Here is a 57,671-nt window from a genome sequence, read left to right as displayed (position 1 = left end):
CCTCTTTTGGATTTGTTGCACCCATTAGTTCGCGGTTTTTAGCTACTGCGTTCTCGCCCTCTAAAACCATAACCACAACCGGGCCACTAACCATAAAATCAACTAATTCGCCAAAAAATGGGCGATCTTTATGAACCGCGTAAAACGCTTTTGCGTCATCTACGCTTAATTGCAATTTTTTTGCTGCTGCTATACGCAAACCGTTGCTTTCAAATCTATCTATGATTTTGCCTATAACGCCCTTTTTTACGGCATCTGGCTTAATTATTGATAGTGTTTGTTGCATACGAACTCCTTTATTGTAAAAGGGTGATTATATCTAAAATAGGTTAAAATTTATTTAAGAATTAAATTTTCATGGCATTTAAGCCATGAAAATTTTGAATTTGTATTTATGCGACTACCGGAGTATCGCCACCGCGCAATTCTGCGCCGATTTCAGCTTTGCTTGGTTGTCCAGCGACAACTTCGCTCCAAACGATACAGCCGTCAGTTGGACAGGCGTTTGCACAGGCTGGTTCGTCATTGTGGCCTACACACTCTACGCATTTATCAGCATATACATAGTATGTGTCTGCCCCTGTTGGGTTATCGCTATCATCAACAATCGCGCTAACTGGGCACTCATCGATACAAGAACCGCATGCTATACAAATATCAGTAATTTTTACTGCCATTTTTTCTCCTTTATCAAAAAATACCCTAAATAATAACACACATTTTTTAAAAAGTCATTAAAAATTTAGATTAGATTTGAATTTTATATTGCGTGTAAATTTGGTTTAAATTTTTTATAAGATAAAATGTGTATAATTCGCAAATGATAAATTTTATTATTAAGGAGAAAATATCATGTTAGTAACTACAAAAGCAGTAGATTTCACAGCACAAGCCGTTCTTGGTGACAACAGCATTGTAGAGGACTTCAACCTTTACAAAAACATCGGCCCAAAAGGTGCAGTTGTGTTCTTTTATCCAAAAGATTTCACATTTGTTTGCCCTAGCGAGATTATCGCATTTGACAAACGCTATAAAGAATTTAAAGATAGAGGCGTAGAGGTCATCGGCGTATCTTGCGATAGCGAGTTCGTTCATCTTGCATGGAAAAACACACCAGTAAATGAAGGTGGTATCGGCAAAGTCCAATTCCCACTAGTTTCAGATATCACAAAAGATATCGCTAGAAGCTTCGATGTGCTTTTTGGCAACGCAGTTGCGCTAAGAGGCTCATTTTTGCTAGATAGCGACGGCACAATCCGCCACGCTGTCATCAACGACCTTCCACTTGGCAGAAATATCGACGAGATGATTCGTATGGTAGATACTATGCTATTTACTAACGAGCACGGCGAGGTCTGCCCAGCTGGCTGGCATAAAGGCGACGCTGGTATGAAGGCTAACCCACAAGGCGTAGCCGAGTATTTAGGCAAAAACTCAGACAAACTATAAAACTCCAAATTTGGCGCAGCCCCCTGCGCCAAATTTATCACGCAAACGCGTGCGTATGGGGCCTTCCCCCTAAGGCTCCACCTTTATGTATCCCCATAAAATTGAAATTTTAAGAGAGCCTTTAAAAGCTCTCTTTTTTCATTTAAAATTTACTATTTTCAGTTAAAATCTCGCTTTTTTAAAAAGGATAATTTATGAAAAAAATATTTTTCGCACTTTGCGCGGCATTTAGCCTAAATTTCGCCGTATCACTTGATCCAAATTTAGCACTGAAATTCGACGCCAATGTAACCACAGGCACCCTAGAAAACGGCCTAAAATACTTCATACAGCAAAACCCCGTCCCCAAAAACAGCGCATATTTTTACCTAAATGTAAATGCTGGCAGTATCGACGAAAACGACGATGAGCAGGGATTTGCGCACTTTGTCGAGCACATGGCGTTTAACGGCAGCGAAAATTTCGACAAAAACGAACTAGTCAAAAAATTAGAAAGCCTAGGCGTGAAATTTGGCGCAGATTTAAACGCCCAAACTAGCTTTCAAAACACGACCTACAATATCCAAGCAAGCGTGAGCGATGAAAATTTAAACGACATTTTCACGGTATTTAGGGATTACGCTAGGGGCGTGAAATTTGATCCAGCCGAGGTCGAAAAAGAAAAAGGCGTGATTTTAGAAGAGGCAAAAAAGGATTATAAAACCAGATTTTACGAGCAAAGAGCCAAGTCTTTGTATCCAAACTCGATCTTTCAAAGACGCTTCCCAATAGGCAAAAACGAAGCCATAGCGGGCGCGACAAGTGCGAGTTTGCGGGCGTTTTATGATAGAAATTATGCGCCAAATTTAATGAGCGTCATCGTCGTGGGTGATGTAAATTCGACGCAAATCGAAAATTTAATCAAAGCCAAATTTAGCGATTTAAAACCTCGCTCTAAAAAAATCGCGCGCGATACAAGCCTGCAAAAATTCGGCGCAGGTTATGCAAACATCGTAGAGCCACAGATTGGCACAAATGCCGTAAATATCGTGTTTGCCGGCGAGCACAGCCCCTTAAATAGCATAGGCGAAATGAAAAAAGCCTGGCTTGATACCTACATCGCAAAACTTCTTAGCCTTAGCTACGATGCCCTAAATATAGGCGCGAAAATCCCCCTAAAAGCGGGATTTGACAGCGATGATTTATTCGGCGAGCGCAGACTTTACTCTTTTGGCGCAAACATTTTTGATTTCGACGCAAATGCCACGCTGACTAGCCTATTTAGCGCGATTAAGGGCGCTAGGGAGCATGGATTTTCGGCTGGGGATTTTGAGAGTGCAAAGGCGGAATTTATCAACTCCGTCCAAACCAATCTCATCAAAAACGACACGCAAAACAAGCAAATTTATGAAATTTTGGATTTTGTAATAAACGGCAACACTAAGCTTGGCAAGCAGGATAAACATGATTTAAGCCTTGCGATTTTGGGCGAAATTTCGCTAGGCGATGTCAATAAATATTTTAAGCAAATCACGAGCGGGGCGCACTTTACGGAGATAATTTCGACGAAAGATCTAAATTTAAGCGCGGAGGAAATAGATAAAATTTATCAAAACGCAACCCCATTTAATTTTAGCAAAAACGGCCTGGGCGATAAAAAACTTTTAGAAAACGAGCCTTCACCAGCCAAATTTAGCCAAAATTTCGACAGCGATAAAAACATAACCACACTAAATTTCGATAACGGCGTCAAGGCGGTTTTAAAGCGAAATTTGGGCAAAAAAAATAGCATACAAATCAGCGTGAAAAAACTAGGTGGAATTTCGAATTTTGCGAGCAAGGCTGAGGCTGAAATTTTAAGCGCATTGCTGAATTCAGGCACTATTGGCGAGTTTAACGAATACGAGGCCAAGAGGCTTACTAGCGGATTTAACTACTCTTTACGCTTTGGCATAAACGAGCTTTCTAGCGGGTTTAGCGGGGAGTGCGCTAGTAAGGATTTCGAGGCGATGATGAGGGAGCTGTTTGTGAAAATGAGCTCGCCAAAAATCCACGCAAATTCGCTAGAAAAATACCAAAGTAGCGCCATCTCTAACCTTTCGCTCAGAGATGAGACAATAGATTTTCGCTTCAACAAACAAATCGTAAATTCGCTATTTGGCGGGGATTTGCGTTTTAAAGCTCCGCTTGAAATAAGCGATGTAAAAAGTGCGAATTTAGCGCATTTTGGGGGCTTGGCAGATAAAATTTTCGCTAATGGGGGCGAGTATTTGTTTGTGATAAGTGGCGATTTTGACGAGGATAAAATCACCGAAATTTTGGCCAAATACGCAGGAAATTTAAAAGGCAAAGCTGGCATTGGCAAAATCACCCAAACAAAGCTTAGCGCAAATGCCGTAAAAATCGAGGAAAACTACGGCGATAGCGATAAAAGCGAGGTTAGAATGATTTATCTAAACTACGATTTGAGCGAATTTGACATTTTAAACTCATACAAGCTCAAAGCCTTCGAAAGTGCCGTAAAAACGCAAATCACCGAAAAAATCAGAGAGGCCAAAGGGCTAATCTACTCAGCCAGCGTGAGTGCCTCATACGCGCAGTTTCCGCAGATAAAATCTGGGTTAAATATCTCGTTTTCGTGCAACGAAAAGGACAAAGAAGCGGTAATCGAGGGAATCAAAGAAATCGTCGCTGATATCGCGCACAACGGCACTAGCGCAGATCAGCTAGAAAATTTCAAAAAAGCGCAAATTTTATCTATGAAAAGAGCCAGCGAAAACAACGATTTTTGGCTAAGCAACATCGCTTCGCACGAGCTTTTTGGCTATCCGTTTTACGATGATGAAATTTATGCTGCTCGCATAAACGCCCTTAGCAACGATGATGTGAAATTTGGGGCAAATTTAATCGCAAAAGAGCCGTTTATCGCGATTTTAAATCCGAAAAAGTAAGTAAATTTAGCCTTTTAACGATACTGCGCGCGCCATAAATTTGGCGATGTATGCAGTGTCAAATTTATTATCATAAAAAAGATTAAACGCTAATGCGCCTTGGTTGATTAGCATTTCGCGTCCGTCTTTTGTGCGAACGCCCTGAGTGCTAGCCAAATCCAAAAACGGCGTAATCTTGCCATAAATTGCGTCAAATGCGAATTTTGCTTCCTTGAAAACAGCGTCCAAAATTTCGGCTGGGGCTGGTAAAAAATCATCTTTTAGCCCTGCGCTTGTGGAATTTACGACCAAATCATAGCTTTGAAATTTGAAATTTTCATAAGTATAAAAATTCTCACATTTAAAATTTTCTGGCTCTTTTTCGCTGCGGTTTAAAATGTCAAATTTAACACCATTTTTCGCCAAAATATAGCCAATCGCCCGCGTCGTGCCACCAGCACCCAAAACAAGCACGCGCTTTAAACTTCCAAATTCCCTAATCGCCTCGTAAAATCCAGGCGCGTCAGTATTGTATCCGTAAAATTTGGAGTTTTTTCGCACGAGAGTATTCACTGAGCCGATCTCGCGCGCCGCCTCGCTTAGCTCATCGCTTATCCTGCAAGCTTCCAGCTTAAAAGGCACGGTGATGTTCGCGCCATTTAAGCCTAAATTCAGAAATTTTTGTTTCAAATCCGTAGCTGTTTCTAACAAAACCCGCCCATAAAAGGCGTCAAGGCCTAGCTCTTTAATCGCCAAATTGTGCATTAAAGGCGATATGGAGTGGGATATCGGATTGCCAAAAACGGCAAATTTGTGCATTATTTCACTCTGTAAATGTATGCGCCACTATTAACCGCACGCATATCGCTAATAGCCTTGTTTAGCTCTTCTCCACTAAATGGACCGACCAAAATTTTAACCACATCTTTGCCATTTACTTGGGTTTTTAAACCCACTGGATTATAACCTTTGGCTGTGATTTTGCGCACATCTGAGCTGTTTGGATCATAAGAGTTCGAAGCGAAAACTTGGATATAATTTCCAGCCCCCACGCTCGAATTTGCAGTTTTTGCCGCAGTGCCTACTTTGGCAGGTTCTTTTTTAGGCTCAGTTTTTGGAGCCTCTTTTTTAACTTCGGCTTTTTTGACTTCCTCTTTTTTAGGTTCAGGTTTTTTCGCCTCTACCTTTTTAGGCTCATCTTTTTTAACCTCAACCTTTTTCACCTCTGCTTTTTTAGGCTCAGTTTTTGGAGCCTCTTTTTTGACTTCGACTTTTGGAGCTTCTTTTTTGATTTCAACCTTTGGAGCTTGCAACTGCTCTTTTACGGTTTTTACCTCTTCTGGTTTTGGTTCTTCTTTTTTAACCTCGATTCTTTGGACTACGACAGGCTTAGGCTCTTCTTTGACCTCAGGTTTTTTAATCTCTACCTTTGTTTGAGGGGCAGTGTTTTGCACCACTGGCTTTGGCTCATCTTTTACTTCGCTTTTGATTTCAACTTTTGAAATTTGAAGCTCGCTTGGTTTTGGCGCAGGGGTTGGCTCTGCCTTTGGAGCCGGGGTTTGAGGCTGCGCGTTAGAAGTATCACTGCTAACCACATTGATCTCTGGCTCTTTTTTTACCTCTTCTTTTTTAGTAAGTTCTTCTTCGCTAGGCATTGTTAGGGCTGCGTTTGTGTCAATGTCGTTTTTGTTGATAGCTTTCATTATTATAAGAACTATCAAAAACAAAACTATAATTCCAGCCGCAATAGTCAAAAGCTTTTTTAGGCTAGCTGTGCCGTCCCCTGGCGCTCCGTTCATAGTGATATCGCTCATATCAAATTTATCTGTCATAATATCTCCTAAAAATTTATTTACCCTTTTTAAAAAATTTAACAAATCTTTTAAAAAGGGTAATAAGGCGCACGAAGCGCCTTAAAATCAATACATCGCTTTATCGTAAATGATAAATTTATGCGCCAAATCCACAATCTCTTTTTTAACTTTTGCTTGAAGTTCAGTGTTTGTTATATCGCTAAGCACATCTGCGATTTTATTTGCGATAAACTCAAACTCAGCCTCTTTCATACCGCGAGATGTCAGAGCAGGGCTTCCTACGCGAATTCCGCTTGTGATAAACGGACTGCGAATCTCGCCCGGGACTGTATTTTTATTTACAGTAATTCCTGCGTTTCCTAGGGCTATATCAGCGTCTTTTCCACTAAATTCTCTATTTAAAAAGCTTACTAAGATTAGGTGATTATCTGTGCCGCCACTTACTAGATCAAAGCCTCTTTTTACCAAAGTTTCGCCTAAAATTTTCGCATTTGCTTTGACCTGTTTTGCATAAACTTTCCACTCAGGGCTTAGATTGTGTTTGAAGCCGACAGCCTTTCCTGCGATGACATGCATTAAAGGACCACCTTGAATGCCCGGGAAAATCGAGCTATTGATCTTTTTAGCAAATTCTTCATCATTTGTCATAATGATACCGCCGCGTGGTCCGCGAAGTGTCTTGTGAGTGGTAGAGCTAACGACATGGCAGTGCGGGAACGGATGAGCGTGTTCGCCTGCTACAACTAGTCCTGCGATATGCGCAACATCGGCAAAAAGATACGCACCCACGCTATCGGCGATTTCTCTAAATTTAGCGAAATCTATCTCTCTTGTATAGGCACTTGCACCGCAAACTATCATTTTTGGTTTTACGATGTTTGCTATGTCGGCTACGCGGTCGTAATTTATGCGACCATCAAGCTCTACGCCGTATTCAAAGCTTTCGTAATATTTTCCGCTACTTGAAACTTTGGCGCCGTGCGTTAGGTGTCCGCCGTGGCTTAGCGACATACCCAAAATTTTATCACCCGGTTTCAAAAATGCACCATAAACGCCTTGGTTAGCTTGTGAGCCTGAATTTGGCTGAACATTTGCAAATTCGCAACCAAAAAGTTTTTTACATCGCTCAATAGCGATTGTTTCGATTTCATCGACAAATTCGCAGCCGCCATAATATCTTTTGCCAGGATAGCCCTCTGCGTATTTGTTTGATAGCACCGAGCCCATTACCTGCATAACTTCTGGGTAAGTGAAGTTTTCACTTGCAATCATCTCTAAATGGTCGCACTGACGAGCTAGCTCTTTGCTCATCAAATCAAAAATTTCTTTATCAAAATCTGCCAACATTTTTACTCCTTATCTGAATTTAACGGTTTCATAGCTGGAAACAAAATAACATCTCGAATCGATTTTTTATTTAACAAAATCATCACCAATCTATCAATCCCAAGCCCCCAACCAGCGGTAGGTGGCATAGCATAGCTTAGTGCTTTGACATAATCAGCGTCCATTTCGTGCGCTTCGTCATCGCCTGCATTTTTCGCGTCGATTTGCGCCTTAAATCTCTCAAATTGATCAAGCGGATCGTTTAGCTCATTAAATGCGTTTGCAATCTCCTTGCCAGCGATATATAGCTCAAATCTCTCGGCGATTTTTGGATTTTCGTCGCTCCTTCTAGCAAGCGGGCTAATCTCGATAGGAAAATCCACGATAAAGGTCGGATCTATGAGCTTAGCTTCGACATAATTATCGAAAAGTTCGCTTTGCAAGTGACCCAAATCTAGCTTTTCATTGACTTCGAATTTATCGGCTTTAAGCTTTGCTAAAATTTTGTCTTTATCATTTATAATCTCAGGATCCAATCCGCCTATTTCAACCAGCGCGTCAAGGTATTTTATGCGCGCAAAAGGCTTAGTAAAGTCGATTTCAAGCTCGTCGTATTGAAGCTTTTTATCAAGCCCTAGCTTATCCATCACAGCCCAGATTAAATTTTGTGTCAGATCCATAACATCATTATAATCATGCCACGCCCAGTAAAACTCAATGCTGGTAAATTCGGGATTGTGCGTTAAATCCATGCCCTCGTTGCGGAAATTTCTATTGATTTCAAAAACAGCTTCCATACCGCCTACGATTAGGCGTTTTAGATAAAGTTCAGGTGCGATTCGCAGGTATCTATCCACATCAAGAGCGTTGTGGTGCGTGATAAAAGGCTTGGCGTTTGCGCCACCTGCGATTGGGTGCATCATTGGGGTTTCGACCTCCAAAAATCCATGCGCCTCGAAAAAGTTGCGAATTTCACGGATTATGACAGAGCGTTTGATAAAATCGCTTCTAACCTCTGGGTTCATTATCATATCGAGGTAGCGTTGGCGGTATCGCATTTCGATATCTACCAGGCCGTGGAATTTCTCAGGTAGTGGAGAAATCGCTTTTGAAGCTAGTTTGATATTTGAAGCATGTATCGAAAACTCACCAGTTTGCGTGATAAAGGCGTATCCTGTAACGGTGATGATATCGCCTACTTCGAGATTTTTCTTAAATTTAGCGTAATCTTCCTCGCCGATACTGTCGCGCGAATAATAAATTTGAATATTTCCGCTTTCGTCTTCAATATTTGCAAATGTCGATTTTCCCGCAACTCTTTTTAGTTTCAAACGCCCTGCTAAAATTACAATCTCATCTGATTTTTTTTCTTCTGTATTTGCAATACTAGCGAATTTCTCGCGAAATTCTACGATTTTCATATCTCGTTTTAAAAAATGAGGGTATGGATTTACCCCTAAATTTCGCAATTCGTTTGATTTATCTATTCTTTGGATTTCTAATTGTGAGTCAAACAAATTATTTCCTTTTTGCCGCGCAATCAGCACAGATTCCGTAAAGCTGCATAATATGACCAGTTAAGACAAAGCCATTTTCTTTGGCGATTTGGATTTGTTTTTTCTCGATACTAGCGTCGCGGAATTCGACGATTTTATTGCAACTTTTGCAAATTAAATGGTCATGGTGAGGCTTATTTGCAAGTTCAAATTTTTTGCCTTGCGCGCCGAAAGTAATCGATGTCGCCATGCCTGATTCTTCGAGCAAATTCAGCGTGCGATACACTGTGGCGATACCTACATTTAGCTCAGGATTTTTCGCCTTGATCTCGCTATGCAAAGCCTCTGGCGTAAAATGCATATTGCTATTATAAAGTGTTCTTAGCAAAACCTCGCGCTGTTTTGTGTATTTTAAGCCATTATCGCTAAGTGCTTTTTTAAATTCAAGCAAAAGCGCGTCAAATTCTAAATTTTCGATTTTAGCGTCCATTACAATCTCCCTTCACTTACATTTAAATCCAAGCTTTGATTGATATCAAAAACCTCGTTTGAAATATTGTTTTGAATTTCTGTCGTATTATCTTCGCTTGGGGTTAAAATTTTGCTAGCTTTTTGCTCTAAGCTTTGCAAATTTTCTTTGACTACTGGGTCGTCTTTTAAATCCATAATCCACTTGCCCACGCTTAGTAGCACCGGAGCGACTGCGCTAGTTTCGAAAAATTTCTTTGTCTGCTCGTTTAGCATCATAGGACCTCTTGCAAAGGTTACGATAACGGCAAAAATTAAGAAAATTTTAGCCACGCTAAATGCAAATCCACCGATTCTATCGACAAATCCTAGCCCACTCCATTTAAAGAGTTTTGAGATAATCTCGCCTAAAATCAGACAGATGATCCACACGCCAAAAAGCACAGCCAAAAATCCGATTAAAGTCTGAGTAGTATCGCCGGAGAAAATCCCATTTGCATTTTGCAATGCAGGGACTTTGCTAGCTATCCAGGCCCCTGCCATCTCTTTGTAGCGCACAGCGATCCACAAACCACCAATCAAACCTAAAATTCCAAAAATTTCCTTCATAATGCCATTTGTAAGACCTCTTAATCCAAAAAGGATTATCAGACCCACTACAATGGCGTCAAACCAATTTATACCTTCCATAATCACGCACCCACAACGCCGATAAGCTCTTGTAAATTTGTAGAGTAGCGCAATGCCGTTTCTTTGGCGATTTGATTTGCTCTGATTGCCTTAACCATAGCCTGTGTTTGCGTAATCATACCAGTGCTTTGTTGGTTAAGTTGCATTTGTGAGTAAATTTGATGAACTTTGTTTTCGCGGATTAGGTTGGCAACCGCGTTGTTGTTAATCAAAATTTCATGCACTGCGATACGACCGCCACCAAGCTTTGGAAGCAAAGATTGCGAAATAACCGCAGTTAGTGAAACTGAAAGCATGTTTCGCACTTGAAGTTGCTCGCCGCCGTCGAAGCTATCGATGATACGGTTGATTGTTTGGATTGCTGAGTTTGTGTGAAGTGTGCCAAAAACCAAGTGTCCTGTCTCAGCCGCAGTAATAGCAATAGAAATCGTCTCCCTATCACGCATCTCACCGACTAGGATAATATCGGGGTCCTCGCGAAGTGAGAATTTCAAAGCTTGCGCATAAGAGTGGGTATCCGTGCCGATATTTCTGTGAGAAAATAGAGATTTTTTGTTTTGATGCACAAACTCAACTGGGTCTTCAACCGTGATAATGTGCTTGCGCTCTTTTTCGTTAATTTCATTTAGCATAGCTGCCAAAGTCGTTGATTTACCAGATCCTGTCGGACCAGTGACTAAAATCATACCCTTTTCGCGTTTTACAACCTCTTTAAAAATGCTTGGAGCCTTCAAATCATCAAGGCTAGGGATATCGATAGGAATAATACGAAACGCAGCAGCCAAATCGCCGTTCATAGTGTAATAGTAGTTTCCACGAAAGCGTCCGATATTTGGCAACTCAATCGCGAAGTCAAGCTCTTTGTTTTCCTCTAAATCGCTTTTTTGTTGATCTGTAATCATCGCATAGCAAATATACTCGATATCACTTCCGCTAAGGCTATCCATAGCCAAAGGACGAAGTGTTCCATCTATTCGAATTTGCGGTGCTGAGCGAGAAACTAGGTGCAAGTCAGAAGCTTTATTAAAAACAACTGTCTTTAATAAGGTTTCGATATCTACTAAATTTTTTCTTGGATCTTCCATACTTTTCCTTTCTAATCAATAATTTTAGGCACTACAAAATAATCACCCTCGCTTGAAGGTGCATGCCCTAGGATAATAGAGCGAACATCGCTAGCGCGTGGCTCATCCTCGCGAAACGGAGTTCCGCCCTTTAAAGTAGTTATGGCTACTTCCTCACCATCTAATTTTAATTCGTTTAAAATTTCGACAAAATCTACTACCTTATTTAACTGACCGATAAACTCATTTCGTTTTTCATCAGGGATTTTTAAAGCAGCTAATTTTTCGAGCCTTGATAATAAAATTTCATCTATTATCATAAATTTTCCTTTTCTGATAAATGCGACATTATATCATAAAAATTCTTGTCTTTGGGCATATTTAAATTTTTTTATGCTACAATTACCGCCAAATTTAATCACAAAAGGATACTACTTTGGCTTTAAAAGACGACATCGAAGGCGTTAAAAAAGAAATAGGCACAGAAGAGCAGTTTTTAGAAGGCGTTATCAAAAGCGAAATTTTCATTAAAAAATACAAAAAACCTTTAATCTTTTTCGCTACCCTTATAATGGTGATTTTCGTAGGATACTGGGCGAACGAATTTATCCAAAATTCTCGCATAAATAGCGCGAACGAGCTATACTCAGAGCTTTTAGAGGCGCGAGATGATGCAAAACTAGCCAAGCTAAAAGACAAAGATTTCAATCTATACGCGTTATATATGCTAAATCACGGCACAGCCGATGATTTATCGGCTCTTGGAAGCGATAGCAAGGTCGATTATTTGCTAAAAGAGATTATCAGCGTGCAAAACGGCAAACAAAGCCCGCTTTTGCTTAACGATTACGACGCTATCGTCAAGGGATACGAGCTTTTGAAAACAGGTCAAATCGAGGCCGCAAACGCCGAATTTGACAAAATCGCCATAGATTCGCCAGTGCGAAATTTAGCGTTAAATTTAAAACATTACAAAGGAAATAAATAATGAAAAAATCAATCATATTCACACTTTTGCTTTCGTTTTTATTTTTCGGTTGTTCGACCAAACGCCAGTATTTCGACCCGGGCGATGACAATATCACAGGCGAAATGGCCTTTAACGGCTCGCTTCCAGCGCAGATTGTCTATGCTGCCAAAGAGGGCGCCACGCTATCAAACGGCGCAGTTATCACCAAATCAGGCGTAAATGAAAATATCAAACTTAACAAAAACGAGCGATTTTTAGGCGAGTATAATGGAAATTTCATCGCCACAGACACAAACGGCACGACTAGGGTTTTGGGTAGCGATGGCAGTGTGAAATTTGAGCGAGATCTCAAACGCTATGCCCTAAGTGGCGCGATTGACGGCGATGATTTGGCACTTGTGATGAGCGATAATAGCGTAATGCTCTTTCGCCTAAGCTCGGGCGCTATGGTGCTAGATGATAAAATCGGCGACGCATTTGCCATAGATTCACGCACAGCCGCTCCGCTTTTTATCAACCAATTAGTAGCCTACCCAGCACTTGATGGCTTAGTAAATATCGTAGAGCGCACAGGTGGCCGCTCTGTGAGGGATTTTGTCGTATCAAATCAACCATTTTTTAACAACATAACCACGCTTCAAGCCCGTGGCGACGACCTTTATGCAGGCACAGGCACAAGGCTAGTTCTCATCAGCCCAAATGGCAACAAAACCTACAACCGCGACATTAGAAATGTCCTATTTGACGGCGATAAAATCTATCTTTTGCTAAAAGACGGCACGGTCGAGCTTTTGGATAAAAACCTAAATTTAATAAAATCTCGCAAATTTACCTTCGCTCAGCTATTAGAGGGTGTATTTAGCGGGGAATACCTTTATATCGTAGAGCGCACAGGTTTTGTTATCCGCACGGATAAAAATCTGCAAAGTGAGGCGATTTTTGAGCTAAGCGATGAGATTGACTCTCGCGCATTTAGCGCAAATTCGTCATTTTACTACGATGATAAAGTGCTAAATTTTGCTAAGTAAAATTTCCAATCTCATGGTTAGCCGTGAAATTTTGCTTAAAAATTTCAAAACCATAGATTTGAAAATTTTCACTCGCTCCCGCGCATACAGCGCCTATTTTGGCGTGGATTTATCTGGGTTTAATACCCTGATTTTCATGCGCGAGGCATCATCTCGCTTCATTATGCGAGATAGCGAATTTTTATTAAATTTAACCGAACAAATTTGCGCAAATTTAGGCAAAACTATCAAAAAACGAGTTTTGTTTCACAACAGCCAAATTTGCTCAAAAAGTAAAAAATTTTTAGAAGAAAACGGATTTAAAACCTATGCTTTTATGTGATATCGGCAACACACATGCCAAATTTTATGATAATGGCGCAACCTTTGCTATGGGTATCGACGAGTTTTTGAACTACGAACCAATCGAAAGAGTGTATTGTATAAATGTAAATGCCAGAGTGCAGCGCAAGCTAAACAACCCCCTATTTATCGACATTACGCACCATTTCCACATAAACACCACCTACCAAGGGCTAGGAATCGATAGAATCGTCGCGTGCAGTATGGTCGAAACTGGCGTCATCGTCGATGCAGGCAGTGCTATCACGGTTGATGTCATGGAAGAAGGCACGCACCTTGGCGGATTTATCCTGCCTGGAATCCACGCTATGCTTCGCACTTATGGCGAAATTTCATCTGTCTTAGATGTCAATCTCTCGACGAAAATTTCCCTAGACTCGCTTCCGCAAAAAACAAGCGACGCTGTGAATTACGGCATTTTCAAACCAACAATCCTAGCCATAGCCGACATTGCCGGCGATAAGCGCATACACTTTACTGGCGGGGACGGCGCGTTTTTAATGCGACATTTCAAAAACGGCGTTTATGATAGGGATTTGATTTTCCGCGCTATGAAAAATTTAATCTCACAAAAAGGACTTTTATGATTACGATTGCGCTACCAAAGGGTCGCATTGCCGATGATACACTCAAAATTTTTAAAAGCATTTTTGGGCTAGAATTTGCCTTTAAAGACCGCAAATTAATCATGCAAGAGGGTGATTTTAAATTTCTTTATGTCCGCAACCAAGATATTCCTACCTATGTCGTCGGAGGCGCAGCAGATATCGGCGTAGTGGGGCTAGATGTGCTCGAAGAGCACAAACCAGATGTTTTGCGCCTGCTAGATCTCAAAATCGGCAAATGCAGAGTCTGTGTGGGCGTGCCAAACGAAACCGAGCTTGATTACAACACCCCAGGTATCAAAATCGCAACCAAAATGCCAAATATCACGCGCGAATACTTCGCCACCAAAGCCGTCGCCACTCAGGTCATCAAACTATACGGCTCGATCGAGCTAGCTCCGATTATAGGGCTATCAGACGCTATCGTCGATGTGGTCGAAACAGGCGCTACGATGAAGCAAAACGGCCTTAAAGTCGCCGAGGTCATCATGCACAGCTCAGCGCACCTCATCGCCAACAAAAACAGCTTTGTCATCAAACGAGATGAAATTTTAGATTTGCGCGACAAACTCCAAAGTGCTATCGCCTGAAATTTTAATTTGCCATTGCGAGCAAGCACGCCAAATCTGTCATTATAAGACGGCAACGCCAGGGGAGCAATCCAGAGAAATTCCCTAATCCTCAATCTGTCATTGCAAAGAAATGCGAAGCATTTCCATAAAATAAAACCAGCTAAATTTAGAAAAACTTCGTTTTTCTAAATTTAGCCACCTTAAAAGCGTCGTCGGAGGTTGGGGGTTTGTAAGGGGGAAGGGGCGCGACCTCGCAATTCAAGCCCCCTTCCCCCTTACAGAGAATTTCACGGCGCAGGTTAAATTCAAAAAATCGTTCAATGCTAAATTTAAGTAGAATTTTGCTCTAAATTTCCCTGGATTGCCACGCTCGTTACACTCGCTCGCAATGACAGCAAATTTGTAAAATTTAAATTTTTTACTCGTAGATTTCTTCGCTTTCTACGAAAGCCCACAATGACAAAATAGCCAAAATTTGCAATTTTTCCGAAAAAATTTTAAAATTAAAAACCAAAATTTAAAAAAGGAAAAAAATGAAAAACCTAATCCTACCCTGCCTAATCGCGCTAAGCTTCACAGGTTGCGCCTTTTTCGCGCCACACACCACACCACTTTGCCCAGACACCACCGCCAGCAAAATGCAGATTTCTAGCTACACAAGACAGAGCAAAGTCGCATATACATATAAATTTATAAATGGTAGCGAGCAATGCACCGCCAAATCAAATAAATACTTCGCCAACCCAGGCGATGTCGCACTTATCAGCGTTACAAACGGCGCCGTTTCTAGCGCGCAAATACTCTCTCGCAAAATCACCCCGGGCAAGAAAGAGAGCTACACGCCGACCAAAATCATCAAAAAACAGCTCCACAAAAATGAAAATATCAAAGCCCCAACCGAGGAAAAAATCAGTTTTTGATAACTTACGCCCGAATTTCGCCCTTTAAATTTAACGCAAAATTAACAAAAAGGGCAAATTTCGTGCCAAAAATTATAAATTTTGCATAAATTTTATGAATTTTATCAGCCAAATTTAGCTTAACTGCAAATTTTTCACTATTAAAAATAATTCTCATTTGTTGCCATATATTTACTCAAATTTAGCTACAATCACCCTATCGAAATCAAACTCCTTTCAATATTTGCGAAGTGTTAGCGCACTTCGCTTTTTTTATGCAAAATTCAGCGATTTTGGTTAATACTCGGTAACAAAATGGTTATATTTCAGTAAAATTAAGATTGTTTTAAGCAAATAATTCAGTATTTTGTGCTACTATTACGACCATAACTTTTACAAGGAGTTCAAATGAAATTATTCAAACTTAGTTTAGCAGCTGCATTAGCAGCAGGTGCATTTGCTACATCAGCAAGTGCTGTTGCATTAGAAGATGCAATCAAAGATGTAGATGTAAGCGGTTTCGCTTGGATGCGTATTGATTCTACAAAAACAGATGATGGTCTAAAAACAGAAAACGATCACAGATGGAGATTCAAAAGCGTTGTTAATACAAATGTAAAAATCGATGACAACTTCTTCTTCGTAGCTGGTATTCGCTATGCTCACGACAATGACTGGGCAGAAGGCAGAACAGCTGATGCGGTTACAACAAAATTTGATTTATACCAAGGATACCTAGGATATAAAATCGGTGGCACTACATTCCAACTAGGTCGCCAAAAACTAGGCACATTCTTCACAGATGATATGTTTGGTGATGGTTTGAAAGTCGTTAATCAAGATATCGAGGGCTTAACTCTTGCAGCTCTATATATGGATACATTAGAGAGCGATGGCGATATCGATTTAAATACGGCAGCAGCAACTCTTGCAGCAGATGGCAAAAGACTAGATCAACACGACCTATGGGGCGTAGCTGCTATCGGTTCTTATGACCCAGTATCTTTCCAACTATGGTATGCTGGCCTAGAAGATGTTGTTGATTTATTCGCAGTTGAGGCTGGTCTAAGCTTCGATGTTACAGAGGATATCAACCTAGGCTTAACAGCTCAATATGCTTACTCAAATTTTAGCGATGAGTATGTTGCAATCGGTGCAGACGATGCTGATTTCTTCGGTGTAGAAGCTAGCACAAGCCTATTTGGATTTGATTTAACAGCTGGTTATGTTCAATACGATACAGATTCACAAGTTCATTCAAGAGTATCTTTTGAAGACCAAGGCTCTTTCATCAGCCCAGGTGAAGACCTACTTAATTACAGAGATTTCACAGGTGACAACCACGCTTGGTTCATCACAGCTGCTTATGCTATCGCAGACACTGGTCTAACAATCGGCGATGACTTCGTTAGTGGTGAATTCAACGATGAAGACGCTTGGGAAAATGTTGTTAGAGTTAATTACAAATACAACAAAAAACTTAGCTTCACAACTTTCTGGTCACATGTTAAATGGGATGGCAAAAACGGCGTAAAAGACGCAGAAGAAGATCACATCAGATTCCAAGCTAGATACGCTTTCTAATCATTTACTCTGATTAGTTATAATCCTAGGGCGAGGGCAAAACCTCGCCCTTTTTAAATTCTATCGACAAGGTATCAAATGAAGACTTTAAAACTTTCGTTTTTAGCATGTTTTTGCGCGGGTGCGCTTTTGGTGGCTAATGAGCCAGAAGAAAGCTATGTGTTTGAGGCAAAAGGCGAGTTCGCAAAAGAGCTAAAATCCCTCATCGAAAAACATTCCAAAGACGAAAATATCACAGTCAATGTCTATAAAAACGACGGCTCAAAAGGTGGCGTGTTAAATAGTATTAAGCATAACCCTGCCGCTGCCAAAGAAGAGGGATCTAAAATTTTCGCACAAAAATGCGCCTCATGCCACGGCGCAAACGGCGAAAAACGCGCTCACGGTGTCTCTAAAAAAATCAAAAATCTATCCGCAGGTGAGATTGCTATGGCTGTGAGCAACTATGGCACAGACCATGAATTCGGTGGTAAAAAAGCATATTTAATGAACTCTGTCGCACTATCTACAACCTCGACAGAGATAGGCTATATCATCGCATTTTTGAAGGGCGACACTTCGTTCTTGCCTGGTGGTTCAGGCTCTGCGCGTGGTGGCAATACCGATATTTCGACCACTCCAAGCGAGCAAGGCTCATATCTAAAATAAAGGACAAAAATGAAAGTAGCCGTTATTTTAGCTAATGGCTTCGAGGAAATCGAAGCAATAAGCGTGGTTGATTTGCTAAGACGAGCTGGGATCGACGCGAAATTTCTCGGTTTAGAGAAAAAATGCGTCACAGGCTCTCACGGCGTGGAAATCATCGCCGATGATTTACTCGTAAATTTAGACATTAACGAATACGAAATGATAGTCTTGCCGGGCGGTTTGCCGGGTGCCGAGCATTTGGCAAAAAGCGAAAAACTAGGCGAAATTTTACGCAAATTCGACAAAGCCGACAAAAAAATCGGCGCAATCTGCGCTGCACCTTGGGCTCTTGGCACAGCCGGCGTTTTAAAGGATAGCTACACATGCTACCCGGGCTTCGAGGGCACGGTCGCGCACGCCGGCTACACCGCTAGCGCAAATGTCATAATAGATAAAAATATCATTACCTCTCGTGGTCCAGCCACTGCAATGGAATTCGCACTCGCAATCGTGCGAGAACTAAAAGGCGAACAGGCTTTTAGCACACTAAAATCCGAGCTACTTTTTAACTAATTTAAATTTTGATTTTCTTTCGTTAGCATTGCGAGAAATGCAAATCTCGCAATGCTAATTATGAGCAAAATTTACGCTTGATTTGTCATTGCGAGAATTTTGCGTTAGCAAAATTCGTGGCAATCTACGACTTTAAATTTAGAGCATGCGAATTCCGTGTCATTGCGAGGCGACGCAGTCGCCGTGGCAATCCAGTAAAATTCCCTAATCCTAAATCTGTCATTGCGAGAAATGCGAAGCATTTCCGTAAAATAAAACCAGCTAAATTTAAAGCTTTGCTTTAAATTTAGCCACCTTAAAAGCGTCGTCGGGGGTTGGGGGTTTGTAAGGGGGAAGGGGCGCGACCTCGCAATTCAAGCCCCCTTCCCCCTTACGGAGAATTTCAAAATTTCGCCTAAAATTCAAAAAATCGTTCAATGCTAAATTTGGGTTGAATTTTGCTTTAAATTTTACTAGATTGCTTCGAATTTGCTTCGCAAATTCTCGCAATGACAGCAAATTTAGCGCAAGGAATTTTAAATTCGTAGATTGCTTCGTCGCTTCGCTCCTCGCAATGACAATAGCGAGCAAAATTTATATAATCTGTCATTGCGAGAATTTTGCGTTAGCAAAATTCGTGGCAATCTACGAATATGAAATTTAAGGTCAGTATTTTTGCAGAATTTATCAAATTTTGCAAGAATTTTATAAAATCGTTCAATGCTAAATTTAGGTTGAATTTTAAATTTAAATTTCCCTGGATTGCTTCGCTTTCTGCGAAAGCTGCAATGACAAATTTAAGCAAATTCTCCAAATTTCAAAAAGCCAAAATTTAACCCCTTTTTGCTAAAATGAGTGCAAAATCAAAGGACATTTTATGAGCGAATTCACACATTTACACCTGCATACAGAATACTCATTGCTTGACGGGGCCAACAAAGTCAGCGAACTAGCCAAAATCCTAGCCGAGCGTGGCGCCAAAGCCTGCGCAATCACAGATCACGGCAATATGTTTGGGGCGATCGATTTTTACCAAACCATGCGCAAAAACGGCATAAAGCCAATCATCGGTATCGAAGCCTATATCCACAACCACGATGATATCGGCGATAAAAGCGACAAACAACGCTTTCACCTAATACTCCTAGCCAAAAACGAAATCGGTTACAAAAACCTAATGTATCTTAGCTCGCAAGCCTTTTTAAACGGATTTTACTACTACCCACGCATAAACAAAAAACTACTTCGCGAGCATAGCGAGGGGCTTGTTTGCTCATCTGCCTGCCTTGCGGGCGAGGTTGAGTTTCACCTAAATTTAAGCGAACGAAACCTAAGACGAGGCGCAGGCGGATACGAAGCCGCAAAAAAGGCCGCCGCAGAATACAAAGAGATTTTTGGCGATGATTTTTACCTAGAAATCATGCGACACGGTATCGGCGAGCAACTAAATGTCGAAAAAGATCTAATCCGCATAGCGCGCGAGCTTGATATCAAACTCATCGCCACAAACGACGCCCACTACGCCTACAAAGAGCGCGCCACAGCCCACGATGTGTATCAGTGCATAGCCATGGGCAAAACCATAAACGACGGAGATCGCCTAAAACATGTCGTAAGCGAATTTTATGTCAAATCAAATGAGGAAATGCAAAGGCTCTTTGCCGATATGCCAGAGGTCATCACAAATACGCAAGAAATAGTCGAAAAGTGCGATTTGCACTTTGCTTTCGAGGAAAAGGGCTACGCGCCCACACCGCCAAATTTCAAATTTACCCTCGAATACGCTAGCAAGCACGGGCTAAGCCTGCCTGAACCAGAGGCTAGATATAGCTTTGCAAATGATGATTTTTTGTTTGATTATCTATGCCGTGAGGGTTTGAAAGAGAGATTAAAATTTATCGATGAGGCAAAACACCAAATTTACGAAGAAAGATTAAACAAAGAGCTTGAAATCATCAAAAGCATGCACTTCTCAGGCTATATGATTATTGTGCAAGACTTCATCAACTGGGCCAAAGACCACGATATCCCAGTAGGACCCGGCCGTGGCTCTGCGGCTGGCTCGATTTGTGCGTATGCGCTTCGTATCACCGACCTAGATCCGATACCTTATAACCTGCTTTTCGAGCGATTCTTAAACCCTGCTCGTATCTCTATGCCAGATATTGATGTGGATTTTTGTCAAGCAAGGCGTGGCGAAGTAATTGATTATGTCATAAAACAGTATGGCAAATACAATGTCGCCCAAGTAGCGACCTTTGGTAAATTGCTAGCTCGTGGCGTAATCCGCGATGTCGCCAGAGTATGTGATATGCCACTTTCGCAAGCTGATAAAATGGCAAAACTAATCCCAGAAGGTCCCGGCGTAACCCTAACTGGCGTCGGCGATCCAAGTAGCGATAAATACAAACCGGGTGCTTACGAGCAAGAGCCAAAAATCGCCGAGCTTTTGCAAAGCGATCCCACAGCCGCGCAAGTATGGGAGTTCGCGCTTCAATTAGAGGGCTTAAACCGCAACGCTGGCATGCACGCAGCAGGCGTGGTTATCTCAAACGAGGAGTTATGGCACAAGGCTCCGCTTTTCAAGCAAGATAAAGGCGATGACGCGCGTATCGTCACGCAGTATATGAAAAACTACCTAGAAGATGTGGATCTCATCAAATTTGACTTTTTGGGGCTTAAAACTCTCGATGTCATCGACAGCGCGCTAAAACTCATAAAAAGGCGATATGATAAAGACATAATCTGGGAAAAAATAGATTTTAACGACCCTGCGACTTATAAAACAATCCAATCAGGCAACACGCTTGGAATTTTCCAAATCGAGGGCGCTGGCATGCAGGATTTAGCCGTAAATTTAAAGCCAGATAGATTTGAGGATATCATCGCGATGATTTCGCTATATCGCCCAGGTCCAATGGATCTAATCCCGCGCTTTATCGATATCAAACACGGACGCGAGGAAGCCTCATATATGTTCCCGCAAATCAAGGAAATTTTAGAGCCGACTTATGGAATCATCGTCTATCAAGAGCAGGTCATGCAGCTAGTGCAAACTATCGGCGGATTTTCGCTTGGCGAAGCTGATTTGGTGCGTAGAGCCATGGGTAAAAAGGACGAAAAAAAGCTAGCTCACATGAGAGAGCAGTATTTAGAGGGCGCTAAAACAAACGGCTTTGATGTCGCTAAGGCAAACGAGCTATTTGATATGATTATGAAATTTGCCTCTTATGGATTTAACAAATCCCACGCGGCGGCTTATTCGATGATTACATTTCAAACAGCCTATCTTAAAACCTACTATCCAGCCGAATTTATGGCTGGTTTGCTCACATCTGAGGAGGGAAACACAGATAAAGTTGCAAAATATATCGATGAAGCAAAACGGCTTGGTATCGGGCTAAAACAACCATCAATCAACCAAAGTTTGCGCGGATTTAGCGTAATCGACGATGAAGCAAGCGAATCAGGGCAGTCTATCATCTACGGACTTGGCGCGATTAAGGGTGTTGGAAGTGCGGCGATAGAGAATATCTTGGAGCTTCAAAGCGAAAAATTATTCGACGATATTGATGATTTTGCCACGAGAGTGGATAATTTCAAGGTCAATAAAAAGGTCATCGAGTCCCTAACCTACGGCGGCGCGATGGATTGCTTGGGTAAAACTAGGCTTGCGATTATCCAAAACATGGAAAATATCCTAGATGTGATGAAAAAAATCACAGAAATCAAAAAAGACGCTCAAAGCTCGCTATTTGGCGAAGATGAGGAGATGACCGAGGGGATAAAAGTAAGCTTCGTGGAAAATGCTGAGGAATTCGCGCAAAGTGAAATTTTAAAATTCGAGCAACAAACCGTGGGTGTGTATCTCTCTGGCCACCCGCTCGATGATTATAAAGAGCAAATGAGCGGTATAGATTACCTGCTCTCATCGCAATTTGGCGAGATTACAGGCGATAATGCCGAAATTTTAAGCGTTGGGCGGATCGAGGATATCACTACTCGTATCACAAAAACCGGCAAAAAAATGGGAATTTTGACCATTTTGGATTTGCACGGCTCGTATGAACTAGCCGTATTTGACAACACGCTAAAAACTATCGAAAATTTAAGCCCTGCTGAGCTTGAAAAACCATACGCTTTTATGATAAAAATCAGCAAAAGTGCCGCTGGTGAGGGAGCGTATCAGGTCTCTTTCCTTTCAATGCTAAGCCTAGAAAATGCCAAAGACGCTGGGTTTAGACCACGCTCTGGCGTATTTTTAGAGGGAAATCCGCTCAAAGTTTTCGAGAGCGAAATTTCGCCTATCGCACACAGCAAATCGAGCGAATTTGATGAAATTTTGCAAAATGATGGCTCATCAATGAAGCTTTTGTGTGTCGGCAAAATCGAAAGCGTAAATTCTCGCACCACAAAATCTGGCTCGCAAATGGCAAATTTAACCATACTCGATTTATCAGGAAGCTTCGAAGTCGCGGCATTTGGCGATGTGTGCGAAAGCGTGCTAGCCCTAAGCGATAGCGACCTAGAACGCCCGCTGGCATTTTGGGTAAGGCTTGCGAAAAACACAGGAACTTACGGCGGAAAATATCAAATTTACCTAGATGAAATTTTATCGCTCGATGAAGCACGAAATGTCGAAAACTACGCCCCTAGCGAAGCGAAGGCTTATGGCGGCTCTGCGCGCAAAGAGAGGCGAAATTTTGGCGATAATGGCTTTGAAAAGGGCGAAAACGCCGCACTTGTGGCCTTGCAACAAAGCAAAAAAGAGCGCGAAGAACAGCGCAAAAAGGCTGTGGATTTCGAGTTTGAAATAAGTGCTAGCGAACTAAACCGCGACAAAATTCAAAAAATCTACTCCCTAGCCTTCAACGACAGGGATTTGAAAAACTCCAAACGACTAATTTTGCGCGTGAGGTTTGAAAACGAGGTTTTGATCTATCCTACCGAATACATCGTCGGCGACGATTTTGGCGAGAAAGTGGGCGAAATTTTAGCTGCGTGAAATTTCTGAAATTTAGAAATTTTAAGAATTTGAAAATCTAAATTTAGCCCAAAATTTGGGCTAAATTTATTAAATTTGATTAAATTTGGCTACGAACGGGCAAATTCCACAATCGCGCGCGCAAGTTCGAGCGTAGCGTCAAGGAAAACCTTATCCGTCTCAATGAGTGGCAAAAACAGCGGAATCTCCGTGCAACCAGCGATATAAACATCCGCGTCAATGCTATCTAACACGCTTTTAAAAAGCTCCACATATTCTGCGGTTTTGCCAGCTTTCACACCTTTGTAAATGCAATCCATTAGCTTAGCTTGATTTTCCTCGCCAAGCTCTACGCTGATTAATCCAGCATTCTCTAAGTGCTCATCATACACCCTAGCCTTTTTCGTGCCAGAAGTAGCCAAAACTGCGATTTTTTTGGCATTTGGATAGCGGGTCTGTATCGTGCTAACTGCGTTTTTTGCGATATGGATTAGTGGCAAATCCACAGCCTCCAAAACCCTTGGCGCGAAATAATGCGCTGTATTGCAAACCATGACAAACGCCTCACAACCCGCGTTTTTAAGGCGAGTTGCGCTTTCGATTAGCTTTGGCGTAGGATCCTCGCCCTCGCCGAAAATGCACGCCGTCCTATCCTCGATTTGCGGATAGCTATCGATTAGAAGCGGGATATTTTCTTGATCGCTTCTAGCCCCCGTTAATTCTATCGTTTTTAGATACAAATCAGCACTTGCTAGCGGTCCCATACCGCCGATTACTCCGACTCTACGCATTTAATTCTCCCATTTTGAGGCATCTAGTTTGCCCTCTGTTTTAGCCACATATAGCGAAGCCACGACATCACCTGTAACATTCATAGATGTGCGTCCCATATCTAGTATCGCGTCAATGCCTAGTATCATACCATAAGCCACTGCCACGGTTCCAGTTACGCTGATACCTACTGATTCTAGTATCAAAAGTAGCATTAGCGCGCCAGCACCAGGCACACCGGCTGTTCCGATAGCTGCTAGCATAGAAGTGATGATAATCGTAAAGTAGTTTTGAGCGGTTAGGTCGATACCGCACGCATTAGCGATAAAAAGCGTGCAAACGCCCAAATATACGGTCGTTCCGTTCATATTCACAGTCGCACCCACAGGCAAAACAAAGCCGTAGATTGATTTTGGAATTCCCATTTCCTCATCAGCTGTCCTCATTGTAATCGGAAGCGTGCCGTTCGAGCTTCTGGTAACAAACGCCGTAAGCATAGGCGCACGGACTTTTTTGAGGAATTTCGCAGGATTTATGCCAATTAGCATACAAACCACGCAGTATATCGCAAAAACCTGCACCGCAAGCCCTACATATAACGCAATCGTAACGGTCAAAAGCGAACTAATCGCGCCAATTCCAGCTTTGTTAAATACAACGAACATTAGCGCAAAAACGCCGATTGGTGCGTATTGCATAACCCAGCGGATAACCTTAAACATAATCTCGCTCATACCATCAAAAAACGCATACACAGTCTCTGCACTACGCGCAATGCGCTCATCGTCGCTACTTTTGCAATACGCTAGGCCAATTCCCACAAAAATACAAAATGCGATAATAGGCAAAATTTCGCCCTTAACGATAGCTTCAAACGGATTTGTAGGGATAATATTTAGTAGAATTTGGCTCATCGCAGGAGCGTTTGCGCTCTTTTCCACAGCTTTGGCAGCATCTAGCTCCAACCCACTACCAGGGCTGAAAATCAATCCGCACGCCAAACCTATCGCGATCGCAAACAGCGTCGTAATCGCGTAAAAAATTATCGTTTTGACGCCAACTTTACCAAGGTGAGCTGGATCAATCGAACTTGTGCCAATTATCAGTGAGCAGACGATTACAGGCACCATAATCATTTTGAGCATTCGCACAAAAAGATCACCAAACGGCGTTAAAATCGATACCCAAGTGGTATCGCCAACGGTGGCATTTTGCGGTAAAACTATACCCAAAACCGAACCCAAAACAAGCGCAATCATTATGCGCCAAAGTAGGCTTGACTCAAAATACCATGCAAATATACCGCGCTTTTTAGGCGCATTAGCGTCACTTTGCGACATTTTTTCCCCTTTTAAATATAATGTTCTTACGATTTTACAATAAATTTGCATAGAACAAATTTAATTAGGGCTGAATTTATAACGAAAGGTTAAAATTTCATTTGTTTTCTAAATTTAGCACCATAAATTTGGCGAATTTAAAATAAGATTTACTTTATCTTTAATATAAAACAATACAATATTTATCATCTTTTTTAAGGAGGAAAAAATGCGAAGACGAACCGCATTAAAAGCCATAGTTACGGCAGCCGCAGCCGTTAGCACACTAAGCGCGTATGACGAAAGCCTTATCGCAAACACCGAGGATATCGCGCCCGAAGATCCAAAAAATCTAAACGATTTCGAGAAAAAACACACCCCAGAAATCACTGTGCGCGACGCCGATGAAAAGGGATATTCGCTAGTAGATGTCAATATCGGACAAGGCGGAATAATCCACCCAAGCGACGCTGATCACTGGATTTATGCGATTGAGCTTTACGCAAATGATAAACTCGTAGCCAAGGCCTCGTTAGAACCAGTCGCAAGCAGGGGATTTTTGAGCGCAAGACTAAATCTAAAAGATGTCAAAACCCTCAAAGCAATCTCTCGCTGTAACCTGCACGGAAATTTTACATTTTCGATAAATTTATAACCACTAAGCCCCAAATTCGGGGCTTTGAATTTTATTTTTTAATTTTATATAATCATTTTTAAAAAGCTTTTAAAAAAGGCTGAAATTGTGTGGTGGTGGGCTCACCAGGACTCGAACCTGGGACCATCCGGTTATGAGCCGGATGCTCTAACCAACTGAGCTATGAGCCCGATTGAATAAATTGGATAAGCTGTAATTTTACAAAAAATTTCTTAAATTTGAGTTAAAGCGCAAAATTTCGCCAAACGCCAAATTTCTTACATGTGATACGCAATCCGACCTGCGCACGCAAATTTTAGCGCCAAATCACGACACATTACAACGCGCGCAAACCGCACGCATTTCGGCGCAGTATAATCCACGCAATCCACGCAATCCACACAATCCACGCAATCCACACAATCCACGCGAACGCGCTTAAAAATATCGCCCAAATTTCAGCGCAGTATTAGCCCAAACCAAAATCAAGCCCAAACCAAATTCAAACCCAAACCAAATTCAAGCCCAAAGCAAATTCAAACCCAAAGCAAATTTCGGCGCAGTGTTTAAAAGCGCAAAAATATTTAACAAAATTTAACAACAAATTTTAAGGATTAAATTTAAAATTCCCCGCTAAATTTGGCAAATTTCGCAAATTCGCCAAATTTAATCAGGGAAGGAAGAATTATTTGTTTGCTTTTTCGATATATTCGCCACGCACGGTATCTACGCGGATAACCTCGCCTTCAAGCACATGAAATGGGATTTGCACCACAGCGCCAGTTTCAAGGGTCGCTGGTTTTTTGTTGCTTCCTTGTGTATCGCCACGGAAATTTGGCGCAGTTTCGACGATTTTTAGCTCGACTACTTGCGGAACTTCCACGCCAATCGCTTTGCCGTTGTAAAACATAATGCTAACCATCATGCCATCGAGCATCCATTTTTTCGCCTCGCCCACATCTTCGTCAGCGATTGCCACTTGCTCGTAGCTCTCTGTGTCCATGAATTGGCAATACTCGCCGTCATCATAAAGGTATTGCATATCTTTTTGCTCTAAATTTGGCTCCTCGCATTTATCGCCTGCGTGGAAAGTTTTTTCCAAAACCTTACCGTCGATGAAGGATTTTAGTTTCGCACGCACGAAAGCCGCACCCTTGCCCGGTTTTACATGTTGATACTCTACGATTTTAAACGGAATTCCATCAACTTCGATTTTAAGACCTTTTTTCAAATCGCCCATTGAATAAGCCATTTTTTCTCCTTAGTTTGGTTGCATAAAAATTGCGATTATACTAAATTTAGCTTTAAATTTAGCCAAATTTAATCAAAGTAAAATTTTAAAATCCTCTATATCAAAAAGCAAAATTCTATCATTTTTGATTTTTTCTAGCTCGCCTGAGAACCCAGATTTCGAAAACAGCGCCACCATATCGGGCGCAAGCGCGGAATTTTCGCACTTTGTGAGCAGTTCGTTTAGGACATTTTTTGAGATTTTGCGCTCTTTGTATTTGCACTCGCCCACGATTAAAAACCCCTCAAATTTCGCAAAAATATCAATCTCGCTATTTTTATCCCAATAACTCGAAATTTGCGAAATGTCGATATTTAGGTAGTTTGCGAGCAGTTCACGGCAGAGTATCTCATAGCCAAAACTCGCGTAATTATCGAAATCCTCCCTAATCTCGCCGATGACTTTTTCGTATTCGCCCTGCGCCAAAATTTGCAAATTTGGCTCGATAAACCTGAACCAAAACCGCGAGAAATTATCATTAAAATGGACTTTGTCTGTGATTTGATAGCGTCTTAAAATTCGTGGTAATTTATCATTTTTATGCAGTTTTACGGGGCGTTTTTCGTGCGATTTTTCTAAATTTAAAAACCCAGCTTCTAGCAAAATTTGCGTGATTTTTTGCGCGGTGAAGCGGGGCAGTATCTTTGCGACACCGATTTTTTTGCGATCAGATCTAGCGAATTTCATCAGCGCTTGTTTTAGCTCTTTTTCATACTCGCCGCCGAAACTAAACCTCTCGCCAATCTCCCTAAAATTCGGCAAAATTTCAGCCTCTATCGCGCTAAATACATCGTCATATTTCGTGCAAATATCAAAAGCATCGAATACGAAGTGAAATTTCAAAATTTCACTCAGTTCCAAATGGCCAAATTTGCTAGCCGTCTGTTTTAACCCTAGAATTTCACCCCTCCTAAAACGGCTAATTTTAGCAAGTTTAGGTATAATTTACAAAATTTTGGAGTAAAAAATGCAAATCGAAAAAATAAAAAATGATTTAATACTAAAAGAGGGGCTCAAATACTTCGATTTCGCCGCGTCTGGGCTAGCGTGCAATAGCGTCGAGCGCGAAATCGAGCGGGTTTTGCGCACTTATGCCAACACACACTCTCTTGGTGGCGAAAACGCCCACACCACGAGCGAATACTACGAAAACGCGCGCGCCAAAATCAAAGAAATGCTAGGGTGCGCTGGCAGATACTACCTCATCTCGTGCGGATTTGGCGCGACAGCCGCGATTAAGAAGCTATGGGAAATTTTAGGCATTTACCTGCCGCCAAACACCAAAAAACGGCTAAATTTGACAAATTTCGCCACAAATGAGCGCGCAAAATTTCCGCTAATCGTGATCTCTCCATACGAGCACCACTCGGTCGAAATCAGCCTGCGTCAGGCTCTGTGCGAACTCGTGCGCGTGCCACTGGGTGCAGACGGGCTTATGGATTTTGGCAAATTAAATGAAATTTTAGGCGCAAATAAAGGGCGAGAAATTTATGGCGTATTTAGCGCGTGTTCGAACGCCACTGGGATTTTAGTCGATTATAAGCGGGTGTTTTTGGCGCTGAAAATGCACGGCGCGAAACTTTTCATCGACGCTAGCGCGCTTGTGGCGCATGATAATGTGGATTTGGGCTTTTGCGACGGGCTGTTTTTTGGCGCACACAAACTCATCGGCGGAGTGGGTGCGTGCGGGATTTTGGCGCTGAAAAAAGAGTTTTTAGAAGGCGCGGAGCCCACATTTGCGGGCGGTGGCGCGGTAAAATACGCTGATTTTAGCACGCAAAGCTTCGTCATCGACAAAGAGAGGCTAGAAGAGCCGGGCACGCCCGGGATTACGGCGCTCATTAGGGCGTATTTGGCGCTGGATTTGCGCCGTAAGGTGGGCTTTACGGCGATAAAAGAGCGAGAGAGAGCGCTAAATGCGAAATTTATCGATGAAATTTCAAAAATCAAAGAGATTAAAATTTACGGGAATTTAAGCGCGCCAAGGGTGCCGATTTTTGCCTTTAATATGCAAAATTTAGCCTCTGACGCCCTAGCCTCCGTGCTTAGCTCGAAATTCGAAATCCAAACGCGCTCTGGGTGCGACTGCGCAGCGCCGTATGGATTTGATCTGACAGCCCTTGCGCCAGATCCCGTAAATCAGACCAAACCAAGCTGGGTGCGGGCAAGCTTCTCATGGGTCAATGACGAGGACGATATCGCCTACCTCGCCCACGCGCTCAAAGAAATCGTCAAAATACGAACTAAGATAAATTTTGTCAGCGGAAAGTATCGTTGCTAATCGCCCCCGCAAGGCGCAGATACTGCGCCAAATTTGAAATAATGATAAATAAAGGATAAAAAACGATGAAATTTGATAAAAATATAAAATTCGGTAGGCAAGGATACCCACCCTACGGTGCTGAAAAAATTCTTATAGAAAATAAAGATACTATATTTAATAATTTATTTGGTTCTTGGATAGACCAAATTCCTTGGTATTTATCTCGCATTGTTGCAAAAGAACAAATTTATGAAGCATTTTTAAAACTTTTAGAAATTTGGGCGCAAGAAAACAAGATAGTTTTTTTCCCACCAGAACAATTTTATAATAAAAATTTAGAAACATATTCAACACCAATAAAAATAAAAGAAAAATTTAAAATTTGGGATATTCCCATTGAAGACATTATAACCTATATACGCAATACTATTCCAAAAGAATTACATAATAATTTTAGTCAAAATAAAAGTGATGAATATTGTTTTGGGGATTTTTGTCCTAGAATAGGTTGGATAAATAAAAATGGTAAAATTGAATTTGATTTTGAATAAAACCCATTACTAAATACTAAAAAAGAAAATAGAATTAAAGTTTAAATAAGTATCGTAGGGTGAGCACCTTGCCCACCATAATGTTACCAAAATTTTCGCTAGGCAACTTGCCACACTACAACTAAAATTTCGGCGCAGTATCCCAAAATTTGCGAAGCGAAATTTGGCGAAATTTAAATCACAAAATCACAACCAAAAACAAAATTCCTACAATTATGCGATAAATTCCAAACGGGATAAAGTCAAATTTGCTAACAAAGCTCAAAAACAGCTTGATTGCGATTAACGCGACCACGAAGGCAACCGCTCCACCAAGCAAAAAAATCCAAATATTTTGCGAATTTTGCGCGAAGGTGTCAAGGTTTTTGTAAGTATCATACAAAGTCGCCGCAAACATCGTAGGAATCGCTAGCAAAAAGCTAAATCTGGCTGCCAAATTTCGGCTAAGCCCACAAAGAAGTCCAGCGATAATGGTCGCTCCCGATCGCGAAGTGCCAGGCACCATAGCAAAACACTGCGAAAGCCCAATTATAAAGGCTTGTTTGTATGAAATTTCGCTGAAATGCTCGCTCTGCTTTTTAGGCGGATTTTTTTTGCGAAGTAGCTCAACTACGATAAAAATCACGCCCCAAATGACAAGCATATACGCAGTCGTGGCGGGCGAAAATAGCGATTTTATAGTCTTATACATCAAAAAGCCGATGATTGCTGTGGGGAAAAATCCGACCATTAGTTTCACCCAAAGCGAAAAATCCTGTTTAAGCCTCTCAAAAAACATAAAAACTACCGCTAAAATCGAGCCTAATTGGATTACAACCTCAAAACATTTTAGCGTATCTGTTTGCTCTAAGCCCAAAAAATGCGAAGCAAGTATCATGTGTCCAGTCGAGCTTACGGGCAAAAACTCGGTCAGCCCCTCGACAACGCCTAAAATTATCGCACTAATTATATCCATTGATTATGCCTTGTAAATTTTGTATGTTTTGCGAAATGCTATTTGGTCTGTAAATCGCACTCACAAGCGCGATATAATCGGGGTTTAACGCCAAAATTTGAGCTAAATTTTGCTCGCTAATCCCGCCAATTATCGCAACTGGGATTTCAAGCTCACGCTTTGCCATTTGCACGATTTCGTGCGGACAAAGCGGGGCTTCTTTTTTAGTAGAGCTTGCAAACATCGCCCCAAAAGCGACATAACTTGCGCCACTATTTTGCGATGAAATCGCCAAATTTATATCAGAATAACAAGTTACGCCGATGATTTTATCCCTGCCTAAATACTCACGCACGGATTTTATCTCGCCGTCATCCTTGCCGATATGCACGCCGTGAGCACGCAGTTTTTTCGCCAAAGCCACATTGTCGTTTATGATTAGCTTCGCGCCGTAATCCTCGCAAAGCGAGATTAGCGAGGCGATGAGAGTTTCGTCTTGGCGCGGAAGTTTGGAGCGATACTGCACGAGTTTGACGCCACTATCTAAAATTTCACGCACCTGCGAAAAAACGCTAGAATTTGGCGTCAAAACATCATCGGTAAGGGCGTAAATTTCACTCATTGATTGACATTTCTATCGTTGGTTTGTTTGGGGTTGGCTCTTCTGTTTTAGGCGCAGGTTGCTCTGCACTAGGCTCTTTTTTAGGCTCACTTTGTTTGGCTTTTGGCTCATCTTTTATGCCAAAAGCGCATTTGCTTACCTTTGAATATTTTTTGCCAAAAAACCCTTTTTCACCCTCAATCGCCAAAACGCTAGCCTTCACAAACGCCTCTTTATCGTCGTTTTTAGGCATAGCAAGTCCAGCCCTTACCAAATCTAGCCCTAAATTTGACTTTTCGGTGCTGATATCGCAAATCAGCTCGTTTTTGCCCTCGGCTCTGATTTTTATGAAATATCGCTGGGTTGGGACGAGAAATTTTTCGATCATATTTTTTTGATCTTTTTTGAAAGTTTTTAAATCTTTTTTGTCTTTGATACATTTAGCGACTTGCTTTTCGCCAATTAGCGTAACTTCGCTAAATTTGCACATTAGCCTTGTCTTGCCCCGCTTAAAAAGCAATCTATCCTCGTCTTGGACGAAACCTAGGAATTTCGCCACGATAAAATCGTCATTTCTCGCACACGCACTCGTAACCAAAAGCGATAAAAATATAAAAATCAATTTTTTCATAAAAGCCCTTTAAATAGAAAAAAGCGCAAAATTTAAAAGGCTAAATTTTGCGCCAAATTTGGATTATTTTAGGTTGTATTTTTCTAAAAGTTTGTCGTATGAGCCATCAGCCTTCATCTCGTCGATTGCTTTGTTGAATTTCTCCACAAGCTCAGGATATTTGCCCTTATCGAAAGCAAAGGCAAATCCGTCGCTTCCGTCAGACTCTCTCATAAACTCCACGATATCGTCGTTTTTCTTCAAATACTCCACGCCCACAGATGAATCCACGCAAAGCGCATCGACCTTTTTGTTTTTTACTAGTAACACGCCAGCAAAGACAGTTTCTGCTGGATTGACATCTGCGCTAGGAATTTCGCGGATTGCGTTTTCTTGGATTGTGCCAAGTTGCGCTGTTAGGCGTTTGCCTTTAAGATCGTCTTTGGTTTTTAGGCTATCGTCGTCTTTGTGTTTGATATATAAATTTTCGACTTCATAGTATGAGTTTGTGAAATCCACAGCGTTTCTTCTCTCTGCTGTCGCGCTCATACCTGATCCTGCTAGATCGATTTTACCGCTTTTTAGCGCTGGGATTAAGCCGTCAAAGCTCATATTTAAAATTTCGATTTTCAAATCGGCTCTTTTTGAAATTTCATTTACCAAATCAATATCAAATCCAGTGATAGTCGAGTTTTCATCTACAAACTCAAATGGTGGATATTCGGCGTTTGTGCCCATTACATAGACATCTTTTGCACAAGCAATTGAGCCAACCAAGCTAGCTGCCAACATAAATTTAAGAAATTTTTTCATTTCTGCTCCTTTTAATGGTTTAAAATTTTGTTTAAAAAGTCTTTTAAGCGCGGATTTTGCGGATTTTCAAAAACATTTTTAGGCGTATCATCGACTAAAATATTTCCGCCGTCCATAAAAAATATTCTATTTGCCACATTGCGCGCAAAGCCCATTTCATGGGTTACGACAAGCATTGTAATGCCCTCTTTGGCAACCTCTTTCATAAGAGCTAAAACCTCGCCTATCATCTCAGGATCTAGCGCGCTCGTAGGCTCGTCGAAAAGTATCACATCTGGGTTCATCGCTAGGCTTCTAGCGATTGCGATGCGCTGTTTTTGACCGCCTGAGAGTTTGTGCGGGAAAGCCTCCGCCTTGCTTTCCAAACCCACCTTTCGCAAAAGCTCCATTGCCTTTTCTTTGGCTTTTTCTGAGGTATAAATTCCAGCTTTTACCGGGGCTAGGGTTAAATTTTGCAAAACATTTTTATTCGCAAAAAGGTTAAAATGCTGAAAAACCATGCTGACTTTTTGGCGAATTTTATTGATATCGGTTTTTTTATCGGTAATGTCTGCGCCACCGATTTTAATACTGCCCTCGCTTGGGGTTTCGAGCAAATTTAAACATCTCAAAAATGTAGATTTTCCACTACCACTTGGTCCGATGATTGCGACAATATCGCCTTTGTTTATGGTTTTTGAAATGTTTTTCAAAACACAAAGCTCGCCATAATTTTTGCTTAAATTTGAAATTTCAATCATGTCTATTTAGCCTTGATTCTAAAATTTTAACCAAAAGCGAGAAAAATTTCACACTCGCATAATAAATCACACCCGCGAAAAGTATCGGCTGAACCGTATATAGCGAGGCTTGCAGGCTTTTTGAATAAAATGTCAAATCCGTAATCGCCACAAGTCCCACGACCGAAGTTTCTTTAAAAAGGCTGATAAATTCGTTCGCCAAAGCTGGCAAGATATTTTTTATCGCTTGCGGGAAAACAATGACTTTCATCGCCGTCGAATACGACAGACCCATAGCGCGCGCAGCCTCCATTTGACCGCGATCAACGCTGTTTATTCCACTACGAACGATCTCACAAACATAGGCTGAGCTGTTAAGACCTAACGCTACGATTGCGGCGAAAATGTTGTTTTGCCAAGTCGCAAAAACGACAAAAACAAAAATCATAAGCTGTATGATTATCGGCGTGCCACGGATGATATCGACATACTCGTCGATAATAAAATTTAAAATTTTATTATCCAAAAATTTCAAAAACGCCAAAATAAATCCCAAAACTATACCAAGCGCAATACCGCCACTTGTGAGTATCAGTGTAACACCATAAGCATTTACAAGCGCCATTTTGCGCGCGTCTGTTAAGTTATCTGGATAGCAAAAATAAATTCCTGCGCAGATGATAATCAACGAAAAAACAATCTTTAAAATTCTCTCGTTCAATCCCCAGCCTTTAAATTAAAATTTAGCCTAAAAGCATACTAAAATTTTGATAAATTTCAAGTAAATTTTGATAAAATCGCACCTTTTAAGGAGTGCAAAATGAATTATTGGATCTATGCCTCGATCGCTATGTATTTCCTAGCCCTCGTCATCATCGGCAGACACTACTACGACAAAAACGCAAGCCTGAGCGAATACCTCATCGACAATCGCAGATTAAACCCCTTTGTAACCGCACTTAGCGCAGGTGCTAGCGATATGAGCGGTTGGATGCTTCTAGGGCTTCCTGGGGCGTTTTTTGCTACTGGAATTAGCACGGTTTGGATTGCAATCGGGCTTTGTATCGGTGCGTGGTGCGCGTATAAATTTCTCGCAAAAAGGCTTAGAATTTACACCGAAGTCGCAAGCGATAGCATTACAATCCCCGATTTTTTGGAAAATCGTTTTAAGGACAAAACAAAATCTCTTCGCATAATCTCTGGGCTTTTGATTATCGTATTTTTCACACTCTATGTTTCTAGCGGAATCATCGCAGGCGGAAAGAGCTTTGAGACATTTTTCGGGCTAAATTTCGCTTACGGCGCGATTGCGACGATTTGTATCGTTGTGTTTTATACATTTTTTGGCGGATTTAAGGCCGTGGCGATAACAGACGCTTTCCAAGGCGCGTTAATGTTTATCGTGCTGATTATGATTCCAGCCTTTTCGTTTAATGCGCTACAAATCCCAGATAGTTCGAGCTTTTGGGGCGAGGTGTCAAAAATCAGTCCGTCGCATTTGGATCTGTTTGAGGGGCAAACTTTTCTTGGAATTTTAGGGCTTTTGTCATGGGGGTTTGGCTATTTTGGACAGCCTCATATCATCGTGCGATTTATGGCGATTAGAAATTCAGCCGAAATGAGTTCTGCGCGCAGAATTGGCATTTCGTGGATGGTTTTTGGACTACTTGGGGCGATGGCTAGCGGACTAATCGGCCTAGTGTATTTTCACCAAAACTCCCTCAGCATCGGTGATCCAGAGAAAATTTTCCTAGAACTTGGCAAAATTTTCTTCCACCCATTTATCCTTGGCGTGATTATTTCAGCCGTGCTGGCTGCGATTATGAGCACGATTTCTAGCCAGCTTTTGGTCAGTGCTAGCTCGGTTACGAAAGACTTCATTTTCGCATTTTATAAAAAAGAGGTCTCATCAGCCACGCAAACCCTAGTCTCCCGCCTCGCGGTCGTTTTCATCGCGGTGCTAGCTACGATTGCGGCGTTTTTGTGGGACGATAGCGTCTTAAATGTCGTCGGACACGCTTGGGCGGGCTTTGGCGCGAGTTTTGGAGCGGTGCTGCTTTTTAGCCTGTATTCTAAGCACATGAGCGCTTTAAGCGCGCTGTGTGGCATGCTAGTGGGTGGAATCACCGTCATAATCTGGATAATTGCCGATTTATCGGGCTATATTTATTCGCTACTGCCTGGATTTACATTTTCGATGATTGCCATAATGCTAGTCAATAAATACAACTCCGTGCTAGATAAAATGGCGGACGAGCCGAATCTAAGCGAAATTTCAATCGAATTTGAAAAGATGAAAGCACGAAACGAAAGCGAGAAAAAATAATGTTAAATTTGAAAATGGCAAAAGATTTAATCTCAGGCGCAATTTCGCAGCCAAATCTGCTAGCGCATTGCGAAAATGTAATGGCCGCAATGGGGGCTATGGCGGAGCATTTCGGCGAGGATAAAGAATACTGGCAAGCAATCGGCTATCTGCACGATTTCGACTACGAAAAGTTCCCAGACGAGCACCTAGCGCACACAGCTGTGCCACTTTTGGACGCTGGCGTAAATGAAGCTAGCGTGCGGGCAATACTCAGCCACGGATACGGCATTTGCACTGATGTCGAGCCAATTTCAAATTTAGAAAAAAGCCTATTTTGCGTCGATGAACTAACAGGCATAATCGATGCCTGCGCCAAAATGCGCCCAAACGGCTTTGCGGATTTAGGCGCTAGCAGTGTAATGAAAAAATTTAAAGATAAAAAATTCGCCGCCAAATGCGATAGAAGCGTGATTTTAAAGGGGTGTGAAATGCTTGGCATGGATATCAAAGAGGTCGTAGAAATCTGCATAAAAGGCATGAGAGAACTGCACCAGGCTTGATACAGCAGTGAAATTTTAAATTTCTGCAAAACACTGCTCCGAAATTTTAAATTCATAGATTGGCAAGAATTTTGCTCGCTATTGTCATTGCGAGGAGCAAAGCGACGAAGCAAAACAAGCTAGCGGTGGCGTGCGAAGCACGACAGGTTTGGACGAGCCGTAGGCGAAGTCAATCTACGAGTATAAAATTTAATGTGCGTAAATTCACTGTCATTGCGAGGCGTGATAACGCCAAAGCAATCCAGGGAAATTTAGAGCAAAATTCTACTTAAATTTAGCATTGAACGATTTTTTGAATTTAACCTGCGCCGTGAAATTCTTTGTAAGGGGGAGGGCGCGCTTTTTAGGAGACGCTACCCTCCCCCTTACCAACCCCCACCCCTGTAAAACCTTAGAAGTGGCTAAATTTAGAAAAACTTCGTTTTTCTAAATTTAGCTAGTTTTATTTTACGGAAATGCTTCGCATTTCTTTGCAATTTAGTGCAAAATTTCGGGGCAGTGTTTAAAAGGTTGCGCTAGCGGATTATGCTAAATTTTAAAATTCTATCAAATTTCGCTTCAAAAGCCTGGCTAAATTTCGCCCAAGCCTCTCGTAACCCCCAGCTTCTAGGTGGATTTCATCGGGACGGATTAGCCCCATTTTGCGCCAGCCCTCCCAGCCTCCGTCCTCGCTCATCGCCATATCAAAATCATAAAACATAAGCCCCATATCGCTGGCTAGGTGCCTTATCACGGCTGCTGCGCGCGCGGCGTTTGGCACTTTGGGGCTACGAGGCGGAGCGATGAGCAGGATTTTTGCCCTGCGCGAGCCTTTGCGAAGCGAGCGCACCAGCCCCCGCAGAGTCGCGTAAAATTTCGCCTCGTCAAAGTTGCTATCAAGGGCGTCGTTTGTGCCATAAGCGATGATAAAAAGCTCGTAATCAAGTCGCGCCAAATCCCTGATAAAGGCGTTTTTGCCCCATTTTTGATACGCGCTCGAATACGCGCCATTACTAGCGCAACTATCGGCGAAACTGCCATTTTTACGGTAAATTTTATACCCGCCAAGCTCCGCGCCCTCGCGCAAAGAGCGGATTTGCACCGGAAAAGCGAGCGTAAAGCGCGTGTATTCCCAAGAATTTCGCAAAAGATGATTTATGCGAAATTTCCGCCCATTAGCGTCGATAATCTCGAAAATTTCGCCATTTCCGCCCACTCTGTGAAGCACTTCGACCTCAAATTCGCCACTTAGCTTTTTAAGCTCAATTTGCAAGCTCGCCCCATTTCTCGCCCTTGCGATGACCCCGCATAGCGGGAAATCCGGGTCTGCGTCCCTGCGCGATGAGATAATCTCAAAGCCCTCGTTTTTAAATCTCACCGCCTCACTAGCGTGAAATTTAGGCATTAGCGGGGCGATAAAGCCCACACTATCGTCGCTTCCGCCGAAAAATTCATCTCTAAATGCCTGTATTAGCGCGTCGCTTCCAAGGTGTGAATCGCCCAAAAACTTCACCCCAAAGCCCTGCGCTAGCGCGCCACTAATGCAGAGCAAAACCGCGAAAAGCGCGCGTGCAAGGCTACTCAACGCTAATCCTTGCTAAAATTTTTTGGGTTATGATTTCACAGCCTTTTTTGCTGATGTGGATTCCGTCGTCTTGGCGAACGCGAATTTGGTTTTTGCCGTTTTTGAGATAGACCTTGTATGCGCCATTTTCGCACACAAATGGGCTTGTAGGCATGTAAATTTCGCCGAATTCTTTATTCACACTTTTATAAACTTTGTTAATCGCCTCGGTTTTTTGCTCAAATTTTGCTTCGTTCATGCACGGAAGCCCCAGCCACAGCACCTTTGCGCCGTATTTTTCGGCAGTATCGTAAATCTCCCTGACCCTGCTAGCGTAAAATTCACTCCAAACCTCGCTCCCTACGCTTCGCACAGCTCCATTAATCTTGCGCGGGTGAGTATCGTTCGCACCCAAAAACACCACCACTAGCCCGATATTTTCGTTATTTGCTAGATTTTGCGATAAAACCTGCTGCCAGTTGTGCCCCTTTTTATCGACTAGGCCGGTTGATTGCTTGCTAAGATCAAGCACTTTTAGCCCTGATTTTGGGAAAAATTTCTTAGCGCTCATACCCACATACTGCATTAGGCTATCGCCGATAAATAGGACGGTTTGACCGGCTTTAAGCGCGATTTTTTCATTAGATTTTTTCGCAAGTTTTGGCGCGAGAACAGGAGCGGTTTCGTTCGCCTCGCTAGGCTTTGGCACGCTTAAATTCGCGCTTTTGTTGTTATCAATTTTAGGCAGAGTTGTATCGGTTAGCTTAACTGCTTCGATTTTTTTCAGCTCGCGCTCGATGATTGCGTCTTTATCGCTTGGAGCGATAATGGGCGCAGTGTTACTAGCAAGCGTGTAAGTGGCTGTTTGCGGGGAGAAGCTTGCAAATTTCGCCTTCAAATTTGGCGTGAAATTTTGGATTTTTTGGCTAATGTTTGATTGTAATTCGCCCCCAAATCTCAAAGGCGAATTCGCCAAATACTCTTCCAAACCAAAATTCGAGCCAAAGCGCGAATTCGCGTAATAAATCAAGGAATTTTGCGCAAAAAAAGCTAAAATCAAAAACGCCACAACCAACGAAAACAAAAATTTAATCATCTAAAAACTCGCATAAATAAAATTTGGAATTCCACTTGGCATCAAAAGATAAATCGCGCAAAAAACCGCGCCCAAAACTACCCCTTTTAGCCAAAATGGCAATCTCTTTAAAAAGCCCTCAATTAGGCGGTTTGTAACCAAAAATTTAGGATAAATCAAAACAAAAATCAAAACAGCTAAAACTAGCAAAATTTCAAATTTGCTCTGATAAAGTGGAGATGAAATAAGAGCCGAGAAAATCGCACCAATCTCGCTAAAATCAGTGTTTGCGAAAAACACCCACGCAAAACTGACATAGATAAATGTAATTAACCTTGATAAATGCAAATTTAGCGGCTTTACTTTGCAGGCGCGTAGGCATTTTAACCACACGCACGCTAAGCCATGCAACGCCCCCCAAATGGCGAAATTTAGCCCCACTCCATGCCAAATTCCAGAGAGCAAAAACGCTAGCATTATATTAAAATTCATACGCCAAAACTTCCACACACCGCGCACTTCGACAAATTCGATTATCTCTTTTTTGGCTTTTTTCTTTTTCTTTTTCTTTGCGCCGATTTTGAGCTTTACTGGCAGTTTTTTGCCCCAGCCACAATTCCCGCCAAGCGGGATATAGATGTAATCGCGGATAAAGGTAGAAAGGCTGATATGCCACCTATCCCAAAATTGATCGATATTTCGCGCAGTATATGGCATGTGAAAGTTGCGCGGCAAAGCAAATCCAAGTGCGAGTGCTAGGGCGCGCGCAATGTCGATAAATCCGCTAAAATTCGTATAAATCACAAAAGAATAAAGCAAAATCGCCAACACAATTTTTAGCGCGCTAACCTCGCTAAAATCGTAAATATTACTAAAAATCTCACCCACAAACGGCGTAAGATGACCGCAAATGACAAAAACTTTAAAAGCGCCGATGATAAAAAGCGCGAGAATTTTATCGCCGTTTTTAAAGCTCTTTTTTTGATTAAATTGTGGCAAAACTGGATAAATTTTAGTGTATCCTTTGGAGTTTTTATGCGCGGCTGCCCTGCCTATGGGGCCCATTACCACGCTTGGGAAAAACGCCAGATAGCAAAGCAAACTCAAAAAATCCGCGCTCTCGCACTGCTTTTTGCCCACAGCCACGAGATAGGTTATCGACATAAAAGTATAGTATGAAATGCCCAGTGGCAGGGCGATTGACTCGATTGGGGAAAGTCCAAAAAAATTTGTAACAATGGCGAAAAATTCTCTAATATGGCTAAAATATTTGAAAAAACACAAAAAACAAATAGAGCCAAAAACTGCCGATAAAATGGCAGAATTGCTGGAATTTCGCTCTAAAAATTTACCCGCACTATACACAAAACACGAGTAAGCAAACAAAATCGCGCCAAATTTTGGGCTTACAGAGCAGACGAAGCCGTAACTTGCAACCAAAATTAGGATTTTTTGGATAAAGACGCTGTCTTTTTGCGACCAATACAGGGCAAAAAACAGCGTAAAAAGCAAAATAAACTCGGGCGAAAAAAATGTCATTTTGATTGATTATGAAGCGCGCAGGGCTTTGCACCGCCCTACTCGCGCCGCATTACTCCTATCCTCTTACGATTTTTACAGCTTCTACCATATTTTTTAGGCTTGGTTTTACCTCTTCCCATTTGCGAGTTTTAAGCCCGCAATCAGGATTTATCCAAAGCTGAGATTTTGGTAAAACTTCTAAAAGTGCGTTAATTTGCGCTACCATTTCTTCTACGCTTGGCACACGAGGGCTGTGTATATCATACACGCCAGGACCTACTTCTTGTTTGTAGCCAACTGATTTAAAAATTTTAAGTAGCTCGTTGCCAGAACGCGCCGTTTCTATACTGATGACATCGGCGTCCATTGCTTCAATCGTTTTGATAATATCGTTAAATTCAGAATAGCACATGTGAGTGTGAATTTGCGTCTTAGCGTCTGCGCTTGAAACTGCGAGTTTAAACGCTCCGACTGAAAATTTTTCATACTCGCCGATATTTTCGCTTCGCAAAGGATAGCCCTCTTTAAAAGCTGCCTCATCGACTTGGATTATCTTAATACCTGCAACTTGTAAATCAGAAATTTCATCACTGATTGCCAAAGCTAGTTGCTTGACAACCTCGCTTCTAGGCTTATCATCACGCACAAACGACCAGTTCATAATCGTAACTGGTCCAGTTAGCATACCCTTCATGATCTTGCTTGTTTTGCCTTGCGCGTATTTTATCCACTCTACGGTCATCGGTGCAGGGCGCGAAACATCGCCAAATAAAAGTGGCGGTTTTACGCAGCGACTGCCGTAGCTTTGCACCCAGCCGTTTGCGCTAAATGCGTAGCCTTTGAGCTGTTCGCCAAAATACTCAACCATATCATTTCGCTCAGGCTCACCATGGACTAAAATATCAAGCCCAATCTCTTCTTGAAACGCCACACACTCATCGATATAGGCTTTTATATCTTTTTCATAGGCTTCCTTGCTAATTAGCCCTTTTTTGTAGGCATTGCGAACTTGGCGAAGTTCGGTTGTTTGTGGGAAAGAGCCTATCGTCGTAGTCGGCAAATCGCCGTAAGCAAGGGCTTCGCGCTGAATTTTAATGCGATCTTCAAATTTATCACTTCGCTCAAATTTTGTTAAATTTTTCACGCGATTTTGCACTGCCGTATCGTGGATTAACGGCGAATTTAGGCGTGTTTTGGCAGATTTTTGATTTTCTTCATATTTTTTGATACCGCTGTCGCAGATTGGAATTTTGAAGAAAAGGTGGGTTAAAATGCAGACTTCTTCGAGTTTTTCACACGCAAAACTTAGCCACGATTTAATCTCAGGGTTTAGTTTTTCTTCATATTTTAGCGTAAAAGGCACATGCAAAAGCGAACACGAAGTTCCTATATAAAGGCGATCTTTGCTGACATACTGGGAGATGAATTCCAAAAATTCTAGCTTTTTATCAATGTCGCTTTTCCATATATTTCGTCCATCAATAACCCCTGCAAATAGCGTAGTTTTCGCATCTTTTAAGATTTCAAGCTCTCTTTTAATATTTTCTTTACTCGCATAGACAAAGTCTAACCCCACAGCCCAAATGCCAGTTTTCACGACTTCTTTCAACGCTTCTGTGGCATGTTCGAAATATGTCATAAATACGATTTTAATATTTGAAGCGACCGAATTTAGCTTGTTATAAACAGGTGCGATTTTTCCCGTTAGCTCCACGCCCCTATCGGTTACGAAAATCGGCTCGTCTATTTGGACGACGACTTCGCTATCAAGGGCTGAAATCTCGCTTAGAAGCTCGGCGTATTTTTCTACTAGCTCATCAAGTTTGGCTAGTGGTTCGCTTCCGTCCGTGCTTTTCGAAAGCGCTAGATAGGTTATCGGTCCGATTAAATTTATCTTTAACGCGCAACTATCCTTAAAATCATTATTTTTAGCTGCTTTGTATTCGTTTAGAATTTTATCTGCGTTTAGGCTAAATTTTGTGTTTTTGCTGATTTCAGGCACGATGTAATGGTAGTTTGTGTTAAACCATTTTGTCATTTCCATTGCCACGGCGTCTTTGTTTCCACGCGCCATCGCAAAATACTGCTCTTCGCCACTTAAATTTGCAAATCTCTCAGGCACTGCACCAAAAAGCACGCTATTATCAAGCATTAAATCATAAAATGAGAAATCATTTACGCTAATTAAGCCAGTCCAAGCATCAAGTTGGTATTTTATGTGACGATCTTTTAGTTCGTCTGCTACCTTTTCTAGTGCGCCCAGTTCGCACTTTCCTGCCCAGAAGCTTTCTAATGCTTTTTTTAATTCTCTTTGCTCACCAATGCGAGGAAAACCTGTAACATAACTTTTCATTTTTATCCTTTTTGTTTTAAAATTTTATAAATTGTATTGAGAAAAAGTCTGAATTTTGCGCCGCTAGCGCGGCATGAATATGCGTGAATAAATGATTAGCCCTAGAAAAACACCGATAATATCAAGTCGCCATGGGACAGTGCATTTATTGCTTCCTTTAAATTTCAAATTAATCTGAGCATTTTAGCCTTATTTTGCTTTGATATAGATAAAATTTTGAAATTCTAATTTCCACAAACACTGCCCCGGAATTTGCTCACCATTGTCATTGCGAGAAAACGAAGTTTTCGAAGCAATCCAGGGGAATTTAAATTTAAAATTCTACTTAAATTTAGCTTTGAACGATTTTTTAAATTTTAAGCGAAATTTGAAATTCTCTGTAAGGGGGAGGGCGCGCTTTTTAGGAGACGCTACCCTCCCCCTTACCAACCCCCACCCCTGTAAAACCTTAGAAGTGGCTAAAATTTTAAAAAGCGTTGCTTTTTAAAATTTTAGCTGACTTTATTTTTACGGAAATGCTTCGCATTTCTCGCAATGACAATGGCGAACAAATTTTGCTTGATTTGTCATTGCGAGCGAGTGTAACGAGCGAAGCAACCTACGAGTATAAAATTTCGGCGCAGTATTTTGCAAAATTTCAAAATTTTACTCAATAAACCCGCTGGCTAGCACACGGTCCTCTTCGTCGTAAAAAACCGCCAGCTGTCCCCCAGCTACACCATTTGCTGGCTGAGAGAGCGTGCCACTAACCCCGCCACGCTCATTTAGCGCGATTTTTACAGGGATTTTCGTGCTTCGATATCTAAGTTTCACGCCCAAATTTGGCGCATTTAAAATTTCATCTACGCTCACAAATGCGTTTAAATTTCGCGTCGAAAACTCGTAAGTATCGAGCTCGTCGCGCCCGCCGACGATGATTTCATTATTTTGCGCGTCGATTTTTAGCACGAAATGTGGCTCATGCGCGCCGTCTATGCGAAATCCACGCCTTTTGCCGATTGTGTAGTGCATATAGCCCTCGTGAGTGCCGATGATTTCGCCATTTGCGTTTTTTACCACGCCCGGGGTTTTGGTGTTTGTATGGCGCTGTAAAATTTCGATATATGTTTTATCCACGAAGCAAATCTCGCTACTTTCGCTTTGCGAAGCGATTTCGATGAGCTCTGGATACGCGCTGGCCTTGGCTTTGACCTCGCTTTTAAGCATTTCGCCAAGCGGGAAAATCATAGATTTTAAGGCATTTGGATTAACATTTGCCAAAAAATAGCTTTGATCTTTGCTCTCATCGCGCGCCTTTTTTAAAAGTCCATTTTCCACGCGCACATAATGCCCAGTGGCTAGGCGTTCGCAGCCGTTTTGATGGGCAAATTCCAAAAGCTTGCCAAGTTTGATTGTGCGGTTACACAGCGCGCAGGGATTGGGCGTAAGGCCGTTTTGGTATGTGCGCACAAATGGCTCATAAACCTCGCGCCTAAACTCATCTTGCAAATCCAAAATATGCGTTTTTATACCCAAAAACTCCCCTACTTTACGCACTTTTTCGATATTTTTCTCGTGATAGCCCGGCTTTTCGTGTAGCTTCATATAGCAGCCCTCGATCTCGTGCCCAGCGTCCTTTAAAAGCTTCGCGCTCATCGAGCTATCCACGCCCCCGCTTAGGGCGACCATGATTTTCAAATTTTCTCCTTTTTGATATGCTCTATTATCTCTTCTACGCTAGAACAGAGCCTAAATCCCGCCAAATCGCCCTTATCAATCGTCCCCAAAGCCAACATTGAGCTTTTGAAAAACTCCACCAAAGGGGCGTAAAATTTGGCGTCGTATAGGTAAATTTGGGCTGTTTTAAAGCCTGTTTGTTTGAGCGTCAAAACCTCAAACAGCTCGTCCATCGTCCCAAACCCGCCCGGGAAAATGACGAAAATTTCGCTATTTGCGATGAGCGCGCCTTTTCTAGGGGCAAAGGTTTTAAAATGCACATCGTGAGTCAAAAACGCATTGCTTTTTTGCTCGAAAGGAAGCTTTATGTTAAAGCCCACGCTTGGGGCTTTTGCGCGAGCAAATGCGCCTTTGTTTGCCCCGCGCATTATTCCGCCTCCTCCGCCTGTGATGACCGCATATCCCATATCAGCGAGCGCCGCGCAGAGTTTTTCTGCGTCTTTGACATATTGATTGCTCGCATTTAGCCTCGCTGAGCCAAAAATTGTAACGCCTGGTTCTATGAAATTTAGGCTATTTTTCGCCGTTCTGATATCTTGTAAAATTTCTCGTATTTGCATTGTGTGATTAAAATTTAGATTAAATTACTAAGCTTTCCTAGAAAGCCACCGAAAGCGCCACGCTTTGGCAAAGCTTCAAGCCCAAGTGCCACCAGCGTCCTGCTTACGCTATCACGAAGCGCGATACTAGCCTTGCAAAATGGGCGCGAAATGCTGAAAAGTTCCCTGTTTTGGGCGTTTATAAAGACATATTTATCATAAGGCATGAAGCCAACTAGCCCAAATTTCACCTCGCCCAAATTCTTTTGCGCCACGGATTTTAGATTTTCGAATATCCCCACAGCCTCGTCCTCGCAAGAGGCGAAATTCATCAAAAACAAAATCTCTTTTTGTGGCAAATTTAGTGATTTCAAAAACGCGTAAGTGTTGCTGATAGCGCAGGGTTCGTTCGCGCACACCACAATCGGCTCGGTGTCAAATTCTACTAATTTTTTCGCATAATCTAGCGAAGCGTCGATTAAGATGAAATCAAACATATCCGCGCCAAGCGTTGCGCCCAAAAAGCTCTCTATCGCGCCATCTTCGCTCAAAAACACGCCGTCATTTGGCGCAATCAGCGTCAAATTTGGCAAAATTTTAAGCCCCTTGGCCTGAGAGTTTGCGAAAACAAAAATTTGGTTTTTGTCGATTTTAGCGTTTAAGATTATCTCTTGGTTATTGAAATTTGGCACTTCTAGCACAGCCACAGCGTATCCTGCGTTAGCTAAAATTTGAGCGAAATTCGCCACAATCTGGCTCTTGCCAACTCCCCCTTTTGCGCTTAGAAATGTTAGAATTTTATTTTTCATACCAAACCTTTTTCAATCATACTTCCAAGTGGGTAAATCACGCTTATGCGCTCTGCTGCGCCCCTGTGTGGCACGATTAAGCGCTCGTTTTGCCTAACTTTCGCGCTAGAATACAAAATGTCAATGTCTAGCGTGCGCGGGGCGTTTTTGAAGCTTCGTTTGCGCCCAAATTTAAGCTCGATTTTTTGCATAGTTTTTAGCATTAAATTCGGCGCGAGCGAGCTTTGCACGCATAGCGTAGCGTTTAAAAAATTGCTCTGCTCTAAAAACCCAAATGGCTTATTTTCTAAAATTTGCGACGAAGCGCAAACGAAAAAATTCGGATTTTTTTGTAGCAGGTGATACACACGCTCAAAGCGCGCCCTGCTGTCGCCGATGTTTCCGCCAAGCCCTAAAATATAGCAAAATTTAAAATTCTCTTTTTTGGCGAATTTGCGCGGGAAATTCCGGCTTTTTATCACTCGCACGGCCTCATTTAGCCTTAAAAATCCGTTTTTTTGCGCTAGAATTTGCATTATTCGCTCATAACCTCGCAACCATTTTTTGTCACGATTACAGTATCTTCGATCCTCACGCCAAACTCGCCTTGCAAATAAATCCCAGGCTCTATGCTAAAAATCATACCTTCCTCTAAAATGGCCTTCGAGCGCGGGCTAATAATCGGCAGTTCATGGATATCCACGCCCACGCCGTGCCCCGTAGAGTGCAAAAACTGCGCCCCAAAGCCCTCGCTTGCGATATAATCTCGCGCGATTTTATCTATTTCGCGCGCAGCGACACCGGGTTTTACGGCGTTTATAGCGCGTTTTTGAGCTTCTTTGACAATGGCGTAAATTTTATCTTTTTTCGTATCGCCAAAATTTTGATTTTTGCTAAAATTTATTCCCTCTTGTGCGCTAAATTTCGCCGTTCTTGTGCGATCCGAGCAGTAGTTTTTATACCTCACCCCAGCGTCCAATAAAAGCAAATCGCCGTCTTTTAGCCTCTCGTCGCTAGGCAGAGCGTGAGCCTTGGCGGCGTTTTGGTTAATCGCCACAATCGGCTCGAAGCTAAGGGCTAAATTTCCGCTATCTTTGAAAATCAAAGTCGCGTTATAAAATAGCTCTTTTTCGCTCATACCAAGCCCATTTTCGCTCACAAATTTGGCAAATTCATCAAATTTTTGCGCGCCGATTTTAGCCGCAGTGCGCAAGATTTCAAGCTCATTTTCGCTTTTTATCGTGCGGCGAATTTGGCTAAAATTTAGCTTTGGGATAAAGCGCGTCCTTAAATTTTTACTTAATGCGTTAAATGCGCCAAAACTAAAATCATTAGGATCAAAAATCACAGCCCGCACCTTGTAAGAGCGCAAAATTTTACGCGCAGAAAGGGTTAAATCCGAGCTTTGCACGATTTGCGCATTTTTGGCTAACTCGCTAGCTTCAAGGCTGTATCTAGCGTCTGTGATAAAAAACCGCGCGCCATTAAGGGCTAGAAATATGCAGTTATCGCACGCATATCCACACTCCCAAAATACGGCGTTAGTATCCCTTAAAATGTAGTTCATCTGCTTTGATTACGCCTCTTTTTTCGCCTCTTTTGCAGCCTTGATTTGCTCGAAAATTTGAAGCATACCAATCATCGCTAAATGATATCCCACAGGGCCAAAGCCGATGATTTGACCAGCTGTAACAGGGGCTATCATTGATTTTTCGCGGAATTCTTCTCTGCGGTTGATGTTTGAGATATGCACCTCGATCGTAGGCAACGCCACAGCCATAAGCGCGTCTCTCATAGCGATTGATGAGTGAGTGTAGGCGGCTGGGTTGATGATGATTCCATCGCATGTGCCGTAGCACTCTTGGATTTTATCGACTAGCTCGCCTTCGAAATTGCTTTGGAAAAACTCGATTTCTACGCCACTTTGCTCTGCTACGACTTGCATTTGTCTGTGGATATCTTCCATTTTCATACGGCCGTAAATTCCTGGCTCGCGTAGTCCTAGAAGGTTGATATTTGGTCCTTGGATTACCATAATTTTCATTTTTTGTCCTTTTTAAAAAAATTTAATCGCTCATTATAGCCAAATATTGCTTATTTTTGACTATCTTAAATTTTTACTAATTTATTGTAAAATATTTCATCACAAATCACAAGGATTAATTATGAAAATTTTAAAGGCGAAGTGGATTTTAACCTGCGATGAAAAATTTAAAATTCACCGCGATAAAGCCGTAGTTTTCGACGAAAAAATAGAAGAAATTTTAAAACCAAATGAAGCTAGGGAAAAATACCCCGAGGCTGAATTTATCGATTGCGGAAGCGATATCGCTATGCCAGCGTTTATCAACACTCACACGCATTTAGAATTTAGCGCGAACCGCACGCACCTAATCTACGGCGATTTCGTAAAATGGGTCGCCTCTATCGTAAATGCCAGAGAAGAGCTCTCTAAACAGGCCTTAGAAACGATAATCGAAAAAGAAATTTTAACCATGATGAAATCAGGCGTGGCTACAATCGGAGAAATTTCTAGCTTTGGCACAGAGGCTCAAATTTGCGCCAAATCGCCTGCGCGCTTCGTGTTTTTCAACGAAATTTTAGGCGCGGATAAAAACACAATCGACGCAAATATAGATAAATTTAGCGAGCGCTTCACAAGGTCTGCTGAGCTTGTAAGCGATCTGTTTATCCCGGCAGTTTCGGTGCATGCGCCATACTCCACACACCCAGAAATCACGAAATTTGCCACTGATTTTGCCCGCGATAACGAGCTTTTGATGAGTTCGCATTTCATGGAGAGCAACCACGAGCGCGACTGGCTCAAACACGGCAAGGGCGCGTTTAAAGAGTGGCTTGGGGCGTTTTTGCCAAACCCAAAACCATTTTATTCGCCAAAAAGCTATATCGAGTATTTCAAGGGCGTGCGCACGCTCTTTACGCACTGTGTCTTTGCAGATCTCAAACTTTTTGATAAAAAACTCCACTCTATAACGCACTGCGCGGTCTCAAACCGCCTTTTAGGCAGAGATAGATTAAAGCTAACTAGCGTTATCAAAAACAGCTATTTATTTTCTATCGGCACAGACGGGCTAAGCTCGAATATCAGCCTAAATTTCCTCGACGAGCTTAGGGCAAATCTCTTTGTGCATGATGGATTGGAGCTTAGCAAGCTTGCGCGCGAACTTTTGCTAGGCGCGACAAACCGCGCGGCAAAATCGCTGGATCTAAATTTAGGCGAACTAAGCAGTGGCAAAATCGCAGATATTGCCGTATTTGGGGGATTTGAGTGCGATGAGAGCCAGCTAGCGTTACAGCTGATTTTACAGAGTAAAAACGCAAAATCACTATATATCAAAGGCAAAAAATGCAATTTCTAAAAAACCTTTTTACGCCCATTTTAGCGGTGCTTGGCTTTATAAATAAATATTTTAAATCAATGATATTTTTACTCATTGTATTTTTGATTTTTAGCGGGGATAAGAGCGCGCAAAGTCCAAATGCAAATTTAGCCACGATAAATTTGACTGGCGCGATTATGGACGATAGCCAAATTTTAGAAAACATCAAAGAAATCGAAAAAAATGGCGCAATCAAGGGCGTTTTGCTCATTATTGATAGCCCAGGCGGTGCGCTTAGTCCGAGCGTAGAAATCTCACAAGCGATAAAATCCCTAAACGCCAAAAAGCCAGTCGTAGCATACGCCAAGGGCACAATGGCGAGCGGAAGCTATCTTAGTGGCGTGTGGGCTAGTAAAATTTACGCAAACCCAGGCTCGTTTATCGGCTCAATCGGCGTGATTATGCAAGGGCTTGATGTTTCGAATTTAACCGAAAAAATCGGCATTAGCGAGCAGGTCGTAAAGGCTGGGGAATTTAAAGAGGCTGGAACCATGATGAGGCCGTGGAGCGAGGCTGAGAGAGAAAGTCTGCAAAGCCTAGTAAATCAAAGCTACGAGCTGTTTGCGCGCGAAGTGGCAAGTGCGAGAAAGCTTAAATTCGACGAGCGCGAAATTTGGGCGAACGCTAGGGTATTTTTAAGCGCGCAGGCCAAAAAACTAGGCCTAATCGACGAGGTCGGCTCACTGCAAAGCGCCAAAACAGCGTGCGAAAAGCTAAGTGGCGTATCAAATCCAATCTGGCTAGAACCAAGCCCGTATGAAAAAATGCTAAATAAACTCGCCACGCAGGGCTCTGCGATGATTTATAATCTTGCTGGCGCGCGTTTAATGGCATTTTAAGGGCTTTTTGCTCATGCTGATAATTCGCAAGATAATTTTCGCGGTTTTGATTTTTATGGCTATCGTTACGACCGCGGTGTTTTCGATGTTTGTTTATAATGTCTTTTTCTCTGACGAGAAAAGCCCTAGCGAAATTTTATTTGAAAAAAAAGAAATCAAACGACTTTAAAGGAGAAAAAATGCCACTACTTGATAGTTTTTTAGTAGATCATACCAAGATGAAAGCCCCTGGCGTGCGACTTGCCAAAAAAATGACCACAAAGGGCGGTGATAGGATTTGCGTTTTTGATTTGCGATTTTGCAGGCCAAATTTAGAGATTATGAGCGAGCGCGCCACACACACGCTCGAACACCTTTTTGCGGGCTTTATGAGAGCGCATTTAAACAGCGCCGATGTCGAAATCATCGACATTTCGCCAATGGGGTGCAGGACTGGATTTTATATGAGTTTAATCGGCGAACCGCGCGAAGAGGAGATAATCTGCGCATGGAAGAGCTCTATGCGCGATGTGCTAGCGGTAAAATGCCAAAGCGACATACCAGAGCTGAATAAATTTCAGTGTGGCACCTGCGAAATGCACTCTTTGCAAGGCGCCAAGCAAATCGCACAAAATGTGCTAAACAAGGGCATTTGCGTCATCAAAAACGACGAAATCAAACTTGATCTATCTTTGGTGAAGTAAATTTCACTCGCAATGGCAGTAAATTTGCTTAATCTGTCATTGCGAGGATTTGCCCAGTAAAATTTTAAATTCCCATATCCTCTGCCATTTTTTTCACAGCTTTAAAATCCACCTTGCCGCTGCCTAAAATCGGTATTTCACCCACTTTTTTTACCACACTTGGCTGCATTATCGGGGCTAAATTTGCACCCTTTATCATCTGCGAAATTTCATCTTCGCTAAATTCGGCGCTGTATAGTAGCGCGATTTTCTCGCCCTTTTTCTCATCGGCCAAATTTACGCACGAAAAGCTAACCGTAGAGCCCAAAATTTCGCCTATCGCCCCCTCTACTGCGCCCAGACTTATCATCTCGCCACCGATTTTTGCGAAGCGCGAAAGGCGGTCTGTGATAAACAAAAACCCGTCATCGTCGCAGTATCCGATATCGCCGCTGTTATAATACCTCACGCCGTCGATTTCGATAATCGCGCGCGCCGTGCGCTCTGGCTCGTCGTAGTAGCATTTCATCACCTGCGCCCCGCCGATTAGGATTAGCCCTGCTTCGCCGTTTCCAAGCTCAGCGAAATTCGCGGGATCGACGATTTTTATTATCGTGCCAGCTAGTGGCAAACCCACGCTTTTTTCGCGGTTGAATACAAGTTCCTTGAAAAAATCAGGCTCTAAAATATTTGGCGTATTTACGCTCACCACAGGTGCAGTCTCAGTGGTGCCGTATCCTTCGTAGATATCCACGCCAAATTTGACCTTAAAGTCCTTTTTCACGCTCTCGCTCAGTTTTTCAGCACCTGCGATTGCAAGGCGCAAATTTCGCAACATTAGCGGATTTAGGCGTTTGTTTTTGGCATAAAGTCTAAAAAATGTCGAGGTTCCAAACATAATCGACGCGCCGTATTTCGCGCTCATTTTGCCCACACAAAACGCGTCTGTCGGATCTGGGACATGTATGCTTAAAAGTCCGTCATTTAGCGGAAATAGCGTCGTAACGGTTAGTCCAAAGCAGTGAAAAATCGGCAAGGACGCCAAAAGCGCGTCTTCGCCCGTGGCATTTACGAGTTCGGAGATTTGGCGCACATTTGCCATTATGTTTTTGTGCGTGAGCACCACGCCTTTTGGGCGCCCCTCACTTCCACTGCTAAATAAAATCGTAGCCTCATCGTCGATTGCGTGTGGCGCGATATACAAAACCTCGAATAAAAATTTCGGCATCAAAAGAGCCTTTATCGCCGTGGCTATGCGCTCTTTGCGCGTGATATCTGCGCCGATATCCTCCAAATAAACTAATCTCTCGCCAAGGCTACTTTCTAGCTCAAATCCGCGCGATTTTAGCTTTTCGACAAATTTTTTCGAGCTGATTATGGTGCGCAAATTCGCCTTTGTAGCGCAATACACGAGATTTTCTTCGCTTAAAGTGTAGTTGAGATTTACGCTGATTTTGCCCATGGCTAAAATCGTCAAATTTATCGCACTTGCAATCACGGAGCTAGGCAGGATTATGCCTATGTTTTTTTCATTTCCTATGCGCGGTGCTAGGCGCTTTTGAAACATTATTAGCGCGCTCATCATCGCTAAATTTGTAAATTTTACCCCTGTGCTATCGACCGCGATAGTTTTAAATGGCGAAATTTTCGCCTGATTTAGCCAGTTATACGCGAGTGGATCAAGCGAGCTAAGGTATTTTTCCCAGCTAAAAAACGATAGTTCGCGCACAGCCTTTTTGACCTCGTGCGCTTTGGCGTTTATATCTAGTGGCGCACCAAAACTCACCCTCAAAGCGTGCGTGCCAAGCTTGGAAATTGTTTTTTTGTAATGTTCGCTAGCCCTCGAAAATGTCGAACCCCAAAGCCCACGGATATAAAACGGCACTATCACGGCATTTGCGCCCTTTGCAGCGTGCTCAAATCCCGCTTGAAACTCATCAATTCTGCCGTTGTAGCTGATGTGCCCTTCTGGGAAAAGCCCTACCACTTCGCCAGCGTTTAAGGCTTCTTTTATCGCGCCAAGCGCACTTTTGCTGACCCCTGCGCCGATTGGAATTACACCAAAAATTTTCAAAAACCACTTCAAATACCACAGCTCATAATAGCTTCTATGCATTACAAATCGCACAGCGCGCGGGCAGGCAAGCTGCACGACCGCCCAATCAATCCAGCTAATGTGATTTCCAAGTAGCAAAACTCCGCCACTTTGCGGGATATTTTCTAGCCCATCGACGCGGACTTTATATCCAAATTTCAAAAACGGCAAAAGCAAAATTCGCATAAAAAGGTGCGGCAGGTATCTAGCGCTAAAAATTCCGCAGATTAGCACGCACAGCGCGCACATTACAAAGATTTCGCCACTATACACGGCAAAATTTACTAGAATTATGGCGATTATCAAAAACAGCACCATAAAGATATTTTGGATAAAATTTGACCCCGCTAGCACGCGCCCCATGCGCTCATCGCGGGTAAAAAACTGAATATTCGCATTAAGTGGCACGATAAAAATTCCACCGCTAAATCCGAAAAATAGCGACGCCAAAGATAGCGTAAAAGCCGAGTGCGCGTTTGCCAAAATCATCAGCGCAAGTCCTAGTCCAAACGCGCCAAATGGCACGATTCCTAGCTCGATATGTTTTTTGCAGTAGCTTCCTGCAAACACCGCTCCCAGCGCGATTCCGATCGCACTTAGAGCTAGGATAACTTGGATAATCATCACATTATCATTTCCGCTAATGGCCTTAAAATGCGCCGGAAATGTCGCAATCACGAGCTGTGAAACAGCCCAAAACATCGAAAGTCCAAGCGTGCAGAGCAAGATATTTTTATCCGAGGTTACAAATTTTAAATTTTGCCTTAGATACTCAAATTTTGCGAATTTTGCAAACTCAAATTTCGCCTCAGGTTCGCTAGCGTCAAAATATGGAATTTTATAGGCGAAATACGCCTCCACCATAGAGCCAGCCACGAGCAAAAGCCCTATAAACCACACCGAGCGTAAAAGCTCGCCTGCGCCTGCGCCTTGCTTTGCGAAACTTTCGAAAATCACAGAAAACACAAGCGATGAGAGCAAAATCGCGATTATGGTTAGAGCCTGCACTGCGCCGTTTGCCGCGCCTAAATTTTTCGCTCCGACGATTTTTTTGATTAGGCCGTATTTCGCGGGCGAGTATATCGCGCTTTGCGCAGCTAAAAGAATTGTCATAAAAAATGCGAAATAAAACCACCCGCAAATGTATCCAAGCGTGATTAGTGCGCACAGCCCCACGCCAAGCAGGGCGCAAGCGCGAGTGATTTTCGTGCGCGAGAATTTGTCGTTTAAAAAGCCAGAAGTGCTAAATAAAAAAATATATGGAAGCAAGATTAGCATATTTACTAGCGCGGTCAGGGCAATGAGCGTGTCGCCCGAAAAGCTCTTGACTAGGACATTTTGGATAGTGATTTTGTGCGCGAGATCGACGCTGGCGTTGATAAACATTATTATCATAAAGGGCAAAAATCCGCTGATTTTGAGTAAATTTTTCATAATTTTTCCTTGAATTTGCGCGAATTTTAGCCTTTTAAATTTAACATAGAAAATTTAAGCCGAATTTGATAAAATGCGCCAAAATTTATCAAGGAAAATTATGCAAGTAACTATCACCGAGCGCGATGTGAGCGCACTTAACAAATTTATGCTTCTTCACAGTAAAAAAGCAAAAAAACAAAAAATCGTCAGCACCTATGCGATCGCCTTTGAGTTTTTGATCTTTGGTATCATCATCGACGGACTTTTCAAAACAGCCCCGATTGCAAGCGTCGCTTCGCTAATCATGGGCGCGCTGTGGCTGGTGTTTTTCCCTAAATTTTATCGCAAAATGCTTCGCAAACATATCGCAAACGCCGAAAATATCGAGCCTTCGAGCGTGGTGATGAATTTTTTGTGGAGTGAGAGTGAGATTAGCTTCGCTAATGGCGAAGCCAGTGCGAGCGAGAAGTTCGCTACTAGCGATTTAAACCGCATAGCTAGGAGTGGCGAAAACTATTTTTTGGGGTTTGAGCGTGGATTTCATATAGTTTTGCCTTACACCGAAGATACTGCGCGCGAAGTGGAAAATTTGGCTAAATTTCGAAATTTAGCAATCGAAAGCGTGGATTTAAATCAGAAAATTTGATTTTGCGTTGTCAGTGCTTCGCTTCCTTGCAATGACAATAGCGAGCGATTTATTTAATTTGTCATTGCGAGAATTTGCGCTTAATCCGCGCCCAAAGCGCCTAATTTGTCAAATTTTTAAAAAAATGCAAAAATTCCCATAAATTCTTTAAATTTTACCGCTTTTTTCTGTAATTTAAGTTATAATTTCAGCTATTTATAAAATTTCAAAGGAGTTTGAGATGAAAGCATTAAACAAAAGCAGAGGAAGTATCGTCTTAGCTGCGATTTTATTCGCCGTAGGCGGAGTTGGCATTGCAGATGCAGTTGGCATTGAAGGGGCAACATTAGAAACTTACAAAAAGCCTGATAATACGAACGGTTATAGATATGTTGGAGTTAATTCTAGTGGAGAAGCAATTACTAATGAAGCAAAAGTTACTATTAGCGGAAGCGGTAACAATTATAACACAGACAAAAGCAAAATTATTTACGGCGGATATTCAGAACAAGCAGGAAATCTTTCAAATAATAGTGTATATGTCACAAATGTAACAGCATCGTTACTAAAAACAAACTCGATACAAGTCGCTTATAGTAATCCATCTAGCGGATCAAGACAACTCAATCACAATTTGGCTGAAATAACAAATGTAACTCATACTGGTTCTAACATCGGTATATGGTCAGCTAGGGCTGAAAATGCTAGCCCCGGTATTACTAATTACAATACAACGGTAATAAAGAATTCAGAGATTTCTCATGGTAATTTAAGAGGGGCTATAACATACGCAAACAAAGGCGAGGCAAGCTATAATACACTCTTTGTCAAAGATAGCACACTGTATGGTGCAGGCAGTGCTTATAGCATAACAGGTGCAATGGTTCAAGAAGATTTTCTACAAAATGCTAGCGATATAGGCACTGCGAGCTATAATCAGCTCATCTATGACGGAGTTACGACATATACTGACACAAATAAAAACTCTACTTCTAAATATCTATTTGGTGGTGCAGCAAAACTAGGCGAAGCAAACAATAACCGAATATATGTAAGAGATTTAAATAAAAATGCTGCTGATAGCGTTAAAATACAAACAAATGTCGTAGGCGGTGGAACTTGGAGAAATGATTCAGGTGGTGCAGAAGGAAATATAGCTGTTGTAGCTGGTGATAGCAAAATCGCAAATGTCTATGGTGGTGCAGTAGGATTTGATACTGGTGGCGGTGCTACAATCGGCGAGTCAAATGGTACAAAAAACAACTTAGTCATTTTGGATTTATCGAATAATGGAATAATTAAAGAAAATGTATATGGCGGATATATATCCGATACGACTAACGCAGATACGACAGGCAATGCCGTATATGTCCTATCTGGCGCAGTAGAGGGAAGCATAATCGGCGGTAATAGCAAGAAAGAAAATGTCAGCAACACTCTAATCCTAGGCAAAGATAAAGATAATCTTGGCGTTATCAAAGTGGGCGGGATTAGTGGATTTGATACTTTGCAGTTTAACGCATTTACTCACGGTGATACTGCCGATAAAGCCACCCTTACGCTAACAAATCCTCAAATCGGAGCTGATTTAGACGGCGTGGCGATAAATGTATTAAAAGGGAATGCTAGTGACGAGACGGTCGAAGTAAAAGTCGATGGCGGTGGGGAAAACGCTATAACAAATTTAACCAAAAACGCTATCAAATACGGCACAAATTTAGATAAAATCGCCATTATCACAGGTGGTGCACAGGCTAATAATGACATAGAAGAGACGCTAACAAGATCTCGCACAGATGAAGAATATCAGGCAAAATACGGCATAGGCGATACTTTTAGTTATACTTACGATGTAATCGACCTTAATAAAGAAAAAAATAAAAAATTCTATCTAATCAAATCAGCCACGAGTTTGCAAAATATTATCCCTGATCCAAATAATAATATTAATGGAATAGATATCAACTGGCAAAACAAAGAACACAGTGGCGAAACGCTAGCAAACGGCGCAAAGATAGTCGATGCGTTTCAACCAGATCAAATTTACAAAATTTTAAATTCCACAAAATACACCAGAAATTTACGCGGTATATATTTGGAAAACAATGATGAAAACCTCTATTTCACAGGCACAGATGAAATAACAGAAGAGTGGAACGATCCTAAATTTGACACGAACGAATTTGCCAAATTTAACCAGCCTTCGAATACAGGAAATCATGTTTATGTCGAAACCAATATTCAAACTGGTGATTTAGTCGGTAAAACAATTTACGGCGGATATAGCGACAGTGATGATTCTACTAAAAATAGTGTTGAAAACAACAACATCTATCTTAATAAAA

At 42.1% G+C, this 57,671-nt stretch carries 56 protein-coding genes and 1 tRNA gene (1 of these 57 running past the window's edge); 23 read left to right on the top strand and 34 right to left on the bottom strand.

All coding sequences use genetic code 11. From position 1 onward, the window contains the following. Together ndk and OFO01_RS08515 are read right to left on the bottom strand one after the other, a co-directional pair. Positions 1-286, bottom strand: partial view of a nucleoside-diphosphate kinase gene (ndk, locus tag OFO01_RS08520; RefSeq protein ID WP_270859732.1) — the 5' portion only. The gene continues 128 nt to the left of window position 1, outside the view; only the first 286 of its 414 coding nucleotides appear in the window; it begins with the start codon at positions 284-286; its stop codon lies beyond the left edge, outside the window. Between the two features lie 106 nt (positions 287-392). Continuing rightward, positions 393-677, bottom strand: a complete 285-nt coding sequence (locus OFO01_RS08515) for a DUF362 domain-containing protein (protein ID WP_270859733.1) — start codon at positions 675-677, stop codon at positions 393-395. 175 nt (positions 678-852) lie between these two features. Here OFO01_RS08515 and OFO01_RS08510 point away from each other — a divergent pair, with 175 nt between their 5' ends. Continuing rightward, the gene (locus OFO01_RS08510; RefSeq protein WP_270859734.1) at positions 853-1,449 is read left to right on the top strand and encodes a peroxiredoxin; all 597 of its coding nucleotides are present in this window, start codon (positions 853-855) and stop codon (positions 1,447-1,449) included. 194 nt (positions 1,450-1,643) lie between these two features. Then, entirely contained in the window at positions 1,644-4,379 is a 2,736-nt protein-coding gene (locus tag OFO01_RS08505) for a M16 family metallopeptidase (RefSeq protein ID WP_270859735.1), read from the top strand. A 6-nt stretch (positions 4,380-4,385) separates the two neighbouring features. Here the strand turns inward: OFO01_RS08505 and OFO01_RS08500 are convergent, their stop codons facing one another. From OFO01_RS08500 to gatC, 8 genes are all read right to left on the bottom strand, one after another. After that, positions 4,386-5,177, bottom strand: a complete 792-nt coding sequence (locus tag OFO01_RS08500; RefSeq protein WP_270859736.1) for a shikimate dehydrogenase — start codon at positions 5,175-5,177, stop codon at positions 4,386-4,388. Beyond that, the gene (locus OFO01_RS08495) at positions 5,177-6,190 is read right to left on the bottom strand and encodes an SPOR domain-containing protein (RefSeq protein ID WP_270859737.1); all 1,014 of its coding nucleotides are present in this window, start codon (positions 6,188-6,190) and stop codon (positions 5,177-5,179) included. Before OFO01_RS08495 ends, OFO01_RS08500 begins: the two co-directional genes overlap by 1 nt. 87 nt (positions 6,191-6,277) lie before the next feature. Further along, positions 6,278-7,519 (bottom strand): serine hydroxymethyltransferase, encoded by a 1,242-nt coding sequence (locus tag OFO01_RS08490; protein WP_270859738.1) that lies wholly within the window; start codon positions 7,517-7,519, stop codon positions 6,278-6,280. A 2-nt stretch (positions 7,520-7,521) separates the two neighbouring features. Continuing rightward, a complete protein-coding gene (gene lysS / locus OFO01_RS08485) occupies positions 7,522-9,015 on the bottom strand; it encodes a lysine--tRNA ligase (RefSeq protein WP_270859739.1) in 1,494 nt (497 codons plus the stop codon). A gap of 1 nt (position 9,016) precedes the next feature. After that, on the bottom strand, positions 9,017-9,484 hold the full coding sequence (locus OFO01_RS08480; RefSeq protein ID WP_270859740.1) for a Fur family transcriptional regulator: 468 nt from the start codon (positions 9,482-9,484) through the stop codon (positions 9,017-9,019). Next, positions 9,484-10,152 carry a CvpA family protein gene (locus OFO01_RS08475; RefSeq protein WP_270859741.1) on the bottom strand — a complete coding sequence of 223 codons (669 nt, stop codon included), beginning with the start codon at positions 10,150-10,152 and terminating at the stop codon, positions 9,484-9,486. Before OFO01_RS08475 ends, OFO01_RS08480 begins: the two co-directional genes overlap by 1 nt. Positions 10,153-10,154: 2 nt before the next feature. After that, the gene (locus OFO01_RS08470) at positions 10,155-11,237 is read right to left on the bottom strand and encodes a type IV pilus twitching motility protein PilT (protein ID WP_270859742.1); all 1,083 of its coding nucleotides are present in this window, start codon (positions 11,235-11,237) and stop codon (positions 10,155-10,157) included. Positions 11,238-11,248: 11 nt separating this feature from the next. Then, positions 11,249-11,536 carry an Asp-tRNA(Asn)/Glu-tRNA(Gln) amidotransferase subunit GatC gene (gatC, locus tag OFO01_RS08465; protein WP_270859743.1) on the bottom strand — a complete coding sequence of 96 codons (288 nt, stop codon included), beginning with the start codon at positions 11,534-11,536 and terminating at the stop codon, positions 11,249-11,251. 116 nt (positions 11,537-11,652) lie between these two features. Here gatC and OFO01_RS08460 point away from each other — a divergent pair, with 116 nt between their 5' ends. From OFO01_RS08460 to OFO01_RS08435, 6 genes are all read left to right on the top strand, one after another. After that, the gene (locus OFO01_RS08460; protein WP_270859744.1) at positions 11,653-12,204 is read left to right on the top strand and encodes a hypothetical protein; all 552 of its coding nucleotides are present in this window, start codon (positions 11,653-11,655) and stop codon (positions 12,202-12,204) included. Then, on the top strand, positions 12,204-13,214 hold the full coding sequence (locus OFO01_RS08455; protein ID WP_270859745.1) for an L-seryl-tRNA selenium transferase: 1,011 nt from the start codon (positions 12,204-12,206) through the stop codon (positions 13,212-13,214). The genes OFO01_RS08460 and OFO01_RS08455 overlap by 1 nt, the downstream gene beginning before the upstream one ends. Further along, on the top strand, positions 13,204-13,536 hold the full coding sequence (locus OFO01_RS08450) for a hypothetical protein (RefSeq protein WP_270859746.1): 333 nt from the start codon (positions 13,204-13,206) through the stop codon (positions 13,534-13,536). Before OFO01_RS08455 ends, OFO01_RS08450 begins: the two co-directional genes overlap by 11 nt. Then, the gene (locus OFO01_RS08445; protein ID WP_270859747.1) at positions 13,523-14,143 is read left to right on the top strand and encodes a type III pantothenate kinase; all 621 of its coding nucleotides are present in this window, start codon (positions 13,523-13,525) and stop codon (positions 14,141-14,143) included. Before OFO01_RS08450 ends, OFO01_RS08445 begins: the two co-directional genes overlap by 14 nt. Then, a complete protein-coding gene (gene hisG, locus OFO01_RS08440; protein WP_270859748.1) occupies positions 14,140-14,751 on the top strand; it encodes an ATP phosphoribosyltransferase in 612 nt (203 codons plus the stop codon). The genes OFO01_RS08445 and hisG overlap by 4 nt, the downstream gene beginning before the upstream one ends. Positions 14,752-15,266: 515 nt before the next feature. Continuing rightward, positions 15,267-15,653, top strand: coding sequence for a hypothetical protein (locus OFO01_RS08435; RefSeq protein WP_270859749.1), 387 nt, complete (start codon positions 15,267-15,269; stop codon positions 15,651-15,653). A gap of 4 nt (positions 15,654-15,657) precedes the next feature. Here the strand turns inward: OFO01_RS08435 and OFO01_RS08430 are convergent, their stop codons facing one another. Beyond that, the gene (locus tag OFO01_RS08430; protein WP_270859750.1) at positions 15,658-15,810 is read right to left on the bottom strand and encodes a hypothetical protein; all 153 of its coding nucleotides are present in this window, start codon (positions 15,808-15,810) and stop codon (positions 15,658-15,660) included. Between the two features lie 230 nt (positions 15,811-16,040). Between OFO01_RS08430 and OFO01_RS08425 the strand changes: the two genes are divergently transcribed. The 4 genes from OFO01_RS08425 (at position 16,041) to dnaE (ending at position 23,400) form a co-directional block, all read left to right on the top strand. Next, positions 16,041-17,216, top strand: a complete 1,176-nt coding sequence (locus OFO01_RS08425; protein ID WP_270859751.1) for an OprD family outer membrane porin — start codon at positions 16,041-16,043, stop codon at positions 17,214-17,216. Between the two features lie 78 nt (positions 17,217-17,294). Continuing rightward, a complete protein-coding gene (locus OFO01_RS08420) occupies positions 17,295-17,864 on the top strand; it encodes a c-type cytochrome (protein WP_270859752.1) in 570 nt (189 codons plus the stop codon). 9 nt (positions 17,865-17,873) lie between these two features. Then, positions 17,874-18,416, top strand: a complete 543-nt coding sequence (locus tag OFO01_RS08415) for a DJ-1 family glyoxalase III (protein ID WP_270859753.1) — start codon at positions 17,874-17,876, stop codon at positions 18,414-18,416. Positions 18,417-19,272: 856 nt separating this feature from the next. Continuing rightward, a complete protein-coding gene (gene dnaE, locus OFO01_RS08410) occupies positions 19,273-23,400 on the top strand; it encodes a DNA polymerase III subunit alpha (RefSeq protein ID WP_270859754.1) in 4,128 nt (1,375 codons plus the stop codon). 89 nt (positions 23,401-23,489) lie between these two features. Here dnaE and OFO01_RS08405 read toward each other — a convergent pair whose 3' ends face one another. Together OFO01_RS08405 and OFO01_RS08400 are read right to left on the bottom strand one after the other, a co-directional pair. Further along, positions 23,490-24,170 (bottom strand): aspartate/glutamate racemase family protein, encoded by a 681-nt coding sequence (locus OFO01_RS08405; RefSeq protein ID WP_270859755.1) that lies wholly within the window; start codon positions 24,168-24,170, stop codon positions 23,490-23,492. Then, positions 24,171-25,490 carry a dicarboxylate/amino acid:cation symporter gene (locus tag OFO01_RS08400; protein WP_270859756.1) on the bottom strand — a complete coding sequence of 440 codons (1,320 nt, stop codon included), beginning with the start codon at positions 25,488-25,490 and terminating at the stop codon, positions 24,171-24,173. It abuts the gene before it with no gap. 208 nt (positions 25,491-25,698) lie between these two features. On the opposite strand from OFO01_RS08400, the gene OFO01_RS08395 reads away from it, so the two are divergent. Further along, positions 25,699-26,124: a desulfoferrodoxin family protein gene (locus OFO01_RS08395; RefSeq protein ID WP_270859757.1), complete on the top strand. Its 426-nt coding sequence runs from the start codon at positions 25,699-25,701 to the stop codon at positions 26,122-26,124. A 93-nt stretch (positions 26,125-26,217) separates the two neighbouring features. Here the strand turns inward: OFO01_RS08395 and OFO01_RS08390 are convergent. The 4 genes from OFO01_RS08390 to OFO01_RS08375 all read right to left on the bottom strand — a co-directional run bounded on the left by OFO01_RS08390 (position 26,218) and on the right by OFO01_RS08375 (position 28,255). Beyond that, positions 26,218-26,294, bottom strand: a tRNA-Ile gene (locus OFO01_RS08390). 87 nt (positions 26,295-26,381) lie between these two features. Next, the gene (locus OFO01_RS08385) at positions 26,382-26,558 is read right to left on the bottom strand and encodes a hypothetical protein (protein WP_270859758.1); all 177 of its coding nucleotides are present in this window, start codon (positions 26,556-26,558) and stop codon (positions 26,382-26,384) included. A gap of 230 nt (positions 26,559-26,788) precedes the next feature. Continuing rightward, positions 26,789-27,355, bottom strand: a complete 567-nt coding sequence (gene efp, locus OFO01_RS08380) for an elongation factor P (protein ID WP_270859759.1) — start codon at positions 27,353-27,355, stop codon at positions 26,789-26,791. Positions 27,356-27,427: 72 nt separating this feature from the next. Further along, entirely contained in the window at positions 27,428-28,255 is an 828-nt protein-coding gene (locus OFO01_RS08375) for a DUF234 domain-containing protein (protein WP_333720423.1), read from the bottom strand. 106 nt (positions 28,256-28,361) lie between these two features. On the opposite strand from OFO01_RS08375, the gene OFO01_RS08370 reads away from it, so the two are divergent. Together OFO01_RS08370 and OFO01_RS08365 are read left to right on the top strand one after the other, a co-directional pair. After that, on the top strand, positions 28,362-29,675 hold the full coding sequence (locus OFO01_RS08370; RefSeq protein ID WP_270859760.1) for an aminotransferase class V-fold PLP-dependent enzyme: 1,314 nt from the start codon (positions 28,362-28,364) through the stop codon (positions 29,673-29,675). 65 nt (positions 29,676-29,740) lie between these two features. Continuing rightward, positions 29,741-30,208: a hypothetical protein gene (locus tag OFO01_RS08365; protein ID WP_270859761.1), complete on the top strand. Its 468-nt coding sequence runs from the start codon at positions 29,741-29,743 to the stop codon at positions 30,206-30,208. A 178-nt stretch (positions 30,209-30,386) separates the two neighbouring features. Here the strand turns inward: OFO01_RS08365 and OFO01_RS08360 are convergent, their stop codons facing one another. The 6 genes from OFO01_RS08360 to OFO01_RS08335 form a co-directional block, all read right to left on the bottom strand. Next, positions 30,387-31,163: an undecaprenyl-diphosphate phosphatase gene (locus tag OFO01_RS08360; protein WP_270859762.1), complete on the bottom strand. Its 777-nt coding sequence runs from the start codon at positions 31,161-31,163 to the stop codon at positions 30,387-30,389. Beyond that, a complete protein-coding gene (gene thiE, locus OFO01_RS08355) occupies positions 31,150-31,764 on the bottom strand; it encodes a thiamine phosphate synthase (protein WP_270859763.1) in 615 nt (204 codons plus the stop codon). Before thiE ends, OFO01_RS08360 begins: the two co-directional genes overlap by 14 nt. Next, complete coding sequence (locus OFO01_RS08350) at positions 31,757-32,374, bottom strand: hypothetical protein (protein WP_270859764.1); 618 nt, start codon at positions 32,372-32,374, stop codon at positions 31,757-31,759. The genes thiE and OFO01_RS08350 overlap by 8 nt, the downstream gene beginning before the upstream one ends. A gap of 63 nt (positions 32,375-32,437) precedes the next feature. Continuing rightward, positions 32,438-33,166, bottom strand: a complete 729-nt coding sequence (locus OFO01_RS08345) for a basic amino acid ABC transporter substrate-binding protein (protein ID WP_270859765.1) — start codon at positions 33,164-33,166, stop codon at positions 32,438-32,440. Between the two features lie 11 nt (positions 33,167-33,177). Continuing rightward, entirely contained in the window at positions 33,178-33,906 is a 729-nt protein-coding gene (locus tag OFO01_RS08340; protein WP_270859766.1) for an amino acid ABC transporter ATP-binding protein, read from the bottom strand. After that, positions 33,899-34,606 carry an amino acid ABC transporter permease gene (locus OFO01_RS08335; RefSeq protein ID WP_270859767.1) on the bottom strand — a complete coding sequence of 236 codons (708 nt, stop codon included), beginning with the start codon at positions 34,604-34,606 and terminating at the stop codon, positions 33,899-33,901. The genes OFO01_RS08340 and OFO01_RS08335 overlap by 8 nt, the downstream gene beginning before the upstream one ends. A gap of 99 nt (positions 34,607-34,705) precedes the next feature. Here OFO01_RS08335 and putP point away from each other — a divergent pair, with 99 nt between their 5' ends. Together putP and OFO01_RS08325 are read left to right on the top strand one after the other, a co-directional pair. After that, on the top strand, positions 34,706-36,211 hold the full coding sequence (gene putP, locus OFO01_RS08330) for a sodium/proline symporter PutP (protein ID WP_270859768.1): 1,506 nt from the start codon (positions 34,706-34,708) through the stop codon (positions 36,209-36,211). Then, a complete protein-coding gene (locus OFO01_RS08325; RefSeq protein WP_270859769.1) occupies positions 36,211-36,753 on the top strand; it encodes an HD domain-containing protein in 543 nt (180 codons plus the stop codon). Before putP ends, OFO01_RS08325 begins: the two co-directional genes overlap by 1 nt. A gap of 535 nt (positions 36,754-37,288) precedes the next feature. Here the strand turns inward: OFO01_RS08325 and OFO01_RS08320 are convergent. The 10 genes from OFO01_RS08320 to aroQ all read right to left on the bottom strand — a co-directional run bounded on the left by OFO01_RS08320 (position 37,289) and on the right by aroQ (position 48,332). Next, a complete protein-coding gene (locus OFO01_RS08320; protein ID WP_270859770.1) occupies positions 37,289-38,317 on the bottom strand; it encodes a GDSL-type esterase/lipase family protein in 1,029 nt (342 codons plus the stop codon). Next, the gene (locus OFO01_RS08315; protein ID WP_270859771.1) at positions 38,310-39,392 is read right to left on the bottom strand and encodes an SGNH/GDSL hydrolase family protein; all 1,083 of its coding nucleotides are present in this window, start codon (positions 39,390-39,392) and stop codon (positions 38,310-38,312) included. The genes OFO01_RS08320 and OFO01_RS08315 overlap by 8 nt, the downstream gene beginning before the upstream one ends. Further along, positions 39,393-40,910, bottom strand: coding sequence for an MBOAT family O-acyltransferase (locus OFO01_RS08310; RefSeq protein WP_270859772.1), 1,518 nt, complete (start codon positions 40,908-40,910; stop codon positions 39,393-39,395). Positions 40,911-40,968: 58 nt separating this feature from the next. Then, the gene (gene metE / locus OFO01_RS08305) at positions 40,969-43,245 is read right to left on the bottom strand and encodes a 5-methyltetrahydropteroyltriglutamate--homocysteine S-methyltransferase (protein WP_270859773.1); all 2,277 of its coding nucleotides are present in this window, start codon (positions 43,243-43,245) and stop codon (positions 40,969-40,971) included. A 645-nt stretch (positions 43,246-43,890) separates the two neighbouring features. Beyond that, positions 43,891-44,922, bottom strand: coding sequence for a tRNA 2-thiouridine(34) synthase MnmA (gene mnmA / locus OFO01_RS08300; protein WP_270859775.1), 1,032 nt, complete (start codon positions 44,920-44,922; stop codon positions 43,891-43,893). Continuing rightward, positions 44,919-45,521, bottom strand: a complete 603-nt coding sequence (locus OFO01_RS08295) for a TIGR00730 family Rossman fold protein (protein ID WP_270859776.1) — start codon at positions 45,519-45,521, stop codon at positions 44,919-44,921. The genes mnmA and OFO01_RS08295 overlap by 4 nt, the downstream gene beginning before the upstream one ends. Before the next feature lie 14 nt (positions 45,522-45,535). Then, on the bottom strand, positions 45,536-46,309 hold the full coding sequence (locus OFO01_RS08290) for a nucleotide-binding protein (protein WP_270859777.1): 774 nt from the start codon (positions 46,307-46,309) through the stop codon (positions 45,536-45,538). Next, positions 46,306-46,824: a 2-amino-4-hydroxy-6-hydroxymethyldihydropteridine diphosphokinase gene (gene folK, locus OFO01_RS08285; RefSeq protein WP_270859778.1), complete on the bottom strand. Its 519-nt coding sequence runs from the start codon at positions 46,822-46,824 to the stop codon at positions 46,306-46,308. The genes OFO01_RS08290 and folK overlap by 4 nt, the downstream gene beginning before the upstream one ends. Beyond that, the gene (locus OFO01_RS08280; protein ID WP_270859779.1) at positions 46,824-47,855 is read right to left on the bottom strand and encodes a M24 family metallopeptidase; all 1,032 of its coding nucleotides are present in this window, start codon (positions 47,853-47,855) and stop codon (positions 46,824-46,826) included. Before OFO01_RS08280 ends, folK begins: the two co-directional genes overlap by 1 nt. Before the next feature lie 9 nt (positions 47,856-47,864). Next, positions 47,865-48,332, bottom strand: coding sequence for a type II 3-dehydroquinate dehydratase (gene aroQ / locus OFO01_RS08275; protein WP_270859780.1), 468 nt, complete (start codon positions 48,330-48,332; stop codon positions 47,865-47,867). Between the two features lie 121 nt (positions 48,333-48,453). Here aroQ and mqnF point away from each other — a divergent pair, with 121 nt between their 5' ends. The 4 genes from mqnF to luxS are packed head-to-tail and all read left to right on the top strand — an operon-like array spanning position 48,454 to position 51,211. Next, positions 48,454-49,668, top strand: coding sequence for an aminofutalosine deaminase family hydrolase (gene mqnF, locus OFO01_RS08270; RefSeq protein ID WP_270859781.1), 1,215 nt, complete (start codon positions 48,454-48,456; stop codon positions 49,666-49,668). Beyond that, on the top strand, positions 49,656-50,528 hold the full coding sequence (sppA, locus tag OFO01_RS08265; RefSeq protein WP_270859782.1) for a signal peptide peptidase SppA: 873 nt from the start codon (positions 49,656-49,658) through the stop codon (positions 50,526-50,528). Before mqnF ends, sppA begins: the two co-directional genes overlap by 13 nt. A 13-nt stretch (positions 50,529-50,541) precedes the next feature. Beyond that, a complete protein-coding gene (locus OFO01_RS08260; protein WP_270859783.1) occupies positions 50,542-50,697 on the top strand; it encodes a hypothetical protein in 156 nt (51 codons plus the stop codon). 10 nt (positions 50,698-50,707) lie between these two features. Continuing rightward, on the top strand, positions 50,708-51,211 hold the full coding sequence (gene luxS / locus OFO01_RS08255) for an S-ribosylhomocysteine lyase (protein ID WP_270859784.1): 504 nt from the start codon (positions 50,708-50,710) through the stop codon (positions 51,209-51,211). A 64-nt stretch (positions 51,212-51,275) separates the two neighbouring features. Here the strand turns inward: luxS and OFO01_RS08250 are convergent, their stop codons facing one another. Then, positions 51,276-54,719, bottom strand: coding sequence for an acyl-[ACP]--phospholipid O-acyltransferase (locus OFO01_RS08250; protein WP_270859785.1), 3,444 nt, complete (start codon positions 54,717-54,719; stop codon positions 51,276-51,278). 100 nt (positions 54,720-54,819) lie between these two features. On the opposite strand from OFO01_RS08250, the gene OFO01_RS08245 reads away from it, so the two are divergent. Continuing rightward, positions 54,820-55,347: a hypothetical protein gene (locus OFO01_RS08245; RefSeq protein WP_270859786.1), complete on the top strand. Its 528-nt coding sequence runs from the start codon at positions 54,820-54,822 to the stop codon at positions 55,345-55,347. A gap of 220 nt (positions 55,348-55,567) precedes the next feature. Then, on the top strand, positions 55,568-57,671 hold a 2,104-nt coding region (locus tag OFO01_RS08240), incomplete at its 3' end, for a hypothetical protein (protein ID WP_270859787.1).

Origin of the sequence: Campylobacter sp. JMF_01 NE2 (assembly GCF_027737365.1) — a bacterium.
In the GTDB taxonomy this organism is placed as follows: domain Bacteria; phylum Campylobacterota; class Campylobacteria; order Campylobacterales; family Campylobacteraceae; genus Campylobacter_B.
The sequence above is the reverse complement of the archived record's forward strand: the minus strand, read 5'-3'. Positions and strand labels throughout refer to the sequence as shown.

What these genes read in the sequence shown, in the direction of transcription:
- OFO01_RS08315 (WP_270859771.1), bottom strand. Translation starts at nt 39,392, where the DNA reads ATGATTAAATTTTTGTTTTCGTTGGTTGTGGCGTTTTTGATTTTAGCT.
- OFO01_RS08455 (WP_270859745.1), top strand. Translation starts at nt 12,204, where the DNA reads ATGAAAAAATCAATCATATTCACACTTTTGCTTTCGTTTTTATTTTTC.
- OFO01_RS08310 (WP_270859772.1), bottom strand. Translation starts at nt 40,910, where the DNA reads ATGACATTTTTTTCGCCCGAGTTTATTTTGCTTTTTACGCTGTTTTTT.
- mqnF (WP_270859781.1), top strand. Translation starts at nt 48,454, where the DNA reads ATGAAAATTTTAAAGGCGAAGTGGATTTTAACCTGCGATGAAAAATTT.
- OFO01_RS08435 (WP_270859749.1), top strand. Translation starts at nt 15,267, where the DNA reads ATGAAAAACCTAATCCTACCCTGCCTAATCGCGCTAAGCTTCACAGGT.
- thiE (WP_270859763.1), bottom strand. Translation starts at nt 31,764, where the DNA reads ATGAGTGAAATTTACGCCCTTACCGATGATGTTTTGACGCCAAATTCT.
- OFO01_RS08475 (WP_270859741.1), bottom strand. Translation starts at nt 10,152, where the DNA reads ATGGAAGGTATAAATTGGTTTGACGCCATTGTAGTGGGTCTGATAATC.
- OFO01_RS08290 (WP_270859777.1), bottom strand. Translation starts at nt 46,309, where the DNA reads ATGAAAAATAAAATTCTAACATTTCTAAGCGCAAAAGGGGGAGTTGGC.
- dnaE (WP_270859754.1), top strand. Translation starts at nt 19,273, where the DNA reads ATGAGCGAATTCACACATTTACACCTGCATACAGAATACTCATTGCTT.
- OFO01_RS08395 (WP_270859757.1), top strand. Translation starts at nt 25,699, where the DNA reads ATGCGAAGACGAACCGCATTAAAAGCCATAGTTACGGCAGCCGCAGCC.
- OFO01_RS08370 (WP_270859760.1), top strand. Translation starts at nt 28,362, where the DNA reads ATGCAAATCGAAAAAATAAAAAATGATTTAATACTAAAAGAGGGGCTC.
- OFO01_RS08515 (WP_270859733.1), bottom strand. Translation starts at nt 677, where the DNA reads ATGGCAGTAAAAATTACTGATATTTGTATAGCATGCGGTTCTTGTATC.
- OFO01_RS08415 (WP_270859753.1), top strand. Translation starts at nt 17,874, where the DNA reads ATGAAAGTAGCCGTTATTTTAGCTAATGGCTTCGAGGAAATCGAAGCA.
- OFO01_RS08505 (WP_270859735.1), top strand. Translation starts at nt 1,644, where the DNA reads ATGAAAAAAATATTTTTCGCACTTTGCGCGGCATTTAGCCTAAATTTC.
- OFO01_RS08250 (WP_270859785.1), bottom strand. Translation starts at nt 54,719, where the DNA reads ATGAAAAATTTACTCAAAATCAGCGGATTTTTGCCCTTTATGATAATA.
- OFO01_RS08500 (WP_270859736.1), bottom strand. Translation starts at nt 5,177, where the DNA reads ATGCACAAATTTGCCGTTTTTGGCAATCCGATATCCCACTCCATATCG.
- OFO01_RS08425 (WP_270859751.1), top strand. Translation starts at nt 16,041, where the DNA reads ATGAAATTATTCAAACTTAGTTTAGCAGCTGCATTAGCAGCAGGTGCA.
- OFO01_RS08470 (WP_270859742.1), bottom strand. Translation starts at nt 11,237, where the DNA reads ATGGAAGATCCAAGAAAAAATTTAGTAGATATCGAAACCTTATTAAAG.
- OFO01_RS08480 (WP_270859740.1), bottom strand. Translation starts at nt 9,484, where the DNA reads ATGGACGCTAAAATCGAAAATTTAGAATTTGACGCGCTTTTGCTTGAA.
- aroQ (WP_270859780.1), bottom strand. Translation starts at nt 48,332, where the DNA reads ATGAAAATTATGGTAATCCAAGGACCAAATATCAACCTTCTAGGACTA.
- OFO01_RS08350 (WP_270859764.1), bottom strand. Translation starts at nt 32,374, where the DNA reads ATGAAAAAATTGATTTTTATATTTTTATCGCTTTTGGTTACGAGTGCG.
- OFO01_RS08325 (WP_270859769.1), top strand. Translation starts at nt 36,211, where the DNA reads ATGTTAAATTTGAAAATGGCAAAAGATTTAATCTCAGGCGCAATTTCG.
- metE (WP_270859773.1), bottom strand. Translation starts at nt 43,245, where the DNA reads ATGAAAAGTTATGTTACAGGTTTTCCTCGCATTGGTGAGCAAAGAGAA.
- luxS (WP_270859784.1), top strand. Translation starts at nt 50,708, where the DNA reads ATGCCACTACTTGATAGTTTTTTAGTAGATCATACCAAGATGAAAGCC.
- OFO01_RS08280 (WP_270859779.1), bottom strand. Translation starts at nt 47,855, where the DNA reads ATGAACTACATTTTAAGGGATACTAACGCCGTATTTTGGGAGTGTGGA.
- OFO01_RS08510 (WP_270859734.1), top strand. Translation starts at nt 853, where the DNA reads ATGTTAGTAACTACAAAAGCAGTAGATTTCACAGCACAAGCCGTTCTT.
- OFO01_RS08430 (WP_270859750.1), bottom strand. Translation starts at nt 15,810, where the DNA reads ATGAGAATTATTTTTAATAGTGAAAAATTTGCAGTTAAGCTAAATTTG.
- OFO01_RS08345 (WP_270859765.1), bottom strand. Translation starts at nt 33,166, where the DNA reads ATGAAAAAATTTCTTAAATTTATGTTGGCAGCTAGCTTGGTTGGCTCA.
- OFO01_RS08445 (WP_270859747.1), top strand. Translation starts at nt 13,523, where the DNA reads ATGCTTTTATGTGATATCGGCAACACACATGCCAAATTTTATGATAAT.
- OFO01_RS08360 (WP_270859762.1), bottom strand. Translation starts at nt 31,163, where the DNA reads ATGGATATAATTAGTGCGATAATTTTAGGCGTTGTCGAGGGGCTGACC.
- OFO01_RS08295 (WP_270859776.1), bottom strand. Translation starts at nt 45,521, where the DNA reads ATGCAAATACGAGAAATTTTACAAGATATCAGAACGGCGAAAAATAGC.
- OFO01_RS08365 (WP_270859761.1), top strand. Translation starts at nt 29,741, where the DNA reads ATGAAATTTGATAAAAATATAAAATTCGGTAGGCAAGGATACCCACCC.
- efp (WP_270859759.1), bottom strand. Translation starts at nt 27,355, where the DNA reads ATGGCTTATTCAATGGGCGATTTGAAAAAAGGTCTTAAAATCGAAGTT.
- OFO01_RS08340 (WP_270859766.1), bottom strand. Translation starts at nt 33,906, where the DNA reads ATGATTGAAATTTCAAATTTAAGCAAAAATTATGGCGAGCTTTGTGTT.
- sppA (WP_270859782.1), top strand. Translation starts at nt 49,656, where the DNA reads ATGCAATTTCTAAAAAACCTTTTTACGCCCATTTTAGCGGTGCTTGGC.
- OFO01_RS08490 (WP_270859738.1), bottom strand. Translation starts at nt 7,519, where the DNA reads ATGTTGGCAGATTTTGATAAAGAAATTTTTGATTTGATGAGCAAAGAG.
- OFO01_RS08495 (WP_270859737.1), bottom strand. Translation starts at nt 6,190, where the DNA reads ATGACAGATAAATTTGATATGAGCGATATCACTATGAACGGAGCGCCA.
- OFO01_RS08420 (WP_270859752.1), top strand. Translation starts at nt 17,295, where the DNA reads ATGAAGACTTTAAAACTTTCGTTTTTAGCATGTTTTTGCGCGGGTGCG.
- hisG (WP_270859748.1), top strand. Translation starts at nt 14,140, where the DNA reads ATGATTACGATTGCGCTACCAAAGGGTCGCATTGCCGATGATACACTC.
- folK (WP_270859778.1), bottom strand. Translation starts at nt 46,824, where the DNA reads ATGCAAATTCTAGCGCAAAAAAACGGATTTTTAAGGCTAAATGAGGCC.
- OFO01_RS08245 (WP_270859786.1), top strand. Translation starts at nt 54,820, where the DNA reads ATGCAAGTAACTATCACCGAGCGCGATGTGAGCGCACTTAACAAATTT.
- OFO01_RS08405 (WP_270859755.1), bottom strand. Translation starts at nt 24,170, where the DNA reads ATGCGTAGAGTCGGAGTAATCGGCGGTATGGGACCGCTAGCAAGTGCT.
- OFO01_RS08400 (WP_270859756.1), bottom strand. Translation starts at nt 25,490, where the DNA reads ATGTCGCAAAGTGACGCTAATGCGCCTAAAAAGCGCGGTATATTTGCA.
- putP (WP_270859768.1), top strand. Translation starts at nt 34,706, where the DNA reads ATGAATTATTGGATCTATGCCTCGATCGCTATGTATTTCCTAGCCCTC.
- gatC (WP_270859743.1), bottom strand. Translation starts at nt 11,536, where the DNA reads ATGATAATAGATGAAATTTTATTATCAAGGCTCGAAAAATTAGCTGCT.
- OFO01_RS08260 (WP_270859783.1), top strand. Translation starts at nt 50,542, where the DNA reads ATGCTGATAATTCGCAAGATAATTTTCGCGGTTTTGATTTTTATGGCT.